54 protein-coding genes and 1 tRNA gene (2 of these 55 only partly in view) are annotated in these 55,936 nt (G+C 64.1%); 34 read left to right on the top strand and 21 right to left on the bottom strand.

All coding sequences use genetic code 11. From position 1 onward, the window contains the following. A protein-coding gene (locus GA566_RS13865; protein WP_137928238.1) for a long-chain fatty acid--CoA ligase crosses the window boundary here: on the top strand, window positions 1–1,022 show its 3' portion. Its footprint begins 661 nt before the window's first position; 1,022 of the gene's 1,683 nt are visible here — the last part of the coding sequence; its start codon lies off the left edge, out of view; its stop codon occupies window positions 1,020–1,022. Between the two features lie 77 nt (window positions 1,023–1,099). On the opposite strand, the gene GA566_RS13860 is transcribed toward GA566_RS13865, so the two are convergent. The 4 genes from GA566_RS13860 to GA566_RS13845 all read right to left on the bottom strand — a co-directional run bounded on the left by GA566_RS13860 (window position 1,100) and on the right by GA566_RS13845 (window position 4,509). Then, the gene (locus GA566_RS13860; RefSeq protein WP_160472999.1) at window positions 1,100–1,567 is read right to left on the bottom strand and encodes a hypothetical protein; all 468 of its coding nucleotides are present in this window, start codon (window positions 1,565–1,567) and stop codon (window positions 1,100–1,102) included. Next, window positions 1,564–2,070: a MarR family winged helix-turn-helix transcriptional regulator gene (locus tag GA566_RS13855; RefSeq protein ID WP_137923388.1), complete on the bottom strand. Its 507-nt coding sequence runs from the start codon at window positions 2,068–2,070 to the stop codon at window positions 1,564–1,566. The genes GA566_RS13860 and GA566_RS13855 overlap by 4 nt, the downstream gene beginning before the upstream one ends. A 68-nt stretch (window positions 2,071–2,138) precedes the next feature. Next, window positions 2,139–3,140, bottom strand: coding sequence for a tripartite tricarboxylate transporter substrate binding protein (locus GA566_RS13850; protein ID WP_137923387.1), 1,002 nt, complete (start codon window positions 3,138–3,140; stop codon window positions 2,139–2,141). Between the two features lie 184 nt (window positions 3,141–3,324). Beyond that, entirely contained in the window at window positions 3,325–4,509 is a 1,185-nt protein-coding gene (locus tag GA566_RS13845; RefSeq protein ID WP_160472998.1) for a porin, read from the bottom strand. 339 nt (window positions 4,510–4,848) lie between these two features. On the opposite strand from GA566_RS13845, the gene coq7 reads away from it, so the two are divergent. The 15 genes from coq7 (at window position 4,849) to ftsA (ending at window position 22,055) form a co-directional block, all read left to right on the top strand. Continuing rightward, window positions 4,849–5,472 carry a 2-polyprenyl-3-methyl-6-methoxy-1,4-benzoquinone monooxygenase gene (coq7, locus tag GA566_RS13840; protein WP_137923397.1) on the top strand — a complete coding sequence of 208 codons (624 nt, stop codon included), beginning with the start codon at window positions 4,849–4,851 and terminating at the stop codon, window positions 5,470–5,472. Window positions 5,473–5,951: 479 nt separating this feature from the next. Then, window positions 5,952–6,380: a division/cell wall cluster transcriptional repressor MraZ gene (mraZ, locus tag GA566_RS13835; protein WP_137923385.1), complete on the top strand. Its 429-nt coding sequence runs from the start codon at window positions 5,952–5,954 to the stop codon at window positions 6,378–6,380. Window positions 6,381–6,387: 7 nt separating this feature from the next. Then, complete coding sequence (rsmH, locus tag GA566_RS13830; protein WP_137923384.1) at window positions 6,388–7,365, top strand: 16S rRNA (cytosine(1402)-N(4))-methyltransferase RsmH; 978 nt, start codon at window positions 6,388–6,390, stop codon at window positions 7,363–7,365. Then, window positions 7,362–7,679 carry a cell division protein FtsL gene (gene ftsL, locus GA566_RS13825; protein ID WP_137923383.1) on the top strand — a complete coding sequence of 106 codons (318 nt, stop codon included), beginning with the start codon at window positions 7,362–7,364 and terminating at the stop codon, window positions 7,677–7,679. The genes rsmH and ftsL overlap by 4 nt, the downstream gene beginning before the upstream one ends. Continuing rightward, a complete protein-coding gene (locus GA566_RS13820; protein WP_160472997.1) occupies window positions 7,676–9,490 on the top strand; it encodes a penicillin-binding protein 2 in 1,815 nt (604 codons plus the stop codon). Before ftsL ends, GA566_RS13820 begins: the two co-directional genes overlap by 4 nt. Then, a complete protein-coding gene (locus GA566_RS13815; RefSeq protein WP_160472996.1) occupies window positions 9,487–11,034 on the top strand; it encodes a UDP-N-acetylmuramoyl-L-alanyl-D-glutamate--2,6-diaminopimelate ligase in 1,548 nt (515 codons plus the stop codon). The genes GA566_RS13820 and GA566_RS13815 overlap by 4 nt, the downstream gene beginning before the upstream one ends. Continuing rightward, window positions 11,031–12,440, top strand: a complete 1,410-nt coding sequence (gene murF / locus GA566_RS13810) for a UDP-N-acetylmuramoyl-tripeptide--D-alanyl-D-alanine ligase (protein WP_160472995.1) — start codon at window positions 11,031–11,033, stop codon at window positions 12,438–12,440. The genes GA566_RS13815 and murF overlap by 4 nt, the downstream gene beginning before the upstream one ends. 13 nt (window positions 12,441–12,453) lie before the next feature. Further along, on the top strand, window positions 12,454–13,623 hold the full coding sequence (gene mraY / locus GA566_RS13805) for a phospho-N-acetylmuramoyl-pentapeptide-transferase (protein ID WP_160472994.1): 1,170 nt from the start codon (window positions 12,454–12,456) through the stop codon (window positions 13,621–13,623). 41 nt (window positions 13,624–13,664) lie between these two features. Next, window positions 13,665–15,173: a UDP-N-acetylmuramoyl-L-alanine--D-glutamate ligase gene (murD, locus tag GA566_RS13800; RefSeq protein ID WP_160472993.1), complete on the top strand. Its 1,509-nt coding sequence runs from the start codon at window positions 13,665–13,667 to the stop codon at window positions 15,171–15,173. Further along, the gene (ftsW, locus tag GA566_RS13795; RefSeq protein WP_137923377.1) at window positions 15,170–16,411 is read left to right on the top strand and encodes a putative lipid II flippase FtsW; all 1,242 of its coding nucleotides are present in this window, start codon (window positions 15,170–15,172) and stop codon (window positions 16,409–16,411) included. Before murD ends, ftsW begins: the two co-directional genes overlap by 4 nt. After that, entirely contained in the window at window positions 16,408–17,478 is a 1,071-nt protein-coding gene (murG, locus tag GA566_RS13790) for an undecaprenyldiphospho-muramoylpentapeptide beta-N-acetylglucosaminyltransferase (protein WP_160472992.1), read from the top strand. The genes ftsW and murG overlap by 4 nt, the downstream gene beginning before the upstream one ends. Before the next feature lie 10 nt (window positions 17,479–17,488). After that, complete coding sequence (gene murC, locus GA566_RS13785) at window positions 17,489–18,904, top strand: UDP-N-acetylmuramate--L-alanine ligase (RefSeq protein ID WP_160472991.1); 1,416 nt, start codon at window positions 17,489–17,491, stop codon at window positions 18,902–18,904. Further along, window positions 18,901–19,884 (top strand): D-alanine--D-alanine ligase, encoded by a 984-nt coding sequence (locus GA566_RS13780; protein ID WP_160472990.1) that lies wholly within the window; start codon window positions 18,901–18,903, stop codon window positions 19,882–19,884. The genes murC and GA566_RS13780 overlap by 4 nt, the downstream gene beginning before the upstream one ends. Before the next feature lie 33 nt (window positions 19,885–19,917). Next, entirely contained in the window at window positions 19,918–20,826 is a 909-nt protein-coding gene (locus GA566_RS13775) for a cell division protein FtsQ/DivIB (RefSeq protein ID WP_137923373.1), read from the top strand. After that, on the top strand, window positions 20,823–22,055 hold the full coding sequence (gene ftsA / locus GA566_RS13770) for a cell division protein FtsA (RefSeq protein ID WP_061955279.1): 1,233 nt from the start codon (window positions 20,823–20,825) through the stop codon (window positions 22,053–22,055). The genes GA566_RS13775 and ftsA overlap by 4 nt, the downstream gene beginning before the upstream one ends. Window positions 22,056–22,067: 12 nt before the next feature. Here ftsA and GA566_RS32900 read toward each other — a convergent pair whose 3' ends face one another. Beyond that, window positions 22,068–22,247, bottom strand: a complete 180-nt coding sequence (locus tag GA566_RS32900) for a hypothetical protein (protein WP_202126816.1) — start codon at window positions 22,245–22,247, stop codon at window positions 22,068–22,070. Between GA566_RS32900 and ftsZ the strand changes: the two genes are divergently transcribed. The 3 genes from ftsZ (at window position 22,234) to lpxC (ending at window position 25,394) form a co-directional block, all read left to right on the top strand. Beyond that, the gene (gene ftsZ, locus GA566_RS13765) at window positions 22,234–23,430 is read left to right on the top strand and encodes a cell division protein FtsZ (RefSeq protein ID WP_137923371.1); all 1,197 of its coding nucleotides are present in this window, start codon (window positions 22,234–22,236) and stop codon (window positions 23,428–23,430) included. The genes GA566_RS32900 and ftsZ overlap by 14 nt on opposite strands. Window positions 23,431–23,816: 386 nt before the next feature. Continuing rightward, window positions 23,817–24,323 carry a peroxiredoxin gene (locus tag GA566_RS13760; protein WP_137923370.1) on the top strand — a complete coding sequence of 169 codons (507 nt, stop codon included), beginning with the start codon at window positions 23,817–23,819 and terminating at the stop codon, window positions 24,321–24,323. Between the two features lie 153 nt (window positions 24,324–24,476). Then, a complete protein-coding gene (lpxC, locus tag GA566_RS13755) occupies window positions 24,477–25,394 on the top strand; it encodes a UDP-3-O-acyl-N-acetylglucosamine deacetylase (RefSeq protein ID WP_137923369.1) in 918 nt (305 codons plus the stop codon). Between the two features lie 75 nt (window positions 25,395–25,469). Here the strand turns inward: lpxC and GA566_RS13750 are convergent, their stop codons facing one another. From GA566_RS13750 to GA566_RS13740, 3 genes are all read right to left on the bottom strand, one after another. Next, the gene (locus tag GA566_RS13750) at window positions 25,470–26,171 is read right to left on the bottom strand and encodes a hypothetical protein (RefSeq protein WP_137923368.1); all 702 of its coding nucleotides are present in this window, start codon (window positions 26,169–26,171) and stop codon (window positions 25,470–25,472) included. Window positions 26,172–26,204: 33 nt separating this feature from the next. Continuing rightward, a complete protein-coding gene (locus tag GA566_RS13745; protein WP_137923367.1) occupies window positions 26,205–27,377 on the bottom strand; it encodes a M20 aminoacylase family protein in 1,173 nt (390 codons plus the stop codon). Between the two features lie 169 nt (window positions 27,378–27,546). After that, a complete protein-coding gene (locus GA566_RS13740; protein WP_160472989.1) occupies window positions 27,547–28,050 on the bottom strand; it encodes a DciA family protein in 504 nt (167 codons plus the stop codon). Between the two features lie 272 nt (window positions 28,051–28,322). On the opposite strand from GA566_RS13740, the gene secA reads away from it, so the two are divergent. From secA to GA566_RS13715, 5 genes are all read left to right on the top strand, one after another. Beyond that, window positions 28,323–31,115 (top strand): preprotein translocase subunit SecA, encoded by a 2,793-nt coding sequence (secA, locus tag GA566_RS13735; protein ID WP_160472988.1) that lies wholly within the window; start codon window positions 28,323–28,325, stop codon window positions 31,113–31,115. 148 nt (window positions 31,116–31,263) lie between these two features. Then, entirely contained in the window at window positions 31,264–32,490 is a 1,227-nt protein-coding gene (argJ, locus tag GA566_RS13730) for a bifunctional glutamate N-acetyltransferase/amino-acid acetyltransferase ArgJ (protein ID WP_160472987.1), read from the top strand. Window positions 32,491–32,532: 42 nt separating this feature from the next. Continuing rightward, on the top strand, window positions 32,533–33,423 hold the full coding sequence (locus GA566_RS13725) for an ATP-binding protein (RefSeq protein ID WP_137923363.1): 891 nt from the start codon (window positions 32,533–32,535) through the stop codon (window positions 33,421–33,423). Window positions 33,424–33,429: 6 nt separating this feature from the next. Then, window positions 33,430–33,870, top strand: coding sequence for an NUDIX domain-containing protein (locus GA566_RS13720; RefSeq protein WP_160472986.1), 441 nt, complete (start codon window positions 33,430–33,432; stop codon window positions 33,868–33,870). Between the two features lie 155 nt (window positions 33,871–34,025). After that, window positions 34,026–36,059 (top strand): OPT family oligopeptide transporter, encoded by a 2,034-nt coding sequence (locus GA566_RS13715; RefSeq protein WP_160472985.1) that lies wholly within the window; start codon window positions 34,026–34,028, stop codon window positions 36,057–36,059. A gap of 77 nt (window positions 36,060–36,136) precedes the next feature. Here GA566_RS13715 and GA566_RS13710 read toward each other — a convergent pair whose 3' ends face one another. The 9 genes from GA566_RS13710 to ispB form a co-directional block, all read right to left on the bottom strand. Then, window positions 36,137–36,325 carry a DNA gyrase inhibitor YacG gene (locus tag GA566_RS13710; protein WP_130389136.1) on the bottom strand — a complete coding sequence of 63 codons (189 nt, stop codon included), beginning with the start codon at window positions 36,323–36,325 and terminating at the stop codon, window positions 36,137–36,139. Window positions 36,326–36,331: 6 nt separating this feature from the next. Further along, a complete protein-coding gene (gene zapD / locus GA566_RS13705; protein WP_137923361.1) occupies window positions 36,332–37,090 on the bottom strand; it encodes a cell division protein ZapD in 759 nt (252 codons plus the stop codon). Window positions 37,091–37,352: 262 nt separating this feature from the next. Next, a complete protein-coding gene (coaE, locus tag GA566_RS13700; RefSeq protein WP_137923360.1) occupies window positions 37,353–37,979 on the bottom strand; it encodes a dephospho-CoA kinase in 627 nt (208 codons plus the stop codon). A 52-nt stretch (window positions 37,980–38,031) separates the two neighbouring features. Next, entirely contained in the window at window positions 38,032–38,931 is a 900-nt protein-coding gene (locus GA566_RS13695; protein WP_237380173.1) for an A24 family peptidase, read from the bottom strand. An 18-nt stretch (window positions 38,932–38,949) separates the two neighbouring features. Next, a complete protein-coding gene (locus GA566_RS13690; protein WP_137923358.1) occupies window positions 38,950–40,212 on the bottom strand; it encodes a type II secretion system F family protein in 1,263 nt (420 codons plus the stop codon). 150 nt (window positions 40,213–40,362) lie between these two features. Then, the gene (gene pilB / locus GA566_RS13685; protein ID WP_137923357.1) at window positions 40,363–42,084 is read right to left on the bottom strand and encodes a type IV-A pilus assembly ATPase PilB; all 1,722 of its coding nucleotides are present in this window, start codon (window positions 42,082–42,084) and stop codon (window positions 40,363–40,365) included. A gap of 111 nt (window positions 42,085–42,195) precedes the next feature. After that, window positions 42,196–42,402 carry a hypothetical protein gene (locus GA566_RS13680; protein ID WP_160472983.1) on the bottom strand — a complete coding sequence of 69 codons (207 nt, stop codon included), beginning with the start codon at window positions 42,400–42,402 and terminating at the stop codon, window positions 42,196–42,198. Between the two features lie 7 nt (window positions 42,403–42,409). Then, window positions 42,410–42,486: transfer RNA gene (locus GA566_RS13675), tRNA-Pro, on the bottom strand. Window positions 42,487–42,627: 141 nt separating this feature from the next. Beyond that, on the bottom strand, window positions 42,628–43,557 hold the full coding sequence (ispB, locus tag GA566_RS13670; RefSeq protein ID WP_137923396.1) for an octaprenyl diphosphate synthase: 930 nt from the start codon (window positions 43,555–43,557) through the stop codon (window positions 42,628–42,630). Window positions 43,558–44,066: 509 nt separating this feature from the next. Between ispB and rplU the strand changes: the two genes are divergently transcribed. From rplU to proB, 4 genes are all read left to right on the top strand, one after another. Then, window positions 44,067–44,378, top strand: a complete 312-nt coding sequence (gene rplU, locus GA566_RS13665) for a 50S ribosomal protein L21 (protein ID WP_008647259.1) — start codon at window positions 44,067–44,069, stop codon at window positions 44,376–44,378. 51 nt (window positions 44,379–44,429) lie between these two features. Then, the gene (gene rpmA, locus GA566_RS13660; RefSeq protein ID WP_071015560.1) at window positions 44,430–44,690 is read left to right on the top strand and encodes a 50S ribosomal protein L27; all 261 of its coding nucleotides are present in this window, start codon (window positions 44,430–44,432) and stop codon (window positions 44,688–44,690) included. 211 nt (window positions 44,691–44,901) lie between these two features. After that, window positions 44,902–45,999, top strand: coding sequence for a GTPase ObgE (gene obgE, locus GA566_RS13655; RefSeq protein ID WP_160472982.1), 1,098 nt, complete (start codon window positions 44,902–44,904; stop codon window positions 45,997–45,999). Between the two features lie 49 nt (window positions 46,000–46,048). After that, window positions 46,049–47,167: a glutamate 5-kinase gene (proB, locus tag GA566_RS13650; protein WP_137923355.1), complete on the top strand. Its 1,119-nt coding sequence runs from the start codon at window positions 46,049–46,051 to the stop codon at window positions 47,165–47,167. A gap of 103 nt (window positions 47,168–47,270) precedes the next feature. Here proB and GA566_RS13645 read toward each other — a convergent pair whose 3' ends face one another. Further along, the gene (locus tag GA566_RS13645; protein ID WP_137923354.1) at window positions 47,271–47,861 is read right to left on the bottom strand and encodes a CNP1-like family protein; all 591 of its coding nucleotides are present in this window, start codon (window positions 47,859–47,861) and stop codon (window positions 47,271–47,273) included. Next, window positions 47,854–48,549 (bottom strand): RNA pyrophosphohydrolase, encoded by a 696-nt coding sequence (locus GA566_RS13640; RefSeq protein ID WP_137923353.1) that lies wholly within the window; start codon window positions 48,547–48,549, stop codon window positions 47,854–47,856. The genes GA566_RS13645 and GA566_RS13640 overlap by 8 nt, the downstream gene beginning before the upstream one ends. 194 nt (window positions 48,550–48,743) lie before the next feature. Here GA566_RS13640 and GA566_RS13635 point away from each other — a divergent pair, with 194 nt between their 5' ends. The 6 genes from GA566_RS13635 to GA566_RS13610 all read left to right on the top strand — a co-directional run bounded on the left by GA566_RS13635 (window position 48,744) and on the right by GA566_RS13610 (window position 54,466). After that, window positions 48,744–50,465, top strand: coding sequence for a proline--tRNA ligase (locus tag GA566_RS13635; protein WP_160472981.1), 1,722 nt, complete (start codon window positions 48,744–48,746; stop codon window positions 50,463–50,465). A gap of 49 nt (window positions 50,466–50,514) precedes the next feature. Next, window positions 50,515–51,255: a lytic transglycosylase domain-containing protein gene (locus GA566_RS13630; protein WP_137923395.1), complete on the top strand. Its 741-nt coding sequence runs from the start codon at window positions 50,515–50,517 to the stop codon at window positions 51,253–51,255. Continuing rightward, a complete protein-coding gene (locus GA566_RS13625; protein WP_160472980.1) occupies window positions 51,252–52,178 on the top strand; it encodes a 2OG-Fe(II) oxygenase in 927 nt (308 codons plus the stop codon). The genes GA566_RS13630 and GA566_RS13625 overlap by 4 nt, the downstream gene beginning before the upstream one ends. Before the next feature lie 7 nt (window positions 52,179–52,185). Beyond that, window positions 52,186–52,983, top strand: coding sequence for an AraC family transcriptional regulator (locus GA566_RS13620; RefSeq protein WP_160472979.1), 798 nt, complete (start codon window positions 52,186–52,188; stop codon window positions 52,981–52,983). A 99-nt stretch (window positions 52,984–53,082) separates the two neighbouring features. Beyond that, complete coding sequence (locus GA566_RS13615) at window positions 53,083–53,721, top strand: LysE family translocator (RefSeq protein WP_160472978.1); 639 nt, start codon at window positions 53,083–53,085, stop codon at window positions 53,719–53,721. Between the two features lie 112 nt (window positions 53,722–53,833). Beyond that, window positions 53,834–54,466, top strand: a complete 633-nt coding sequence (locus GA566_RS13610) for a LysE family translocator (RefSeq protein WP_160472977.1) — start codon at window positions 53,834–53,836, stop codon at window positions 54,464–54,466. A gap of 33 nt (window positions 54,467–54,499) precedes the next feature. On the opposite strand, the gene GA566_RS13605 is transcribed toward GA566_RS13610, so the two are convergent. Then, entirely contained in the window at window positions 54,500–55,042 is a 543-nt protein-coding gene (locus tag GA566_RS13605; protein ID WP_137923347.1) for a hypoxanthine-guanine phosphoribosyltransferase, read from the bottom strand. A 44-nt stretch (window positions 55,043–55,086) separates the two neighbouring features. Beyond that, window positions 55,087–55,936: the 3' portion of a signal recognition particle protein gene (gene ffh, locus GA566_RS13600; RefSeq protein ID WP_137923346.1), read on the bottom strand. 542 nt of this gene lie beyond the right edge of the window; 850 of the gene's 1,392 nt are visible here — the last part of the coding sequence; its start codon lies off the right edge, out of view; the stop codon is at window positions 55,087–55,089.

Below are 55,936 nucleotides of genomic sequence, written 5' to 3'. Positions count from 1 at the left end.
AAGGCGCCGTGCTGCTGCACCGGAATATCGTGTCGAACGTGCTGCAGTCCGAAGCATGGATGCAACCGGCGCTGGCCAAGGGTGCGCACATCGACCAGGTCATCACGATCACGGCGCTGCCGCTGTATCACATCTTCGCGCTGACGGTCTGCTGCCTGCTGGGCATGCGGAGCGGCGGCCTGAGCATCCTGATTCCGAATCCGCGCGATATCCCGGGTTTCATCAAGGAGCTGCAGAAGTACAAGTTCAACATGTTCCCGGCTGTGAACACGCTCTACAACGCGCTGCTGAACCATCCCGATTTCAGCAAGGTCGATTGCTCCGGCCTGCGCGTGGCCAACGGTGGTGGCATGGCCGTGCAGGAAGCCGTGGCAAAGAACTGGCTGGCCAAGACCGGCTGCCCGATCATCGAGGGATACGGCCTGTCCGAGACATCGCCATCGGCCACCTGCAACCCGACCGATACCGACGCCTTCTCTGGCACCATCGGCTTGCCGCTGCCGTCCACCGAAGTGTCGATCCGCGACGACGACGGCAACGAACTGCCACTCGGCCAGCCCGGCGAGATCTGCCTGCGCGGCCCGCAGGTGATGGCCGGCTACTGGAACCGTCCGGACGAGACCGCCAAGGTCATGACTCCGGACGGCTTCTTCAAGACCGGCGACATCGGCGTGATGGACGAACGCGGCTACACGAAGATTGTTGACCGCAAGAAGGACATGATCCTGGTCTCGGGCTTCAACGTGTATCCGAACGAGGTAGAAGGCGTGGTGGCGGAATGCCCGGGCGTGCTGGAAGTGGCAGCCGTCGGTGTGCCGGACCAGCACTCGGGCGAGGTGGTCAAGCTGTTCGTGGTCAAGAAAGATCCGGCCCTGTCAGAAGCCGACGTGATCGCCTTCTGCAAGGAGCGGCTCACGGGCTACAAGCGACCCAAGTACGTGGAATTCCGCACTGAGCTGCCGAAGACTAACGTTGGGAAGATTTTGCGGAGGGAACTGCGGGATAGTCGGAAGGCGGCTTAAGCTTTCTCTCTTCCGGGTGGTTGTTCCCCTCTCCCGCTGCGCGGGAGAGGGGAGGACACTATCAGTAGCAAGACCCCTCAACACTCATTCGACGGCGCCATCTGCGGCTGCGTCTGCCCATCCGGATAGATCAGCCGCACACATACACCCGGCTCCAGCCCCTGCGCCGCAGGCGCGTCCACCTGGGCCAGCGTCCCATCGTTGGCCTTCACCTTGTAGCGGTACAGATCGATTTGCTGCGGCGGCGCCGGACGGCTGAAGAGTCGCGTGAGGTCCACCGACACCCCCACGCCGCCACCGCCACCCCCTCCGCCTGCGAATCCTCCCACGCCTACCCCAGTGGCCCCATAGGGCGTACCGGGGTTTGCCACGTCCACGCGGGACAGGAACGTCTTCTCGGTCACGCGGCCGAGCTTGATCGTCGCGTTGACAGGGCTGATCTGCGGGGCTGCCGGGGTGCTGCTGCAGGCGGATAGCGTGGCCAGGGTCATCGATACGGCGGCTACGGCCAGTATCGGCATCAGGCGGATGTGAGGTCGGGTCATGGCGTGGTCAGGCTTGTCTTCAAACGTCCCAGCAATCGGAACAGCGCGCGTCTGTCCGTTTCGGCAAGTCCGGAGAACAATTGTTCCACCCAGGTTTCGTGCGCACGCGCCATCTGCGAGAACGCGTCGCGTCCGGCGGGTGTCAGGCGGATCAGAAAGGCGCGGCGATCCGTGGGCAGGGCTTCACGCGTGACCAGGCCCTCCTGCTGGAGCTGGTCGGTGATGCCGGTGACATTGCCGCCCGTGACCATCATGCGACGCGACAGCTCGCCCATCTTGAGGCCCTCGGGATGGCGATCGAGTTGCGACATGAGGTCGAAGCGCGGCAGCGTGACCGCAAAGTCCTGCCGTAGCCGCGAGCGGATATCGCTCTCGATCAGCGTGGTGCAGGTGAGCAGGCGCAGCCAGAGCCGCAGCGCCTCGTGCTCCGATTCGCCGGCGCTGGTTTCCAGGTCTACTGGCGCAGCGTCGGCCGGACTGCTGCCGGCGGAAGGATTGGGCATCGGGATTGGGGCAACCTGAACATTTGATGCCTGAAGTATATGCGCGATGCCCGCGCCATCCGATAGCGTCAGTCCACCTTCGCGCCCGAATCCTTAACCACCTTCGCCCACTTCGTGGTTTCGCTGCGGATCAATGCGGCGAACTGCTCGGAGGTATTGCCCGAGGGCTCGGCGCCCTGAGCCTGCAACCGCTCGCGCACGGCAGGCGAGTTGAGGCTCTTGGCCACTTCCTGCTGGATGCGATGGACGATCTCGGTCGGCGTGCCGGCCGGCGCCAGCAGACCGAACCACGAACTCGCCTCGAAGCCGGGCAGGTTGGCGGCCTGGGCGATGGTCGGGACACCCGGCAGGGCGGGCGACGGCTTGGCACTGGTTACCGCCAGCGCCTTGAGCTTGCCGGTCTTGATCAACTGCATCGATGAGGGCAGGTTGTCGAACATCACCTGCATCGTGCCGCCGGCCATGTCGGTCAGCGCCGGGCCACTGCCGCGGTACGGGAAGTGGACCATGAACGTGCGCGTCTGCGTCTTGAACAGTTCGCCGGCCAGGTGGATCGACGTGCCATTGCCGCTCGACGCCATGTTCAGCTTGCCGGGATTGGCTCGCGCATAGGCAATCAGGTCGTTGACGCTATTGATCTTGTTCTGGGTGGCAAAGGCCGGGTTGACCACCAGAACGTTCGGCACGGCGGCCACCAGCGTGATCGGTACGAAGTCCTTGATCGGATCAAACGACAGTTTGCCGTAGAGCGACTGGTTGATGCCATGGGTGCCCACGGTCCCCATCAGCAGCGTGTAGCCGTCCGGGGCCGCCTTGGCGACGATGTCCGAGCCGATGTTTCCGCCTGCGCCGGGTTTGTTGTCGACCACCACGTTCCAGCCCGGCAGCTTCGACAGCTCGGCGGATACTGCGCGCGCCATGATGTCGGTGGTGCCGCCGGCCGGGAACGGCACGACCAGCCGGATCGGCTTGTTCGGATACGCGTCGCTGGCATGGGCGGTGGCGATGGCCAGCGGGCCCAGCGCGACGGACATCAGTAGCGCAAGGGTGCGGCGGCGAGGTTGTTGCATGACAGGGTCTCCATGGAAGGCGGCCGGTGTTCCGGTCTGGAGGCCATTCTAGAGGGCGGCGGTTACGGCGCGGATGAGGTGAAACCCGTTGAGACATTTGGGTGCGGGCGTCCGGGCCACGCCATGAAAAAAGGCGCCCGAAGGCGCCCTGCAAAGGAACAATGTCGATACGCGATACTGCGGATCAGAACTTGTGGCGGACACCCACGGCCACACCAACCTGGCTGGTCTTGCCCTGTTCGAGCGGATAGCCGTTGGCGAAGCTGACTGCCGAGGTGTCGAAGTTCAGGCCCGAGTTCTTCACGTACCCGGCCGTCAGGTAGACGTCCGTGCGCTTCGAGAAGTTGTAGTCGGCCACGAAGCTGATCTGCCACGGGTTCTTGGGGTTGTCGCGCACGAATGCCGACGATGCACGCATCGTCTTCACGTCGTCGTAGAAGTACGCCAGCGTCAGGCCCAGCGGTGCGGTGACCTGGTAGTTCACGCCAAACCAGTAATAGTTGTCGCGCAGCAGTTCCTGGTCGTTGGCATCGGTGGTGCGGCCGTAGCGGTATCCCGCCATCACCTTGGCCGGACCGAACGCGTAGCTGGCCGCGGCACCCACCTTGCGCGAGCGGCCCGGCTGGCCGATCGTGATAGTCGGGCGCCATTCGTCATAGGCCACCGTCAGGCCCAGGGGGCCGCTCATGTACAGCACGCCCGCACCACCGCCGGCGTTGTTGTTGAAGTTGCCAGGCGATTCGCCAGCGCCCGCGCCAGCCAGCGGCACCGGACCGATGGCAGCCACGCCCGTACCGAAGCTCCAGTGCGCCTCGGCCGTGACCGGACCCACCTTGGCCGTGTACTTCACGGTGTTGTCCGAACGGAAGTTGGTGCCCAGCTGTGCCACCACCGGCTCGTAGAGCGTCGCGTAGCCGGTCGGCGAGAAGTTCGCGAACATGTCGAACATCGTCGTGTACTGGCGACCGAAGGTCACGCGACCGTACGTGTTGCTCAACAGGCCGACAAATGCCTGACGACCGAACAGGCGGCCGCCTTGCTGCGATCTGCCATCGTCGAGACCGAAACCGCTTTCCAGCACGAACAGCGCCGAGAGGCCGCCGCCGAGATCTTCCGTACCACGCAGGCCCCAGCGCGAGCCGGACAGGCCACCGCCGGTCTGCAGGCCGACACGGCTACCGCCGCCTGCCAGCGAAGGCGGCCGGCCGTTCGGGCCCCAGCTTGCCGGATTGGTATTGAAGCCCGGTGCCAGGTTGTTGTTGTATTCGATCGGCACGTCGACGACGCCGTAGAGCGTCACGCTGGTTTGCGCGTTTGCAGCAGAGGCAAACGCGCTCATCGCGGCAAGCGCGAGTAGCGATTTTTTCATGCTGGGTGATCTCCACTTAAGAATTATTAGTTGAAGCTTCGGAAGGACCTCCTGTGAGCCCTCTACATCCTTCCGCGCTTGACTTCCTGAGAAGCTGCGGACAACTCTAGCAAAACACTTCTTTTTTCGACCCTGTGGTAAACGTCTTGTCTTCTTTTCACAACTAAGGGTTATTGGGTACGCAGGCGCAGGGTGCTCGCGCATGCATGGTCGGCATGGCTGACCTGCACAAAATGCCGCAGGTACAATGCGGGAATTCCCGAGACGCATTCGAGGCAAGCCTCTACCCATCAGTGGGGCATGTTCCATAAGCGTCGGCAGACCTATCCATTGACACGCATGGACACGTTCATCCGAGAATTCGATGTCGCACTGCGCGCAATTGCCGGTGCCACCCGCGCCGGCCGCGCCAATCCCGCCGATCGCCTGACGCCCGACACGGCGCCGATGAGCGCTGCGGACCGCCGCCATGTGGCCGGCCTCATGCGCATCAACCACGTGGGCGAGGTCTGCGCGCAGGCCCTTTACCAGGCGCAGAAGCTGACCGCTCGCACACCGGAAGTCCGCGCGCAGATGGACGCCGCCGCCGCCGAGGAGGAAGACCACCTGGCCTGGTGCGCGGAACGCCTGCGCGAACTGGGTTCACGCCCCAGCCTGCTCAACCCCGTCTGGTATGCGGGCGCATTTGCCATTGGCTGCCTGGCCGGCCGCGCGGGAGATCGCATCAGCCTGGGCTTCGTGGCCGAGACCGAGCGTCAGGTGGAACACCATCTGACCGGGCATCTGGAACGCCTGCCAGCAGCCGATGGCCGCTCGCGCGCGATCCTCGAACAGATGCGCGATGACGAGATCCGTCACGGCGATGCTGCGCGCGATGCGGGTGGCGTGCCGCTGCCGGGGCCGGTGCGCGCGTTGATGCGTGCCGCATCGAAGGTCATGACTACGGCGGCGTATCGGATCTGAGTCTTAACTAAGTCGACTCCGAGTCTGAATACGGCCCCTGTGGAAAACCGCCACCAGCCCTTGCTTGGGCAGGGCTGGCGGTAAAACGTTGTATCCTTCCCCACGGCGCGGAACTGAATGCATCGCGCGCTGTCTGGCAGTCCCCCTCCCGTAGTTCTCAGGTGGTTTCTCTGCTTTGCTCCCCAAGTGCTTCATTTCATTAAGGATTCCCATTATCGGTGCGTGAAGTTTGCGCGCTAAGTCTTTGTTCTGATTAAAAAAATCCTGTTTGCCGCCCCATGGCGAGCCTTGACCGGCCAAAATGCTTCCTCTAAAGTGGGAAATAGTGTGAGGAAGTGTATTTTTGTGTGATAAACAGGGCTGTCTCTGCGATGATTCTTATCAGTTGGGACGGTCGCGGGCGAGGATGAATCGACCAGTCGGCGGCGTGAATACTGCGAGTTTCGCCAGTCACGCCGACGGCAACCGGGGGGCTTAGCTTGTTTCAGGGAGCATCGGCGCTGTCGCTGGATGCCAAGGGCCGGATGTCCATTCCGGCCAGGCATCGCGAAGCGCTGCAAACGCAGGCCGAGGGCCGGGTGACGCTGACCAAGCACCCGGACGGCTGCCTGCTGCTCTTTCCTCGCCCGGAGTGGGAGATTTTTCGCGGCCGCATCGCGGCGCTGCCTATGGATGCCCATTGGTGGAAGCGAATTTTCCTCGGCAACGCCGCCGACGTGGAGATGGACGGCGCAGGCCGCGTGCTGATTGCACCGGAACTGCGCAGTGCCGCCATGCTCGACAAGGAAGTGATGCTGCTCGGCATGGGCAGCCATTTCGAAGTCTGGGATGCCGCCACCTACGCCGCCAAGGAACAGGCGGCGATGGCGCAAGGCATGCCGGACGCATTGAAGAATTTCTCTTTCTGAAGAGGTCATGACCCCTAACGCAACGCCGGGGACCACCGCCCTGCGCCATCGCACCGTGCTGCTGGACGAGGCCGTAGACGCGCTCGTCTGGCGGCCCGACGGCGCCTATGTGGACGGCACCTTCGGAAGGGGTGGGCACAGCCGCGCGGTGCTGGCGCGGCTGGGGCCGGCCGGCAGCCTGGTCGCGTTCGACAAGGATCCGGCAGCAATCGCAGAAGCGGGCACCATCAAGGATGCCCGCTTCTCCATTGAGCACGAGAGCTTTGCGGAAATGGGCGCCCGGCTGGCAGGCCGCGCGCCTGTGGCCGGCGTGCTGCTCGACCTGGGTATCAGCTCGCCCCAGATCGACGAGGCGGCGAGGGGATTTTCCTTTCGTTTCGAGGGCCCGCTGGACATGCGCATGGACACCACGCGCGGCGTCACCGCCGCCGAGTGGCTGGCGCAGGCGGACGAGCAGGACATTGCCAGGGTGATACGAGACTATGGGGAAGAACGGTTTGCTGTACAGATTGCAAAGGCGATTGTTGCTCGCCGGCGCGAACCCGGCGATGGCGGACCACTCGCCACTACTTCAGACCTTGCCGCGCTCGTGGCGAAAACCGTCAAGACCCGTGAGAAGGGTCAGGACCCTGCGACCCGCACCTTTCAAGCTCTACGGATTCACGTCAATCAAGAGCTTGCGGACCTCGAAACCGGTCTGAAGGCTGCATACGATCTGCTGCAGGTCGGGGGCCGTCTGGTGGTGATCAGCTTCCACTCGCTCGAGGACCGCATCGTCAAGCGGTTCATGCAGGCGCACGCGCGTCCAGAGCAGGATGTCGATCCCGCGCTGCGCCGTGCGCCGCTGCGCGCGGTGGACCTGCCCCAGCCGACCATGAAGCTGCTGGGCCGCTTCAAGCCGGGTACCGAGGAAGTGGCCGAGAACCCGCGCGCGCGCTCCGCCGTGATGCGCGTGGCCGAGAAGCTTGGAGCGCAGCCGGCATGAACCGCCTGACCTTCTTTCTGCTCGCTGCTCTGATGCTCTGCGCCCTGTCCCTGGTCAGTGCGCAGCATCAGGCGCGCACGCTGTTCGTGGCACTTGAACGCGGGCAGTCCGAGGCCAAGCAACTCGATATCGACTGGTCGCGCCTGCAGTACCAGCAGAGTTCGCTCAGCAAGAGCGCCCGCATCGCCGATTCGGCCCGGGACCAGCTCAAGATGTCGCCGGCGCTGGCCGGTCGCACGCACTACCTCCAGGGGGTGATACTGCCCCCCACACCTCCCGATGCCGAAAAGCCGGGCGGAGGCGCTGACAAATGACCGCCCGCCCGAACCTGAACCGCCCCCGCAACGGCAACAAGCCGCGCGGCGAGGCCGCACGTCCGCGCACCGGCCAGTTCTCGGCCAGTCCGGTGCTGGGCCTGCGCCTGCCGATGTGGCGGTCCAAGTTCGTGGTGTTCCTGATGTTTGCCGCGTTCGGGGCGCTGGCCATCCGCGCGATGTGGATCCAGGGGCCGGGCAACCAGTTCTATGAGGCCGAAGGCAAGAAGCGATTCCAACGCACGCTGGAGTTACCGGCCACGCGCGGCAAGATCCTGGACCGCAACGGACTGGTGCTGGCTACGAGTCTGCCGGTCAAGGCCATCTGGGCGGTGCCCGAGGATGTGCCGAACAATATCGACGCCCAGCAGATGCGCCAACTGGCGAAACTGCTGGAGATGTCCGAGAAGGAGTTGCGCGCCAAGTTCAACGAAGACAAGAGCTTCGTCTACCTGAAGCGTCAGGTGCTGCCCGACGCGGCCGACAAAATCGCCGCGCTCAAGATCGACGGTATCCACCAGACCCGCGAATACAAGCGCTTCTATCCGGAAGGCGAGGCGATGGCGCACATCGTCGGGTTCACGAATGTCGAGGACAAGGGCCAGGAAGGCATGGAACTGGCGCGCGAGACCGCGCTGGCCGGCCGCCCGGGCGCGCGGCAGGTGATCAAGGACCGGCTGGGCCGCGTGGTCGAGGACGTCGGCATCCTGAAGACGCCGCGCGACGGCGAGGACCTGCAACTGTCGATCGACGCCAAGATCCAGTACCTGGCCTACAACGAGGTCAAGGCCGTGGTAGAGCGCCACAAGGCCAAGGCGGCCAGTGCGGTGGTCATCGATGCCCAGACCGGCGAGGTGCTGGCGCTGGCGAACTGGCCCACTTACAACCCGAACGATCGTAGCCGGCTGTCGGGCGAGCAGTTGCGCAACCGCGTGCTGACCGATACCTTCGAGCCGGGCTCGATGATGAAGCCGATCACGATTGGCCTGGCGCTGCAGCTGGGTCGCGTGACGCCGTCCACGGTGATCGCCACGACGGGCAAGTACAACTTCGAGGGTGCCACGATCTCGGACACCCACAACTACGGCTCGCTGACGGTGGGCGGCGTGATCCAGAAGTCGAGCAATATTGGCACGACCAAGATCGCGATGATGATGAAGTCCCAGGAAATGTGGGACATGTTCACGAGCGTGGGTCTGGGTCAGGCGCCCAAGATCGGCTTCCCGGGCGCCGTGGCTGGCCGCGTGCGCCCGTGGAAGAGCTGGCGCCCGATTGAGCAGGCAACGATGTCGTATGGCTACGGCCTGTCGGTGTCGCTGTTCCAGGTGGCGCATGCCTATACGATCTTCGCGCATGACGGCGAACTGATCCCGGTGTCGATGTTCAAGACCAATGGTCCGGCCACGGGCGAGCGCATTCTCACGCCGAAGGTTGCACGCGACGTGCGCGCGATGCTCGAAACCGTGACGGCACCGGGCGGCACCGCCCCCGAGGCGCAGGTGATGGGCTACCGCATCGGCGGCAAGACCGGTACCGCATACAAGCACGTAGGCCGCGGCTACGACCGCAGCAAGTACCGCGCGTCGTTCATCGGCCTGGGTCCGATGTCGAATCCGCGCGTGATCGTGGCAGTGAGCGTCGATGAACCCACGGCCGGCAGCCACTACGGTGGCGCAGTGGCCGGTCCGGCGTTCTCGGCGATCACCGGCGGCGCATTGCGGGCGCTGAACGTGCAGCCCGATTCGCCGATTCGCCAGTTGATGGTCACCGACAAGGTGGCCGAGAGCGAACCCCTGGGTGCGATGCCATGACGACCATGTCGATGCTCCCGCTCGAAGTTTCCGCCCAGGCCAGCAATGCGCTGGCCTGGCTGCGTACGCACGCCCCCGCTGGCGCGAGGCTGACCGGCGACACGCGCCGCCTGCAACCCGGTGATGTGTTCTTTGCCTATGTGCTCGGCAACGAACGCCTGGCGACCGATGGGCGTCCGCATATCGACAAGGCCATCGCTGCCGGCGCGTCGGCCGTGATCTACGAATCCGACGATTTCGACTGGTTCCTGGGCGACGCCGTGCCGCACCTTGGCGTGTCGCGCCTGCACGAACTGGCGGGACCGATTGCGGCCGGCTGGTACGGCATTGCGGCACGCGGGCTGGCCGTGACCGGCATCACCGGCACCAACGGCAAGACTTCGTGTGCCCAGTGGCTGGCCCGCCTGCTGCAGGCTATCGGCACGCCGTGCGCGACGATCGGCACGCTCGGCACTGGCTTTCCCGACGCCCTGCGGCACACGGGGTTCACCACGCCCGACGCCGTGCAATTGCAGGCCAGCCTGGCTGGTCTGCATGACGAGGGCGCACGCGCCATCGCGATGGAAGTTTCTTCGCACGGCCTGGAGCAAGGCCGCGTGGCCGGCACTGGGTTTGCCGTGGCCGTGCTGACCAACCTGACGCAGGACCACCTCGACTACCACGGCACGATGGCCGAGTACGAGGCGGCCAAGGCGATGCTGTTCCAGTGGGATGGCTTGCGGGTGGCCGTCCTCAATCGTGACGATGCAATGGGTGGCCGCCTGCTGGCTGGCAACGCTGCCGCCGTCAGCGCGCCGCAGGTGATCGAGTATGGCATCGACGGCAAGGCCGGCGCCACGGCGGGGCGGGCCCAGTGGCTGCGCGCCACCGACGTGCGCGCCACGGGCACCGGCACCGCATTCCGCGTCGACGGCAGCTTCGGCACGGCCGAGATGACCACGCCGATGATCGGCGCCTTCAACGTCAGCAACCTGCTGGCCGTACTTGGTGCTGCGCTGGCGCAGGGAGTCGCGTGGGATGCCGCGTTGGCCGCGTTGCGCACGCTGACGCCGGTGGAAGGCCGCATGGAACTGTTCGGCGGCCATGATGCACCGCTGGCAGTGGTCGATTACGCCCATACGCCCGACGCGCTGGTGCAGACGCTGACCGCGCTGCGTCCCGTGGCCGAAGCCCGCCAGGGCCGGCTGTGGTGCGTGTTCGGCTGCGGCGGCGATCGCGATGCCACCAAGCGCCCGTTGATGGGCGGGGTGGCCGAGCGGCTGGCCGACGACGTGGTACTGACCAGCGACAACCCGCGCAGCGAAGATCCGCGCGACATCCTCGAACAGATTGCCGATGGCATGCAGGACCGTAGCCGCGCGAGGCTGATCGAGGACCGTGCCGCTGCCATTCTCCATGCAATCAAGCACGCCGCCCCGGCAGACGTGGTGCTCGTGGCCGGCAAGGGCCATGAAGCCACGCAGGAGATCCAGGGACGTAAGCGGCCGTTCTCGGACCGCGAACATGTGCGCCTGACCCTGGGCGCACGGGGGGTGTCGGCATGAATGGAACCCCGATGACGAATTTGCAGCAAGCCGCCGGCTGGATGGCCGGTGCGCGTATTTCAGGCGATGCCGCGCGTACGTTCACGCGCGTGCATACCGACAGCCGTACCGTCGCCGCTGGCGACCTGTTCGTGGCGCTCAAGGGCGAGCGGTTCGACGCACACGATTTCCTGGCCGATGTGGTGGCGCGCGGCGCCGCCGCGGTGCTCGTCAGCGATGACGCGGCCTTGGCCGGACTCGATGTTCCGGCGCTGATCGTGGCTGACACGCGCATCGGCCTGGGTGAACTGGCTGCCGGTTGGCGCCGCCAGTTCACGCCACCCACGGTGGCCGTGACGGGTAGCAACGGCAAGACGACGGTCAAGGAAATGATCGCCGCGATCTTCGCGGCGGCCGTGGGCGAGGCCGACCGGCTGGCCACGGGCGGCAACCTGAACAACGATATCGGCCTGCCGCTGACGGTGCTGCGCCTGCGCGCGCACCACCGGCTGGCCGTGCTCGAACTGGGCATGAATCATCCGGGCGAGACGGTCTACCTGGCGGGCATCGCCCAGTCGACCGTGGCCGTGATCACCAACGCCCAGCGCGAGCACCAGGAGTTCATGGTCAGCGTGGAGGCAGTGGCGCACGAGCATGCCAGCGCGATTGCGGCGCTGCCGGCTGACGGCGTGGCCGTCTTCCCGGTGGATGCCGAAAGCGGCGGCGCGCACGTGGCCATCTGGCGCCAGGCGGCCGGCACGCGTCGCGTGCTGGCGTTCGGCACCGATGCGTCCGCCGATGTGCGGGCCACGGTTTCGCTCGAGGATGGTGTGCAGGTATTGCATGTGGACGCGGAGGATAAAACGTTCGACTTGCGCCTGCCACTGCTGGGTGCACACAACGTGCGCAACGCGCTGGCCGCCACGGCCTGCGCACTGGCGGCGGGCGTGGACTTGGCAGCCATCCAGCGAGGCATTGCAGGATTTGCCGCCGTGAAGGGGCGCCTGCAGGTTAAGCACACGCCTGCCGGCGTGGTTGTGATCGACGACACCTACAACGCGAACCCGGATTCGGTGCGCGCCGCCATCGACGTGCTGGCCGGGTTTGCCGCGCCCCGCGTGCTGGTGCTCGGCGACATGGGCGAAGTGGGTGACCAGGGTCCGGCGTTCCATGCGGAGATCGGCGCTTATGCGCGCGAGCGTGGCATCGAAACGCTTTGGACGTTGGGCGAACTGGCGCCGCACGCGGTGCAGTCGTACGGCGCCGGTGCGCGCCATTTCGACAAGGCAGAGGCGCTGCTGGACGCGCTGCAGCAGGACAGGGAGGGTGTGGTGGCCGGTGCGGCCGCCGTGCTCGTGAAGGGATCGCGCTTCATGCGCATGGAACGGATGGTCGATGCGCTGGTCGCAACACCTTCCGCTCACTAATAGAAGACATACGATGTTATTGGCTCTGGCCCAGTGGCTGCAAAACGATTACAGCTTCCTGCGGGTCGTCAACTACCTGACTTTCCGCGCGGTGATGGCCAACCTCACCGCGCTTGTGATCGGCCTCGGTTTCGGGCCGTGGGTGATTCGTCGTCTCACAGAACTGAAGATTGGCCAGGCCGTGCGGTCGTTCGGCCCGCAGACGCACCTCGTGAAGGCGGGTACGCCGACGATGGGGGGCGTGCTGGTGCTGATCTCGATCGCCATCTCCACGTTGCTCTGGTGCGACTGGGGCAACCGCTTCATCTGGGTGGTGCTGCTGGTGACGATCGGTTATGGCGCCGTGGGTTGGGTAGATGACTATCGCAAGGTGGTCTATCGCGATCCGCGTGGCATGTCGAGCCGCGAGAAGTTCTTCTGGCAGACGCTGATCGGGCTTGTGGCGGCCGTCTACCTGGCGTTCTCGGTGTCCGAGGCCAGCAACGTGCGCGTCTGGAGCTTGTTCCTGGGCTGGATCGAAGGCGGCATGTTTGCCGACGTGCCGTACAAGACCAACCTGATCGTTCCGTTCTTCAAGGAAATCAGCTACCCGCTGGGCGTCACGGGTTTCATCATCCTGACCTACCTGGTCATCGTGGGATCGAGCAATGCCGTGAACCTGACCGATGGCCTCGACGGCCTGGTCATCATGCCGGTGGTGCTGGTGGGCGGTGGCCTGGGCGTGTTTGCGTACGTGATGGGCAGCTCGGTCTACAGCAAGTATCTGCTGTTCCCGCACATCCCTGGGGCTGGCGAGCTGCTGATCTTCTGCTCGGCCATGGCCGGCGCGGGGCTGGCGTTCCTCTGGTTCAACGCGCACCCGGCGCGGGTGTTCATGGGTGACGTTGGCGCGCTGGCGCTGGGCGGCGCGCTGGGCACCATCGCCGTGATCGTGCGCCAGGAAATCGTGTTGTTCGTGATGGGCGGGATCTTCGTGGTGGAAACGCTGTCGGTGATGCTGCAGGTCACGTGGTTCAAGTTCACGAAGAAGCGCTATGGCGAAGGCCGGCGCCTGTTCCGCATGGCGCCGCTGCACCACCATTTCGAACTGGGCGGCTGGAAGGAAACGCAGGTGACCGTGCGGTTCTGGATCATCACGATGTTGCTGGTGCTGATCGGGCTGTCGTCGCTGAAGCTGCGCTGAGCGCATTCGTCTCTCTATATAGATAAAGGCAGGAAATCGAAGTGTTTGGCGCGTTGCAAAAACCTCATGTGCTGGTACTGGGCCTCGGTGAATCGGGGCTGGCCATGGCACGCTGGTGCGGCCTGAACGGCTGCCGCGTGCGCGTGGCCGACACGCGCGAGGCGCCCGCCAACCTGGCCCTGCTGCAAACGGAACTCGCGTCGGCACAGTTCGCCGGTGGTCCGTTCGCCGAAGCGCTGCTCGACAACATCGGCCTCGTGGCAATCAGCCCGGGGCTGTCGCCGCTGGAGGCGGACACCCGAGCGCTGATCGAGGCCGCGCAGGCGCGTGGCATTCCGGTCTGGGGAGAGATCGAACTGTTCGCGCAGGCGCTCGGCTACCTCGAAGCCACGTCGGGTTACGCTCCGAAAGTGCTGGCGATCACCGGCACCAACGGCAAGACCACTACGACTGCATTGACTGGCCGGCTGGCCGAACGGGCGGGCAAGACCGTCGGCGTGGCCGGCAACATCAGCCCGTCGGCGCTGGACAAGCTCTCGGCATGCATTGCCAGCGCCACGTTGCCTGATGTCTGGGTGCTGGAACTGTCGAGCTTCCAGCTTGAGACCACATATTCCCTGGCGCCTCATGCGGCGACTGTGCTGAACCTCACACAGGATCACCTGGACTGGCACGGCTCGATGGAAGCCTATGTCGCATCCAAGGCGCGCATATTCGGCCCGGCCGACAAGGGTTGCGTGCAGGTGCTGAATCGCCAGGACAAGCTGACGATGGACATGGCCCGTGCCGGGGCGTCACTGGTGACGTTCGGCACCGACCTGCCCGAAGTGGCTGGCAGCTATGGCGTGCTGCGCGATGGCGGCATGCCGTGGCTGGCCGTGGCCGAGCCTGATCCCGAGGCGGAGAGCGAGCAGAAGCCGCGCCGCCGCAAGAAGGACGATGTGGCGGAAGTCGCCGTGCCGGTGCGTCACAAGCGCCTGATGCCGGCCGATGCACTGCACATCCGCGGCATGCACAACGCCACCAATGCCATGGCCGCGCTGGCCCTGTGCCGCGCAATCGACCTGCCGTTGAATGCCCTGCTGCATGGACTGCGCGAGTATCGCGGCGAGCCGCATCGCGTGGAATGGGTGGCGACGATCGACGAAGTCGAATATTTCGACGACAGCAAGGGAACGAACGTGGGTGCCACGGTGGCCGCGTTGAACGGGCTCGACAAGCGCGTGGTGCTGATCGCCGGCGGTGAAGGCAAGGGGCAGGATTTCTCGCCGCTGGCCGCGCCGGTGGCGCAGTACGCGCGTGCGGTGGTGCTGATCGGCAAGGATGCCGGTGCGATCCGCGAGGCACTGGGCACCGGAGCGGAGATCGTCGACGCCGCTTCGCTGGAAGAAGCCGTGGAGAAGTCGGCAGCGCTGGCGGAGTCAGGCGATGTCGTGCTGCTGTCACCGGCATGCGCCAGCCTCGACATGTTCCGCAATTACGTCCACCGCGCGCAGGTGTTCCGCGGCGCCGTGGAGGAACTGGCCTTGTCCCGGGGGATCATGCCATGAGCGAGTCGCAGGTCAAGCGCAGCGGATTCATCGGCGCCACCATCGGCAATGCCTGGGGTGGGCTGCGTGACGCGGTCTCGGGCGTCAAGCCGACCCGCTCGCGCATGATGGAGTACGACCAGCCCTTGCTGTGGGTGGCGATCGTGCTGCTGACGTTCGGCCTCGTGATGGTCTATTCGGCGTCGATTGCGCTGCCGGATTCGCCGCGCTACGCCAACTACCGCGAGGTGCATTTCCTGACGCGCCACGCGTTTGCGTTGTTTGTCGGCCTGTCGATGGGGCTCGTGGCATTCCAGATTCCGGTGAAGGTCTGGGACAAGTACGCCCCGAAGCTGTTCCTGATCGCGCTGGCACTGCTGGTGATCGTGCTGGTGCCGTTCGTCGGCAAGGGCGTGAATGGCGCGCGACGCTGGATTCCGCTCGGCGTGATGAACTTCCAGCCGTCCGAATTGATGAAGCTGGCCGTGGTGCTGTACGCCGCCAACTACACGGTGCGCAAGCAGGAGTGGATGCAAACCGTCGCCAAGGGCTTCCTGCCGATGGGCGTGGCCGTGGTGGTGGTGGGCATGTTGCTGCTGCTGGAGCCAGACATGGGCGCGTTCCTTGTGATCGCGGCCGTGGCCATGGGCATCCTGTTCCTGGGCGGTATCAACGGCAAGCTGTTCGCCGGGCTAGTGGGCGTGGCGGTGGGCGCGTTCGGCCTGCTGATCACGGCATCGCCATGGCGGCGCGAGCGGATTTTTGCCTACCTGAATCCGTGGGAAGAGAGTAATGCACTGGGCAAGGCATACCAGCTCACGCACTCCCTGATCGCCTTCGGACGCGGCGAATGGACGGGCGTGGGCCTGGGTGGCAGCATCGAGAAGCTGCACTACCTGCCCGAAGCGCATACCGACTTCATCCTGGCTGTGATCGGTGAGGAGTTCGGCTTCATCGGCGTGCTGGTGATGATTGTGCTGTTCTACTGGCTGGTGCGCCGCTGCTTCAACATCGGCCGCACCGCACTGCAACTCGACCGCACCTTCGCTGGGTTGGTAGCCAAGGGCATGGGCGTGTGGATCGGCTGGCAGACGTTCATCAACATGGGCGTGAACCTGGGCCTGCTGCCGACCAAGGGGCTGACGTTGCCGCTGGTGAGCTACGGCGGCTCGGGCATTTTGATGAACTGCGTGGCGTTGGCGATCGTACTGCGGATCGATTATGAAAATCGAGTGTTGATGCGCGGAGGGAAGGTATGACAGCGCGCACCCTTCTCGTCATGGCTGGCGGCACCGGAGGACACGTGTTCCCCGGGCTGGCGGTCGCGCATGCATTGCGTGACGAGGGCTGGCGCGTGGTCTGGCTGGGTAATCGCACGGGCATGGAAGCCACGCTGGTGCCGAAGCACGACATCCCGATGGAGTTTATCCAGTTCGGCGGACTGCGCGGCAAGGGCCTGGTGACCAAGTTCATGTTGCCGCTGAACCTGCTGCGCGCGTTCTGGCAGAGCATCGGCGCGCTGCGCCGGGTGAAGCCGGATGTGGTGCTCGGCATGGGTGGCTACATCACGTTCCCGGCGGGGATGATGGCGTCGCTGCTGGGCCGGCCGCTGGTGCTGCATGAGCAGAACTCGATTGCAGGGCTGACCAACAAGGTACTGGCGAAGGTGGCCGACCGCGTGCTGTGCGCGTTCCCGGATGCACTGCCGGACAGCGAGTGGACCGGCAACCCCGTGCGCGCGGAACTGGCGACGATCCCGGCGCCGGAGTCGCGCTACGACCATCGTACTGGGCCGCTGCGCATCCTCGTGGTGGGCGGCAGCTTGGGCGCGGCGGCGCTCAATGACGTCGTACCGAAGGCGCTGGCGTTGTTGCCCGAGGCCACCCGGCCCACGGTCAAGCATCAGGCCGGTGCGAAACAGATCGAGCAGTTGCGCGCGAACTACGCGGCAGCGGGCGTGGCCGGCGAGACCGTGCCATTCATCGACGACATGGCGGCGGCGTATGCCGATGCTGACCTGGTCATCTGCCGCGCTGGCGCGATGACGGTTTCGGAAGTAGCGGCTGCCGGAGTGGCCGCGCTGTTCGTACCGTTCCCGCACGCGGTGGACGACCATCAGACCACCAACGCGATGTTCCTGTCGAAGCAGGGCGCGGCGTTGCTGGTGCAACAGAACGAACTGGGCGCGGAAGGACTGGCGAAAACCATTGCCAGCCTGACGCGCGAGCAACTGAAGGACATGGCGCGCGCGGCGCGCAGCCTGGCCAAACCTGAGGCAACCCGGCGCGTAGCCGAGATCTGCCGGCAGGCGGCGGGCGAAAAGTGAAACGAATTCCATGAAGCATATCGTCAAGAACATCCACTTCGTAGGCATCGGTGGCGTCGGCATGAGCGGCATCGCGGAGGTCCTGCTGAACCTGGGCTACAAGGTCTCGGGCTCCGATGTGGGCAGCAATGCTGCCACGCGGCGCCTGGCCTCGCTCGGCGCACGCGTTTGCCACGGCCATGATGCCGCGAACGTCGAAGGCGCCAACGCCGTGGTGGTATCCACCGCGGTGGCCAATGAAAATCCCGAAGTCCTGGCCGCCCGCGCCAAGCGCATCCCGGTGGTGCCGCGCGCGGTGATGCTGGCCGAACTGATGCGCCTGAAGCAGGGCGTAGCCATCGCCGGCACGCACGGCAAGACGACCACGACCAGCCTCGTGGCCTCGGTGCTGGCCGAAGGCGGGCTGGACCCGACGTTCGTGATTGGCGGCCGGCTGAATTCGGCCGGCGCCAACGCGCGGCTGGGCACCGGTGATTTCATCGTGGCCGAGGCCGATGAGTCGGACGCGTCGTTCCTGAACCTGTTCCCTGTGATGGAAGTCATCACCAACATCGACGCCGACCACATGGACACCTACGGGCATGACTTTGCCCGGCTCAAGCAGGCGTTCGTGGAGTTCACGCAGCGACTGCCGTTCTACGGCATCGCGGTTGTGTGCGTCGATGATCCGAACGTGCGCGAGATCTTGCCCTTCGTGTCCAAGCCCGTGGTCCGCTACGGCTTTGCCGAGGACGCCCAGATCCGTGCCATCAACGCGCGCGCCGTGGATGGCCAGATGCATTTCACGGTGCTGCGCCAGTTGAACGGCCACGCCGAGCCGCCGCTGGATATCGTGCTGAACCTGCCGGGCGACCACAACGTGCAGAACGCACTGGCCGCCATCGCCATCGCCACCGAACTGGAGGTGCCCGACGCCGCCATCGTCAAGGCGCTGCGCGAGTTCCATGGCGTGGGTCGCCGCTTCCAGCGATATGGTGAAGTGGCGACGCCCGACGGCGTCGGCACGTTCACGCTGGTGGACGACTACGGCCACCACCCGGTGGAAATGGCCGCCACGCTGGCCGCCGCACGCGGCGCGTTCCCGGGCCGCCGGCTGGTGCTGGCCTTCCAGCCGCACCGCTTTACCCGGACGCGCGACTGCTTCGAGGACTTCGTGAAGGTGCTCGGCACCGTGGATGCGCTGCTGCTGGCGGAAGTCTATGCCGCTGGCGAGGCACCAATCGTGGCCGCCGATGGCCGCGCCATGACCCGCGCGTTGCGCGTGGCAAACAAGGTGGAACCCGTTTTTGTGGAACAGATCGAGGATATGTCCCAGTCGATCCTGAATGCCGTGCGACCTGGCGATGTGGTCGTGACAATGGGTGCCGGCTCGATCGGCGCCGTACCGGGACAACTGGTGTCGCACCAGACGGGAGGCCAGCAATGAGCTTCGTGGCCCATCCCAACATCGATCCGAAATCGCTGGGCAAGGTTGGCGTGCTGCTGGGCGGCAAGTCCGCCGAGCGCGAGATCTCGCTGATGTCCGGCAACGGCGTGCTGGCCGCGCTGAAGTCCCGTGGCGTGGACGCGCACGCGTTCGATCCCGCCTTGCAGTCCGTGGCGGAGCTCGCTGCAGCCAAGTTCGACCGCGTCTTCATCGCCCTGCATGGCCGCTACGGCGAGGACGGCACGATGCAGGGCCTGCTCGAACAACTGGGCGTGCCCTACACCGGTAGCGGCGTGCTGGCCTCGGCGCTGGCGATGGACAAGCAGGCGACCAAGCGGCTGTGGATGACCCACGGCCTGGCGACGCCGCGCTTTGCGATGCTGGACGCGAACACAGATTTCGACGCCGTGGTGCGTGACCTGGGCCTGCCGCTGATCGTCAAGCCGGCACGCGAAGGTTCGTCGATCGGCCTGACCAAGGTGACCGCCGCCGACCAGATGCAGGCCGCGTTCCAGAAGGCCGCCGACCTGGATAACGACGTCATCGCCGAGTCCTTCATCGACGGCGCGGAGCTGACTTGCCCGGTCGTGGGCGAGGGCGCGAGCGCCGCGGCGCTGCCAGTTATCAAGATTGTTGCGCCTGAGTCGAACTACGACTATCAAAATAAGTACTTTACTGACGATACCCAATACCTGTGCCCCTCGACTTTGCCTGAAGCGCTGGAGAACGAAGTCCGCGCGCTGGCCGTCGAAGCATTCCGCGTACTGGGTTGCCGAGGCTGGGCCCGCGCGGACGTGATGTTGACGCGCGACGGCAAGCCGTACCTGCTCGAAATGAATACCTCGCCTGGCATGACCGGCCATTCGCTCGTGCCGATGGCGGCGCGCGCGCAGGGCATCAGCTACGAGGATTTCGTGATGCAGGTGCTGGCGATGGCCACGCTGGATCTGCATCCGAACGAGCATTGGAAGCCCGAGTAACCCTGAAACGACGACCCGAAGACCCGACCAACCATGTGGCATAACGCGCGCCTGCTCAACCTGATCGCCTCAGCGCTCTACGCGCTGGTGGCGCTCATGGCGCTTGGCGCGGGGTTGCTGTGGTTGGCGCAGCGGCCCGTGTTCGGCATCACGCATGTGGAGCTGACCTCGATGGAAGGTGGTCAGCTGCGACACGTGAACGCGCCGAGCGTGCGCGCCAACGCGCTGGGCAAGCTGACGGGCAATTTCTTCACGCTGGACCTGAACGCGGCCCGCCAGGCGTTCGAGTCGGTGCCCTGGGTGCGCCACGCCAGCGTACGGCGCGAATGGCCGAACGGGTTGGCGGTGCAGGTGGAAGAGCACGAGGCGCTGGGCACGTGGGGCAGCCCGGACAGCGGCCGGCTGATCAACACCTACGGCGAGGTGTTCGTGGCCAACACGGCCGAGGCCGAAGAGGATGCGCAACTGCTGGCGCTGGATGGCCCGCAGGACAGCGAGGAAGACGTAGTGGAAAAGCTGGAAATCATGCGCGAGTGGTTCCGGCCGATGAAGGCCGAGCCGCTGGCGGTGGCGCTGTCGGGCCGCTACGCGTGGCGCGCGAAGCTGTCCAACGGCATGGTGGTCGAACTCGGCCGCGAGCAGAACGATGAAGACCGCGCTGCCATGGAGGCGCGGGTGAAGCGCTTCGTGGCCTCGTGGCCGCAGTTGACGGAGCAGTGGGGCAAGCAGATCGAGTATGCCGACCTGCGCTACCCCAATGGTTTTGCGATCCGCGCGGCCAGCGTGCGCTTCCTGACCGATGCCCAGGCCGCCGCGGCAGCCAAGGCAGCGGCGAAGGCGGCGGCCACAGGCACGGCGGCGGCGCCCCAGGCGGCTTCGGCCGGTAATACCAATAACAATCCGACGCGACTCAAGAGCAAGAACGCGGAGAAAAGTCGATGAGCAAGGAATACAAGGACCTACTGGTCGGTCTCGACATCGGCACCTCGAAGGTGGCGGCCGTGGTGGCGGAACTGCGCCCCGACGGCAGCTACGAGGTCATCGGGATGGGTCAGTCCGAGTCCAAGGGTCTGAAGAAGGGGGTCGTGGTCAACATCGAAGCCACCGTGCAGTCGATCCAGCGCGCGCTGGAGGAGGCCGAGCTGATGGCCGACTGCAAGATTGCCGAGGTGTTCACCGGTATCGCCGGCAGCCATATCCGCAGCTTCAACTCCAGCGGCATGGTGGCGATCAAGGACAAGGAGGTCACGCAGACGGACGTGGCCCGCGTGATCGAAACCGCCAAGGCGGTCAATATCCCGACCGACCAGCAGATCCTGCACATCCTGACGCAGGAATTCATCATCGACGGCCAGGAAGATGTGCGCGAGCCTATCGGGATGAGCGGCATCCGCCTGGAAGTAAAGGTGCATATCGTGACCGGCGCGGTCAGCGCGGCGCAGAACATCGTCAAGTGCGTGCGCCGCTGCGGGCTGGAAGTGCATGACCTGATCCTGCAGCCGCTGGCGTCGAGCCTGGCCGTGCTGACAGAGGACGAGAAGGAACTGGGCGTGGTGCTGGTCGATATCGGCGGCGGCACGACCGACATCGCCATCTTCAGCGAAGGCGCGATCCGCCATACGGCGGTGATTCCCATCGCCGGTGACCAGATTACCAACGACATCGCGATGGCGCTGCGTACGCCGACGCCCGATGCCGAGGATATCAAGATGCAGTACGGCATTGCCAAGCAGGCGATTGCCGATCCTGAAGACATGATCGAAGTGCCTGGTGTTGGCGATCGCGGTACCCGCACGCTGAGCCGGCAGGCGCTGGCGGCGGTGATCGAGCCGCGCATCGAGGAACTCTATTCGCTGGTGCATCAGGTGGTGCGCGAGTCGGGCTACGAGGAACTGCTGTCGTCGGGCGTGGTGATCACCGGCGGCACGGCGATGATGCCGGGCATGGTCGAACTGGGCGAGGACATCTTCCTGAAGCCCGTGCGCGTGGGTGTGCCCGAGTATCGCGGCAACCTGCACGAGGTGGTGAAGAGCCCGCGTTATTCGACCGTGATGGGGCTACTGCAGGAAGGCTGCGTGCAGCGCATGCGCGGGCGCAAGGTGGCGGTGCAGAGCGGACAGGTCAAGCAGGTGTGGACACGCATGAAAGAATGGTTCGTCGGCAACTTCTGAAGCCGTCGCGTGTCAGGAAAGATTCAGTGCCGTGATCCCGGGTCGCGGCACGAAGAGCAGGTCAGACGTTTCACCGGCCATATTGGCCAGGCAGTTTTTGATGGTTTCTTGTTCAGGAGCCAAGGGTTGCGGCGGGGAGGCTGCAGCGTTTGGGGACTGATTTTTCTCGGAGGCAGTGATGGACTTTGACATGATCGAAACGGAGATTCAGGACGGCACCATCATCAAGGTGGTGGGCGTGGGCGGTGCGGGCGGCAACGCCGTGCAGCACATGATCAGCCGTGGTGTGCAGGGCGTGGAATTCATCTGCATGAACACGGATGCCCAGGCTCTGAAGCGCTCCAGCGCGTCGCGCGTGCTGCAACTCGGCAATACGGGGCTGGGCGCTGGCGCCAAGCCTGAGGTGGGCCGCAACTGCGCAGAGCAGGCGCGCGAGCAGATCGCCGATTCGCTGCGTGGCGCACACATGGTCTTCATCACTGCCGGCATGGGCGGCGGTACCGGTACCGGTGCCGCGCCGATCGTGGCACAGGTGGCCAAGGAAATGGGCATCCTGACCGTGGGCGTGGTCAGCAAGCCGTTCGACTTCGAAGGCGCCCGCCGCGCCAAGGTGGCCGAACATGGTTCGGGCGAGCTGGAATCGTCGGTGGATTCGCTGATCGTCGTGCTCAACGAAAAGCTCTTCGAAGTCATGGGCGACGACGCCGAGATGGACAAGTGCTTCCAGTGCGCCGATGACGTGCTGCACAACGCTGTGGCTGGCATCGCTGAAATCATCAATGTCGATGGTCTGGTGAACGTCGACTTTGAAGACGTGAAGACGGTGATGGGCGAACAAGGCAAGGCCATGATGGGCACGGCAACCGTGTCTGGCGTGGACCGCGCCCGCCTGGCTGCCGAGCAGGCTGTGGCCAGCCCGCTGCTGGAAGGCGTGGATCTGTCCGGCGCGCGTGGCGTGCTGGTCAACATCACGGCCAGCCGCTCGCTGAAGCTGTCGGAAACCAAGGAAGTCATGAACACGATCCGCAGCTATGCCGCGGAAGATGCGACCGTGATTTTCGGTACGGTGTACGACGACGCGATGGGCGACGCACTGCGCGTGACCGTGGTGGCAACGGGCCTGGGCCGTTCGGCCAAGAAGCAGCAGCCGATGACGCTGCTGAAGACCGGTACGGACAACATGCCGGTGCAGATGATGTCGGGCATGACCGCCGCCACGTCGCACGCGCACGCCGCGCCGGACTACAGCAACCTGGATACGCCCGCCGTGTGGCGCAGCTCGCGTGAGTCCGCATCGGCTCACGTGGCGGCACTGCAGGAAAAGGGTGTGGATACGTACGACATCCCGGCCTTCCTGCGCAAGCAGGCAGACTGAGTTGGGCTCCGGCAGGGCAGCGGTAACAGCCGTGCGCCTGGCAGGTGGTCCTTGGTCCTTTACGCGTCGCGCGAGCGCTCCCTATCCGCTCGGCGATTGCCTGGACTGACGCGATACCCGTCAGGGCGCCCGGCTGTGCCGCGCCCGCGCCCCATGTCGTCCATCGCATCCCGTTGCCGGGACAGGCGGGCCATCGGCCGCCTCCCCGGACTCATCTCCCGCCTCCGGCGGCGGGATGTACTCGTCCGCGCGGCGCGTCCAGAAGACGCGCCGCGCGGCGTTTCTATCGCATGTAATGCCTGCCGCACCTGACGTAAACCGTGCTTGGTCGCGGTGATGTCAGTCTCTATGATGCAGGCAGGGTTTTCACCAAGAGGCACAATTCCATGATCGCAGTTGGCCAGCGCGTCCCGGACGCAACGCTGTACGAATTCTTCGAAACGGAATCGGGTGGCTGCGCCCTCGGTCCCAACGCTTTCCAGGTGACCGAACTCGTCAAGGGCAAGAAGATCGTGGTGTTCGGCCTGCCCGGCGCGTTCACGCCGACCTGCTCGGCCAAGCATGTGCCGGGCTACGTTCAACTGATCGACGATCTGCGTGCCGCAGGCGTGGATGAGGTCTGGTGCCATTCGGTCAACGACGCTTTCGTGATGGGCGCGTGGGGCCGGGAGCAGCACGCCGGCGACAAGGTGCGCATGATGGCCGACGGCGCCGCCCAGTGGGCGAAGGCACTCGGCCTCGACCAGGACCTGAGCCAGCGTGGTCTGGGTGTCCGGGCGAAGCGCTACGCCATGGTCATCGACGACGGCGCGGTGACGCACCTGTTCGTCGAGGAACCTGGCGCATTCCAGGTCAGCAGCGCTGAAGCGGTGCTTGCAGCGTTGCGCGACTGATACGAAAGCTCCGTCATGAAGTGCCTTATTGGTCGCTTTACTTACATGTCTAACAGGCGGAAACAGTTTGGTGCAGCGCAGTACACCGGTTGGTGGTAGCATCGCCTTATTAGAATTTCCGCCCAATAGCTTTTAATAATAGTTGAGGCCGTCATGCTCAAACAGCGCACTATCAAATCCCTGGTGAAGACGGTTGGCATTGGTTTGCACTCGGGCCGCAAAGTGACGCTGACCTTGAGGCCTGCTCCCGCCGATGCCGGCATCGTTTTCACTCGCGTCGATCTTCCCGAAGCCGTGGAGATTCCCGTGGCGGCGTCCGCTATTGGCGATACTCGCCTGGCGTCGGTATTGCAGAAGGACGGCGCGCGCGTCTCGACGGTCGAGCATCTGATGTCGGCCTGCGCCGGCCTGGGTATCGACAATCTCTATGTGGATGTCGACGCCGAGGAAATCCCGATCATGGATGGCAGCGCCGCGTCCTTCGTATTCCTGCTGCAGTCGGCGGGTATTGAAGAGCAGCCCGCCGCCAAGCGTTTCATCCGTGTCAAGAAAGCCGTGGAAGTGCGTGAGGGCGACAAGCTCGCACGTCTGGAACCATTCTTCGGCTTCAAGCTGGCCTTCACCATCGACTTCCGCCATCCGGCCGTCGACAAGACTGGCCAGACTTTCACGATCGATTTCGCCGATACGAGTTACGTCCGTGAAATTGCCCGTGCACGCACGTTTGGATTCGCCCATGAGGTGGAAGCTTTGCGCGAAATGGGCCTGGCCCGTGGCGGCAGCCTGGACAACGCCATCGTGCTGGACGAGCACCGCATGCTCAATAACGAGGAACTGCGTTACGGCGACGAGTTCGTGCGCCACAAGATCCTCGATGCGATCGGTGACCTGTACGTGGTGGGCCATCCGCTGATCGGTTCGTACGTGGCACACAAGTCCGGCCACGGCCTGAACAACCAGCTCCTGCGCGCATTGCTGGCCGATCAGGAAGCCTACGAATTCGTGACGTTCGACAAGATCGAGGAAGCCCCAGTGGCCTTCCTGCCGCAGGCCCAGCCGGCATTTGCCTGACGGCCAGCCCGGTTAAATCGAAAAAAACCCCGCGTTCGCAAGAGCGCGGGGTTTTTTTCATGCCATTCCTTTTGCTCAGGCTTGCGCAGTCGCCGGCTTGGGACCTGCAATGGCCAGGACGATGCCGAGTGCGACACCGAGCAATGCCGCGAACAGGATCTGCGAATCCGGCGGCAGCAGGAAGGTCAGTCCATGAGCCGGGAGCCAGAAGAGCGGAATCGTCTTCTTGAACACGAATCCCCACTGCGTCTGCCAGTCCATCGCCTTCAGATGTTCTGCGACGGCGATGGGCCGGCACAGCGCGCGCAGCGATCCCTGATGACGGGCGATATGCATGTCCGTAACCTTGTGCGCGGTCATCATGACCGGCGAGAAGATCAGGTTCATCAGGGCGCTGATGGTGAGCGCGCCCGCCAGTTTCAGCATCGAGAATCCGCCGTTCATGGCGGCGACGACGCCATCCAGTCCCAAGTACTCGGCGCAATACGGCGAGCCGATGGCAAAGACCTTGAACGCGATGCTGATGAACAGGCCGAGAATCCCCCACACCACCATCTTCGGCAGAACACCAAAGCGTGCCAGCCGGTAGCCGCCGGTCCGGATGCGCTGCCCGATCACTTCCCCCAGTGTTGCCAGGACACCGAACTTGATGAATGCCATCACCATGCCGTGTTCGGCATTGAAGCCTTTGTAGGCGTCGAGCAATGCCGATGAGGCGACAAAGGGCAGCATGATCAGCCCAAGCAGGGCTAGCAGCGCCAGGTCCTGCATTTTCATGAGTGGCTCCCTGTGGTCATATGAAGGCCCGGACTACTTCAGGTAGGCTTCGGTGATGGCGCACCAATAGGCGGCGGCGGGAACCAGGCATTTGTCGTTGAAGTCGTAGCCCGGGTTGTGGACCATGCAGTAGCCCGGCTCGTCACCGGCGCCGATTAGCATGTAGCTGCCATTGGGATTGGCCTCGAGCATGAAGGCAAAGTCTTCGCTGCCCGGCAGTTGCGGCGCGTCGGTGTGCACCCGCTCTGCCCCGAACATGTCGCGCGCTACCCGGGCGGCAAAATCGGTGGCCTCGCTGCCATTGATCAGCACCGGACTGCCGTTGACGTGCATCACTTCGGCGGTAGCGCCGAAACTCTGCGCCTGCATCTGCGCCACTTCTCCGATACGCTTCAGCAGCACCGCGCGGACGGCGGGATTCAGGGAGCGCACACTAAGCTTCATCAGCGCCTTGCTGTTGATGATGTTCGGGGCCTCGCCGGATTGGATACTGCCGATGGTGATCACCGCAGCTTCGAACGGCGAGACACTGCGCGACACGATGGTTTGCAGCGCCGTGCCAATGTGGCAGGCGACGAGCGTGGCGTCGATGGCCTTTTCAGGAATGGCACCGTGCCCGCCCACGCCATGGATTTCGATGTGCAAGGTATCGGACGACGCCATGAATGCGCCTTCGCGGAAATAGAACTCGCACTCCTTGAATCCCGGCATGTTGTGCATGGCGAAAATGGCGTCGCAGGGAAATTCCCTGAACAAGCCATCGTCGACCATGACCTTCCCGCCGTAGAGCAGTTCTTCGGCCGGCTGGAAAATCAGGTGCAAGGTGCCGTCGAAATTTCTGGTTCTGGCGAGATACTCGGCGGCGCATAGAAGAATTGCCGTATGCCCGTCGTGCCCGCAGCCGTGGAATTTCCCTGGAACCGTGCTGCTCCACGCTTTTCCGCTGGTCTCGGCCATCGGCAGGGCGTCCATATCTGCGCGAATGCCGACCCGCTTTTTGCCGCTACCCACCTTCAACGTTCCGACCACGCCGGTCTTGGCCATGCCGCGAGAGACCTCGTAGCCCCAGCCTTTCAGCATTTCCGCTACCAGGTCGCCCGTTCTGGTTTCGGTAAAACCGACCTCCGGGAATTGATGGATCTGGCGCCGGATCTCGATGAAACGATCCGCGCTTTCGGTGATGGCTTGAAGAATGCCCTGATACATGATCGCTCTCCTGATTCCGGCAAAAAGTTAAGGGTTGGCCGGGAAAAGAATGCGGTGATCAGGGAGGCGCTTCCTTGTTCGTGGTCAACCGTCGCCGTTTCAGCGGTGGTCGTTCTGCGGGATAGCGAGATGCGTCAATTCCAGCCTGCTCCAAACGCAGGCGGCAGACTCAGCGGTGGCGTGCCAGCAACGCCTGCACGGCGTCCTTGAGTGGAGAATCCTCGAGATCGCGCGCCAGTGCATCCATGCTGCGCAGACCGAGTTCCGGCAGATTGGCGCCGCGCGGCTTGCGCTCGACCGGCCCAGTGTCCCAGTCGCCACGTCCGACTTCGGGTTGTACGCGTACCCGAATTGCGGTGACCTGGGAGCCACGTTGCTGCAGTCTCGAGAGTAGCGTCGGCACCACTTGGCGGACGCGGGCCGCAGCCGCGCCATGGGCTGCCAGCAGCAGGAGCGTGTGCTCCGCTTGCGGTCCCCGATTGTCGAACTTCACACCGGCCACGGCGATACCGGCCCGCATGCCGGGCGGGAGCAGCCCAAAAACCTCCGCCTCCAGCAGGGCCAGTTGCCGGGCGGTCTGCATCAGCGTGGAAACCGGCCCGGACTTGGCCAGCCAGTCTTGCAGGGGCTTGGCGGCAGGGGTCTGCAGGGCGTGGTGGGTGAACATGCGCATGCGCGCATTCTAGCGCGCAATACCCGGGGAGCACCTATCAGACCCGTGGACGGAACATTGAAGTCACCGCGTCAGTCCCAACCTGCTGGCGTAGTCCGGGACCGGGTTCCGAACTACGCCAGAGCCGTTGTAACTGTGCAGAATCTGCGCTGGCAATACGCCGGGTCAGGACATCGGCACATGATAAACTCGGCGTTTCGCGCCAATCTACTCATTCCTCGCGCTCGGTCGACCTGGTTCCTGCCGGTTGCTCGCGCAGGTGAAAGCACTCGATGATCACGGGCCTTCTCAAGAAAGTCTTCGGCAGCCGCAATGAGCGGCTGATCAAGCAATATCGCCGCACGGTGGCACAGATCAATGCGCTCGAACCGAAGTTCGAGTCGCTGTCGGACGACGAACTGCGTGGCATGACCGAGATCTTCCGGCAGCGCCATGCCGGTGGCGAGTCGCTGGAATCCCTGTTGCCCGAGGCCTTTGCCGTCTGCCGCGAAGCCAGCAAGCGCGTCATGAAGATGCGCCACTTCGACATGCAGATGATCGGCGGCATGGTCCTGAACGACAACAAGATCGCGGAAATGCGCACCGGCGAAGGCAAGACGCTGACCGCCACCCTGGCCGTGTACCTGAATGCGTTGACCGGCAAGGGCGTGCACGTCGTCACCGTGAACGACTACCTGGCCCAGCGCGATGCCGAGTGGATGGGACGCCTGTATAACTTCCTGGGCCTGTCGGTAGGGGTGAACCTGTCGCAGATGCCGCACGATCAGAAGCAGGTGGCGTACAACGCCGACATCACTTACGGCACCAACAACGAATTCGGCTTCGACTACCTGCGCGACAACATGGTCTATGACCCGTCGCAGCGGGTACAGCGGCCGCTGCACTACGCCATCGTCGACGAAGTGGACTCGATCCTGATCGACGAAGCGCGCACGCCGCTGATCATCTCGGGCCAGGCCGAGAACCAGACCGATCTCTACCAGCGCATGAATGGCATTCCCAAGCTGCTGGAGCGCCAGATCGGCGAGGAAAAGTCCGATGGCACGGGCGTGGAAAAACCGGGCGACTACTACGTGGACGAGAAGGGCCATCAGGTCTACCTGACCGAGGCTGGCCACGAAAAGGCGGAGCAGATCCTGGCTGCACAGGGCCTGATCGGCGAGGGCGAATCGCTCTACGCGCCACAGAACATCACGTTGATGCACCACCTGTACGCCGCCCTGCGCGCGCAGAGCCTGTTCCATCGTGACCAGCACTACGTGGTGCAGAACGATGAAGTCATCATCGTCGACGAGTTCACGGGCCGCCTGATGACGGGGCGCCGCTGGTCCGATGGCCTGCACCAGGCCGTGGAAGCCAAGGAAGGCGTGTCGATCCAGCAGGAAAACCAGACGCTGGCGACGATCACGTTCCAGAACTATTTCCGGATGTACGAGAAGCTGGCCGGCATGACCGGCACGGCCGACACCGAAGCTTACGAATTCCAGGAAATCTATGGCCTGGAAGTGGTCGTGATCCCGACCAACCGCCCGGCGCAGCGCCAGGATTTGCAGGACCAGATCTACAAGACATCGAAGGAACGCTACGACGCGGTGGTGCGCGATATCCGCGACTGCTTCGAGCGCGGCCAGCCGGTGCTGGTGGGCACGACGTCGATCGAAACGTCCGAGTATCTGTCAGACCTGCTGAACAAGGAAAAACTGCCTCACCAGGTGCTGAATGCCAAGCAGCACGAACGTGAGGCCGAGATCGTGGCGCAGGCGGGTCGTCCGAAGATGATTACGATTGCCACGAACATGGCCGGTCGGGGTACGGACATCGTGCTGGGCGGCAACGTCGAAAAGCAGTCCGGGTTCATCGAGGCCGATGCGAGCCTGTCGGACGCCGAGAAGGCGCAGAAGATCGCGCAGCTCAAGGACGAATGGCAATCGCTGCATGAACAGGTCAAGGCTGCTGGCGGCCTGCATATCGTGGGCACCGAGCGCCACGAGTCGCGCCGGATCGACAACCAGCTGCGTGGCCGAGCCGGTCGCCAGGGCGACCCGGGTTCCTCGCGCTTCTACCTGTCGCTGGACGACCAGCTACTGCGCATCTTCGCCGGTGACCGCGTCCGCGCGATCATGGAGCGCCTGAAGATGCCTGAAGGCGAGCCGATCGAAGCCGGTATCGTCACGCGCTCGATCGAATCGGCGCAGCGCAAGGTGGAAGGCCGCAACTTTGACATCCGCAAGCAACTGCTGCAGTACGACGACGTTGCCAACGACCAGCGCAAGGAAATCTACAAGCTGCGTAACGACGTGCTGGAGTCGCAGGACGTTGGCGACATGGTGGCCAACCTGCGCGAGAGCGTGCTCGTAGAACTGTTCCGCGACTACGTGCCGGCCGAGAGCATGGAAGAACAGTGGGATATCGCGGGCCTGGAGCAGCGTTTGCGCGAGGACTGGAACCTCGACGTCCCGCTGGCCAAGACCGTGGAAGCCGCGCAGAGCATCGAAGACGAGGAACTGCTGAACATCGTCCTGAAGATTGCCCGCGAAACGTATGACGCCAAGATTGCCCAGGTGGGACGCGAGTCGTTCGCCGGCTTCGAGCGTTCGGTCATGCTGCAGAGCATCGACACGCACTGGCGCGAGCATCTGGCCGCGCTGGACCACCTGCGCCAGGGTATTCACCTGCGCGGCTACGCTCAGAAGGATCCGAAGCAGGAGTACAAGCGCGAGTCGTTCGAACTGTTCGCCCGCCTGCTGGACGTCATCAAGAGCGAAGTCACGCGCGTGGTGTTCAACGTGCAGATCCAGTCGCCTGAGCAGCTGGAGCAGGCATCGGAGCAGATCGAAGAGGGCTTGTCGCACCTCGAGAACGTGCAGTACAAGCATGACGACTTCGCCGGCAGTGCCGACCCGGTCGAGCAGGCTTCGGCACGCAGCGGGACTGCCATGGCGGCTGCCGCGGCCATGGGGGGCGACGACGTGGCGCTCGCGGGCATGCCCAAGGTTGGCCGTAACGACCCGTGCCCGTGCGGCTCGGGCAAGAAGTTCAAGCAGTGCCACGGCAAGCTGAGCTGAAGCCAGCCGCCGCTGCAGGCGCCGACGCGAAGGAGACTTCGCGCCGCGCTTCGCGATAGAACAAGAACATGCCCGCTTGGACTCGCGTTCAAGCGGGCATGTTCGTCAGATAGACCGAGTAGTCGTAAAAGTCCGTAGAGGAACGCAAATGCCCGTGAACTTGCCACTGCCGCAGGCAGAAAACCTGAAATCCGTCGCTGGTGTCGAACTCGGCTGGGCCGAAGGTGGCATCCGCAAGGCCAACCGCAAGGACGTGCTGGTGGTGAAAGTTGCCGAGGGCAGCACCGTCGCCGGCGTGTTCACCCAAAACCGTTTCTGCGCAGCGCCGGTTCAGGTCTGCCGGGAGCACCTGACGGGCGGCGCGGGAATCCGCGCCCTGGTGGTGAACACGGGCAATGCCAACGCCGGCACGGGTGAGCCGGGACTGGCCGCCGCACGCGCCACGTGCGAGGCGTTGGCAAGGCAACTCGGCATCGCCGCCAGTCAGGTGCTGCCGTTCTCGACCGGCGTGATCCTTGAACAACTGCCGGTGGATCGCTTGACCGCCGCGCTACCGGCGGCCATCGCCAACGCGCGCGCAGACAACTGGCTGGCTGCTGCCGAGTCGATCATGACCACCGACACGCAGCCGAAGGCGGCTTCGCGGACGGTGGAGATCGACGGCAAGACCGTGACGATGTCGGGCATCAGCAAGGGCGCGGGCATGATCCGCCCGAACATGGCGACGATGCTGGGTTTTATCGCCATGGATGCCGCCGTATCGCAGCCTGTGCTCCAGAAGCTCGTGTCGCACGCCGCCGATCACTCGTTCAACAGCATCACGATTGACGGCGATACCTCGACCAATGATTCCTTCGTGCTGATCGCATCGGGCAAATCCGGCGCCACGGTGAACAGCGCCGAGGGTGTCGCTTTCGAAGCGTTGCGCGATGCCGTGACCTCGCTGGCGCAGGAACTCGCCCAGATGATCGTGCGCGATGGCGAAGGCGCCACGAAGCTGATGACGATTCGCGTGGAAGGCGGCAAGAACGTGGCGGAATGCCGCCAGATCGCCTATGCCGTGGCCCATTCCCCGCTGGTGAAGACGGCCTTCTACGCGTCGGACCCCAACCTGGGCCGCATCCTTGCCGCAGTGGGATACGCCGGCGTGGATGACCTCGACGTGGATCGCGTCAACCTGTGGCTGGACGACGTCTGGGTGGCCCGCGATGGCGGCCGCAATGCCGAGTATCGCGAGGAAGACGGCCAGCGCGTGATGAAGCAGGCCGAGATCACGGTGCGCATCGCACTGGGTCGTGGCAATGCGGAAGCGACTGTATGGACGTGCGATCTGTCGCACGACTACGTGTCGATCAACGCCGACTACCGTTCCTGAAATCCTAAAACTTCAAGTTTCAGCATCAGAGCCATCGCCCCCATGTCCGACCTCGCTACACGCCTCGACAGTTTTCTCGCCCGTCTTGAACAATGGTTGCCGCCGGAACTGACCGACGCGGACTGGAAGGAGGCGGTAGCGTTCCGGTGGCGCAAGCGGCAAAGCCTGTTTGGCAACATCGGCTATCTGCAGGCCATCCGCCAGTTGCCGCCGATTCATCTGACCGATCTAAAGAACATCGATCGTCAGAAGGATGCCATCGTGGCCAACACGCGCCAGTTCGTGAAGCATTTGCCGGCCAACAACGTGCTGCTGACCGGCGCGCGCGGGACTGGCAAGTCTTCGCTGATCAAGGCCTGCCTGAACGAATTCGTGCAGGATGGCCTGCGGCTGGTGGAAGTGGACAAGGACGATCTGGGCGACCTGGGCGATATCGTGGAGAAGCTGGCCACGCGGCCTGAATGCTTCGTCGTGTTCTGCGACGACTTGTCGTTCGAGGACGGCGAGTCGGGCTACAAGTCGCTGAAGTCGGCGCTTGACGGATCGGTGGCCGCGCAATCGGACAACGTGCTGATCTACGCCACGTCGAACCGTCGCCACCTGCTGCCCGAGTACATGAAAGACAACGAGACCTACCAGCACACGTCCGATGGAGAAATCCATCCGGGCGAGGTGGTGGAGGAAAAGATCTCGCTATCCGAGCGCTTCGGGCTGTGGCTGTCGTTCTATCCACCCAAGCAGGACGAATACCTGGCTATCGTCGGGCACTGGTTGTCGCACTTCGGCTGCAGTGCGGCCGATATCGAGGCGGCACGCGGCGATGCGCTGGTCTGGGCGCTCGAGCGCGGTTCTCGTTCGGGCCGGGTGGCGTGGCAGTTCGCGCGCGACTGGGGCGGCAAGCACGGCAAGCCGTTCGTCGCGGACAAGGAATAACCGAGCATGAGTGGTCAGGAGGAAACCGTGACGACGTCCGACGGGCAGACCCGCAAGGTCACCGAGGTGGCCGTCGGTGTGATGATCCAGCCGGACGGCCGCTTCCTGCTGGCCCAACGGCCTGCGGGCAAGCCGTACGAAGGCTACTGGGAATTCCCGGGTGGCAAGCTTGAACCGGGGGAAACCGTCGAGGCGGCGTTGGCGCGGGAACTACACGAGGAACTCGGTCTCGATATCCTGCGCAGCGAACACTGGCACACGCTGGAACATGACTACCCGCATGCCTATGTGCGGCTGTATTTCTGCAAGATCACCGACTGGCGCGGCGAGCCGGTGGGACGCGAGGGTCAGGCGTTCTCCTGGCAGTCAGTGCCCGTGGAAGTCGGGCCGCTACTGCCAGCGACGATCCCGGTGGTCGAATGGCTGGCGAAAGAGTCGCGCGGCTAATGTTGTGATGGAGACCCGGCTGATTGCCGGGTTTTCTTTTTTTGGCGTGTGTTTGCGCCCCTCTCCCGCTTGCGGGAGAGGGGCGGGGGTGAGGGCCAGCCGACAAGTCTCACACCCATCAACCAACAACCCAATAACAAACCTCAGGAGGCTCCATGCAACGTGTCGATCGTATCGATGACGCTGTCTCGCTGCCCGAACTGACTTTACGCGGCATCATCCTTGGTGCCTTGATCACGGTAGTCTTCACCGCGTCGAATATCTACCTGGGCCTCAAGGTGGGGCTGACGTTCTCGTCGGCCATTCCCGCCGCCGTGATCTCGATGGCCGTCCTGCGCCTGTTCCCGGGCGCGAACATCCTCGAAAACAACATGGTGCAGACGCAGGCATCTGCTGCGGGCACGCTGTCGTCGATCATTTTTATCCTGCCCGGACTGGTGATGCTTGGGCACTGGCAGGGCTTTCCGTTCTGGCAGACGCTCGCCATCTGCGCGGCGGGCGGCATGCTCGGGGTTATCTTCAGCATTCCGCTACGGCATGCAATGGTTGTGCAGAGCGACCTGCCGTATCCGGAAGGTGTGGCGGCGGCGGAAATCCTGCGCGTTGGCAGCGCGGGACAGGATGCCTCGGGCGCGAAGCAGGCTACGGGCCTGGCCGACCTGCTGGCGGGCGGTGTGGCGGCCGGTCTGTTCAGCTTCGCGGCGGGCGGATTGCGCGTGCTGGCCGAAGGTGCGAACGCCTGGTTTGCAGCGGGCGCGTCGGTGGTGCGGCTGTCGATGGGGTTCTCGCTGGCGTTGGTCGGGGCGGGCTATCTGGTTGGCATCGTCGGTGGCCTGGCGATGCTGCTGGGTCTGGTTCTGACCTGGGGCGTGGCGGTGCCGTGGCTGACGGCCATCACGCCGATGCCGGCGGGCGCCACGTTGCAGAGCTTTGGGACCTCGGTCTGGAGTTCGCAGGCCCGTTTCATAGGCGCCGGGACTATTGGCATCGCCGCCATCTGGACATTGGCTACGCTGTTCAAGCCGATGGTCGAAGGTGTGCGCGCGTCGATGGGTGCCATCCGCGGTCAAGGTGGTGCCGGGGAAGGCGGCGAGCTGCCTCGCACGCAGCGCGACATGCCGGTGATCTGGATCGGCCTGCTAATGGTCGTGCTGCTCGCGGTGCTGGCCGCCACGTTCGGACACTTCATGGCGCCGGCGCCGCTGGACCGCGCGGCAACATGGAAACTGGTGGGATGCGCGGTGTTGTTCGCGTTCGTGTTCGGCTTTCTGGTAGCGGCGGCGTGCGGCTATATGGCTGGCCTCGTCGGATCCTCCGCGAGTCCGATTTCAGGCATTGGCATCATCGCGGTGATCCTGGTGTCGCTGCTGATCCTCGGCCTTGGCACGCTCGACGGGCTGCTGGATACCCCGGAGGGCGGCAAGTTTGCGATTGCGCTGGCCATCTTCACCACGTCGGCCGTGGTAGCCGTAGCGTCGATCTCCAACGACAACCTGCAGGATCTGAAGACCGGATGGCTGGTCGGCGCCACGCCGTGGCGGCAGCAGGTGGCCCTGCTGATCGGCTGTGCAGTCGGCGCGGCGGTCATTCCTCCGGTGCTGGATCTGCTCTACCACGCCTATGGTTTCGCGGGCGCGTTGCCGCGTGCAGACATGGACCCCAACCATGCGCTGGCCGCCCCGCAGGCCACGCTGATGACGGCCATCGCCACCGGCATTTTCACGCACCAGTTGAACTGGACGATGATCCTGATTGGCATCGCGCTGGGCGTCGTGCTGATCGCCATCGACGAAATGCTGCGCCGTCGTGGCGGCGTGGCGCGGCTTCCCGTGTTGGCGGTAGGCATCGGCATCTACCTGCCCCCCACCATCAGTTCGGCACTGGTCGTCGGCGCCATATTGTCATGGGCCTTGCTGAGAGTGGAGCGCCGCCGCGCCGAGGCACGTGGCGACGATGTCAAGACGGTGCTCGATCATGCCGAGCGGCGCGGCACGCTGCTGGCATCGGGACTGATCGTGGGCGAGAGCCTGATCGGTGTGGCGCTGGCAGCGGTGATCGGGCTGTCAGGCAAGGAGGCGCCTCTGGCACTGGTCGGCGAGGGGTTTGCCGGTACTGCGCAGTGGCTGGGACTGGCAGCGTTCGTGCTGGTGTGCGTGGGGTTCTGGAGGAGGGTGCTGGCGGCGCGGTGATAGCTTAAAACCGCCGCTTGGTTTTCTCCCCTCTCCCGCAAGCGGGAGAGGGGAGAAAACCAGGGGATCAGCAAGAACTAGTCGTCCTTATCCTCAGGCAATTCCGGCGACGCATCGGCGGGCTTGCCTTCAATCACGTACTTCTCGGACGCCCAGGCGCCCAGGTCGATTTGCTTGCAGCGTTCGGAGCAGAACGGGCGAAACTTGTTCTCGGGTGCCCAGACCACGTCCTTGGCACAGGTGGGGCATTTGACGACGGCAGGCATGGGACTTCAGAAATTGCAGAGTTTGAGCAGGAAGGGGATATCGGCGTCCACCGAGCGCGGGCGCATGTCGCCGTCCTGCTGCGTGAAGCGGACCCAGAGCATGTACTTGTTGGCGCTCATCTCGGGGATGAAGGCCAGCAGTGACTCGTCCAGGTACACCTGCATCAATTGATAGCTGCGCCCCGAAAGCATTTGCTGATAGCTGCCGCCGGTGGCGATCACCTTGCCGCTTTGCCCCGATTCGCGCAGCAGGCGCAGCACCATGGTGGCGCCCATGCGCAGCGAGGCCAGTGGGCGCGCCCACTTCAGGATGTCGGCACGGCGGTCTTCGGAAGGCCGGTGCTGCCACGCGTAGTAGGCCGGAAGGTCAAACTCGCAGGTGCCGCCCGGAATGATCGCGCGACTGCGGATACTGGTCAGCCACTCGTTGTCGGTCAGTAGCTGGCCCGCCTTGCCGACGGTCTGGTTCAGCGCGGCGATGCCCTGTTCGATTTCGGTAATGACGGAAACCAGCGCGTCCTGATCGATCTGTGGATTGGCACGCAGCGGCGCAAGCGCCTGACGCTGACGCTCCAGCTCCTTGATCAGATCGGTCTTGAGGTCGGCTCGGCCCGCCACATCGATGATCTCGAAGATCGTGGTGATGGCAACGTGATGCTGCAGCGGATGTTCCTGCCCGAGGAAATAATCCAGCCGATCGAACAGGTCCTCCAGGCGCAGGAGTGTCCTGATGCGTTCGTTGAAAGGATATTCGTACAGGATCAAGTCGGTATCCGTGCTACGCGCCGATTGGCCATTCGGGCGGTTCGTTTCAGTCGGGGGGCGTTACGTGCTGCCCGTTGCCGGCTGTGGCCTGACCCGTGATCGGCAATTGTGCCGAAAGTCGTCACGCAGCACACATTTGCCAGCATGTTTCAGCGCATTCTATGCGAGTCACGGCGCGAGGACAAACTGAATCGGCCTCGAATTTCGCTCAAGCGGCGTACGCGGGACGTGCGAGCGTGCAATCGTGCGGCAATCGAGCCAATTATGCGGAGGCGGGGGCAGACGACGACAGCGAGCGATATAGCGCATCGAGTCTTTCCACCTGGGGTGCCAGCGCTTCCGGTGGACCATCGTTGTCGATCACGTCGTCGGCTACCGCCAGTCGAGCGGTCCGCGTGGCTTGCCGGTTCATGATGGCCAGCACCTGCTCGCGCGAGAAGCCGTTGCGCGCCATGACACGGGCTTCCTGGGTGGATTCCTGGCAATCCACTACCAGCACACGGCCCACGCGGGCGCGCCACGTGCCTGACTCCACCAGCAGCGGCACGACGTAAATCAGGTAGGGGTGTTGTCCGCCCGCGCGGATTGCGGCGGCGCGCGATTCTGTCAGTTGGCGGATCAGCGGATGGGTGATGGCTTCAAGCCGGGCCTTGGCCGAAGGGTCGGAAAACACCAGCGCGCGCATGGCATCGCGGTCCATCGCGCCATCGCTTCGCAGGCAGCGCGGCCCAAAGGCTTCGACGAGCGGGGCGATGGCCAGGCCGCCGGGGGCGGTGATTTCGTGGGCGAGCAGGTCGGTATCGATCAGTGCGGCACCGCGTGCGGCGAACATGTCCGCGACGCGTGTCTTGCCGGAGCCGATACCGCCGGTGAGGCCAATTTCCAGCATGGGGGCAACAGTCGTTCCAGTGGCGATGCCGCTAACGATACCAGCTTTGAAACTACAGCCCGGGCAGCACCAGCGGCCGGATGCTCTCGCCGAAGAACAGGTAGACCACGCCCGCGCCGACGATATACGGTCCGTACGGGAACTGTGTGTCCTTGCCCTTGCGTTGCAGGAGCAGCAGCGCGCCGCCGAGCACGGCTCCCACGATTGACGACAGCAGAATCAGCGGCGGCAGTGACTGCCAGCCGAACCACGCGCCCAGCGCCCCCATCAGCTTGAAGTCGCCATATCCCATGCCATCGTGCCCGCGTACCAGCCGGTAGACCGTGTTGACGGTCCATAGCACCAGATAGCCCGCGGCCGCGCCGATGACGGCATCGGCCAGCGGTGCGAACCAGCCCTGCAGATTCAGCAACAGTCCGAGCCACAGCAGTGGCAGTGTGATCTGGTCGGGCAGCAACTGGGTATCGGCATCGATCATGAACAGCGCCACCAGCGACCAGAGCATGGCAATGGCAGCCACCGCCTGCACCGTCGGCCCGAAATGCCACATCGCCAGCGCGCTGAGTGCGGCTGTCACGGCCTCGACGAGCGGATATCGGATGCTGATCGGCGTCTTGCAGGATGCGCAGCGCCCGCGCAGGAACAGATAGCTGACGACGGGAATGTTCTCCCACGCCGCAATCGGGTGATGGCAGTGGGGGCAGGCCGAGCGCGGCACCATGAGGTTGTAGCGCTCCGGGTGCGGGAGCGGCTCGCCCCGGAGTTCGGCAATGTAGTTGGCTTCTTCGTGATCCATCATCTTCGGCAAGCGATGGATCACGACATTCAGGAAGCTGCCGACCAGCAGGCCGAGCAGCCCGGCCACGACAATCAGGAACGCTGGCGGGAGTGCCGCCAGCATGTCCAGCGGGACCAACGGAATGGCGCCGCTGGCGCCCGGTACGGCTTGCATCGGTGACACCATCCTTCGTTAGACCACTTGGCCGAGCTTGAAGATAGGCAGGTACATGGCCACCACCATGCCGCCGATCAGCACGCCGAGGATCACGATGATCAGCGGTTCGATCAGGCTGGAAATAGCGGCAACGGCGTCGTCCACCTCGCGCTCGTAGAACTCCGCCACTTTCAGCAGCATGTTGTCCAGTGCGCCGGATTCCTCGCCGATCTGCGTCATCTGCAGCACCATGTTGTCGAATACATGCGTGGCCTGCATCGCATTCGTCAGGCTTGTACCGATCCGCACCGACTGCTCGATCTCGCGCGTCGCATCATAGTAAAGCCAGTTGCCGGCCGCACCGGCTACTGACTCCATCGATTCCACGAGCGGCGTACCGGCTGCAAACATGGTGGCGAGCGTACGTGTCCAGCGCGCGATCACCGCCTTGCGGAACAGGCTGCCGAAGATCGGCATTTTCAGCAGTGCCTTGTCATGCCAGCGCTGCACCTTCTCCGACTTCTTGCGAGCGTGGAAGTATCCGATGATCGATCCGATCGGGATGCCGATCACCGCATACCAGTAGGTGACAAAGAAGTCCGACATGTTGATCACGACCTGCGTCGGCGCAGGCAGTGCCGCGCCGAAGCTAGAGAACACGCCCTTGAAGGCCGGGATCACGAAGATCATCAGCACCACCGTCACCGCGAAGGCCACGCTCAGCACGGCGATCGGATAGATCATCGCGGACTTGATCTGGCTCTTCAGCGCGATGCTCTTCTCCATGTACAGCGACAACCGCTCGAGCAGCGCGTCGAGGATACCGCCTTGCTCGCCGGCGTCGATGAGATTGCAGTAGAGCGTGTCGAAGTACTTCGGCTGGCGCCGGAACGCCGTGGCCATGCTGCTACCCGCCTCGATGTCGAAGCGGATGTCGTTCAGCAGTTGCGTGAAGTTCGGGTTGGAGTGGCCGCGCGCGATGATGTCGATCGATTGCAGCAGCGGAATGCCCGCCTTGAGCATCGTCGAAAGCTGGCGCGTGAAGTACGCGATGTCCTTCTCTGTGATTTTCTTGCCGCGCGCCGCCTTGCGCTTCTTCATCTTGACGACGGTCAGCCCCTGCTTGCGCAAGGTGGCCGAAACCTCGGCCTGATTCTCGGCCCGCTGCTCGCCCTTGAAGGACTTGCCCTTCCGGTCCTTGGCTTCCCATTCGAAGATGTACTGCGTGGGCGCTTTCCGCCCTCTGGCCCGCGACGGTGCTGCCGTCCGGGCGCTCGCCGCTGGTGCGCGCGTCGCCATGTTGTTTGACCCCCGACTGAATTGCTATGGAACTGCTTTTGTTTTTAGGGCATCCGCATCGTCGCGCGGATGCCGTTTGCGCAGCCTACCCCTCCTGGAGCCGCCCCGGCTGCGCGCCCGGCGGCTTCCTTTTCTGCTGCGCTTCTGCTGCTAACTGTTCGTCGTCGCCAGCACTTCTTCCAGCGACGTCACCCCTTGCTTGACCTTCAGCAGCCCCGAGTCGCGCAGCGACAGCACGCCTTCGCGCCGGGCCTGTTCCGCAATCTGCAGTGCCGTGCCGTGCGACAGGATGATCTGCTGCATGGCTTCCGAAATCGGCATGACCTGGTAGATACCGCATCGACCCTTGTAGCCGCTGCCGTTGCAGCGCTCGCATCCCACCGGGTGATAAGGCGTCCAGGAACCATCGATATCGGCCTCGGCAAATCCTGCGTCGATCAGCACCTGCGGCGCAAGGGCGCCTGCCTTCTTGCACGTACACAGCCGGCGCGCCAGACGCTGCGCGGTAATCATGAGTACCGACGACGCGATGTTGAATGGTGCCACGCCCATGTTCATCAGGCGTGTCAGCGTCGTGGGGGCGTCGTTCGTGTGCAACGTGGACAGCACAAGGTGGCCCGTCTGGGCGGCCTTGATCGAGATATCGGCCGTTTCCAGGTCCCGGATTTCGCCGACCATGATGATGTCCGGATCCTGCCGCAGGAACGACTTCAGCGCCGCCGCAAAGGTCAGGCCCGCCTTGTCGTTGACGTTGACCTGGTTGATGCCGGGCAGCTGGATTTCTGCAGGGTCTTCGGCCGTGGAGATGTTGATGTCGCCCTGATTCAACATGTTCAGGAACGTATAGAGCGACACGGTCTTGCCGCTACCCGTCGGGCCGGTCACAAGGACCATGCCATACGGGCGCTTGATGACCTCCATCAGCAGCGCCTTCTGCTGCGGCTCGTAGCCAAGCTGGTCGATGTCTAGCTTGTCGGTCGAGGAGTCGAGAATCCGCATCACGATCTTCTCGCCGAACAGCGTCGGCAGCGTCGAGACGCGGAAATCGATGGCCTTGTCGGTCGTTTCCTTGCCTTCCTTGTCCTTGGGCACCGAGATCAGCAGCTTCATGCGGCCGTCCTGCGGCACGCGCTTCTCGGAGATATCCAGGCGCGACAGCACCTTGATGCGCGTGGCGATCTTGTCGCGGATATCGAGCGGCGGACGCGCAACCTCCTGCAGCACGCCGTCCACACGGTAGCGGATGCGGTAGAAGAACTCGAACGGTTCGAAGTGGAGGTCGGAGGCGCCGCGGTTGAACGCTTCGGTCAACAGCTTCTGGAGGAACCGGACCACCGGCGCATCGTCGATCTCGTTGCCGGGCCCCTTGCGCGCGGCAGCCGCCGCCGAGGGGTCATACTCGATCATCTTCGTCGCGGTGGGCGTGACCGGCGAGATATTCTTGAGCGTGCCCAGCGCTTCCCCGGCCGCGCGCACATGCTTCATCAGTTTGTCGTGCTCGACGACCACGGTTTCCACGGGGAGGTTGAACTTCTGCTGGATCGCTTCCACACCCGCCTGGTTGGCCGGATCGGACATCGCCACGATCAGCCGGTTCTCGCGCCGCGCCAGCGGCAGCAGCCGATGCGCGTGGAATTCGCGGTTGCCGGCCAGTGCAGGCGGCACGCGGCTGAGGTTGTATTGCGCGAGATCGAGCAGCGGCAAGCGGTACTTGTCGGCGGCAAAGATCGCGATATCGTGCGCGGACATCGTGCCGCTGCCGATGATCTCGTCGATCAATTGCGACTTCTTCTCCCGGGCCGATTGCTCCAGCTGCGCGAGCAGCGCTGGTGCGATCCGCCGGCTCTGGGCTAGTGCTAAGCCTAGTGTCATGGCGAAAACTGTGCGTGATGCGCAGGTCAGCCTGAAGGAGCCAGGCGCGCGCTTGTTAACGGCGGTGGGAGCGGGGGCGAAGTCCCGGACCGAGGCAGTTTGCCGTCGGGGTCACTTTTTGTAAAGCCGGCGCGCGCGCCCGTTGGCGTTTGCGCGACACGGCTGCAACCCTACTTGCGCGGGGGGAAGAAAAGGGGGGAGAAACGAGGGGCGCAGGAGCGCGAAGGGAAAACAAAAAGCCGCACATTGCTGTGCGGCTTTTTGTGAATACTGCGTTTGATGCTGCGCGAGGATATCGTTGCCAATCGTCGCGATCATCGAAATCTGGTCGGGGTGAGAGGATTCGAACCTCCGGCCTCTACGTCCCGAACGTAGCGCTCTACCAGGCTAAGCTACACCCCGATTTTTATTGCTTCCTTTGGCTGTCGAAAACCTTGCGCCGTCAGCAGCAAAGAACAAAAGTTTAGCAGCGTTTCCGGAGGATGGGAAGGCCCTTTCTCAAGAAATTCGGCAGGGCGCCGTGCGTCGTCCGGCCCGTCTCTGTCAGCTCTGGCGTTGCAGCGAGAAGGCGCAGAGTTCGATCAGGGTGTCCTTGAGCGGCGAGTCGGGGAACTGCTTCGCGGCGGCTGCGGCGGCCTCGGCCTCGCGCTGGGCGGCGGCAAAGGTGATGTCGAGCGCGCCGCTGGCATGGATGGCCGCGAACACGGCGTCGAAATGCTCTGTGCCGCCCTGGACGATGGCCTCGCGTGCCAGTTCGCGTTGTTCTGCCGTGCCGTGCTCCAGCAGGTGCAGCAGCGGCAGGGTAGGCTTGCCTTCACGCAGATCGTCGCCGGCGTTCTTGCCCATCTGTTCGGCGCTTGCCGTGTAGTCGAGCATGTCGTCGATCAACTGGAAAGCCGTGCCGATGCGGCGGCCGTACTCGGCGGCGGCCTCTTCCATTGCGGCGTCGGCACCGGCCAGCACGGCACCCAGTTGGGCCGAGGCTTCGAACAGTTTGGCCGTCTTGTAGCGGATCACCTGCAGGTAGCGCTCCACGGTGACGTCCGGGTCGTGCATGTTCAGCAGCTGCAGCACCTCGCCCTCGGCAATCACGTTGGTGGCGTTGGAGAGAATCTCCATGATGCGCATGCTGCCGGCGTCCACCATCATCTGGAAGGCGCGGGAGTAGAGGAAGTCGCCAACCAGTACGCTGGCGGCGTTGCCGAACACGGCATTGGCTGTCTGGCGGCCCCGACGCAGTTCGGACTCGTCCACCACATCGTCGTGGAGTAGCGTGGCGGTGTGGATGAACTCCACCACGGCGGCCAGTTCGTGATGGCGATGACCTTCATAGCCAAATGCCCGCGCGGAAAGCAGCAGGATCACCGGACGCAGGCGCTTGCCGCCCGCACTGATGATGTATTCGCCGATCTGTTCGACCAGCGGAACCTCCGACGACAGGCGTCGGCGGATAACGGCGTCAACGGCGCGCATGTCGGCAGCGACCGGGGCAAGCAAGGCAGTGGCGGAAGACTGGGACAAGATCAGATCACCGATTCGCGAAACCGGGGGATTATATGCGATGCGCGTTGGTGTATGACGGTTCCCTTCCGGCGACCGAGTGGTTCCTCGGGCGGGTTAGTCATGATGTGGGGCGGGGTACCGTGCATCTATAATGCCGCGCATGGACAAGCCTCGATCGACTCGACCGCAGGTCCGTCGCACCGCCTGGTGGGTGGCGTTCGCTGCCCTGGCCGGGTTTCTGCTGGCCGACCTGACCTGATCCGCGCAACCTCGGTGTGCGCCTCCCGCCGCAGCCTGTGCTCCGGCTGGCTATCTCGTTGTTTTCTTTGCCTTTTCTGTAAACAGCGCTATAATCCCCGGTTCCTTCGGTCGCGTCTACGTGCGCGCACCGTTTGCGGCGCACGAAACGGCGCCGGCTCGGGCGGCTTCGGCCGTCGGGGCAGCATTCCTCGTTTCATTCATACATGAGAGGTTCGACAATGTACGCGGTCGTAAAAACCGGCGGCAAGCAATACAAGGTTGCTGCTGGCGAAAAACTTAAAGTAGAACAGATACCGGCTGACATTGGCGCAGAAATCACGCTGGACCAGGTGCTCGCAGTGGGCGCTGGCGACCAAATCAAATTTGGTACGCCGCTGGTGAGCGGGGCTTCCGTCAAGGCTACCGTTATCGCCCAAGGTCGTCACGACAAGGTGAAGATCTTCAAGATGCGCCGTCGCAAGCACTACCAGAAGCGTCAGGGCCATCGTCAGAATTACACCGAACTGCGCATCGAAGCCATCGTGGCCTGAGCCTCGGCTCGGACACAGGCAACATCGCAATAGGTCAACTGGAGTTAAGACATGGCACAGAAAAAAGGCGGCGGTTCCACGCGGAACGGCCGTGATTCGGAATCGAAGCGTCTGGGCGTGAAGGTGTTCGGTGGTCAGGCTATCAACGCCGGCGGCATCATCGTTCGTCAACGCGGCACGCGTGTTCACGCTGGCGATAACGTGGGCGTGGGCAAGGACCACACCCTGTTCGCGCTGGTGGACGGCCACGTGCAGTTCGCCGTCAAGGGCGCTGCCAAGAAGCAGCAAGTCAGCGTCGTCCCGGCGGCCTGATAACAGCCTTTGCAGCACGAAAGGCCCCGCATCGCATGCGGGGCTTTTTTTGTTTTGAGAACGCTACCCAAACGATTCTGGCGTTGGGGCACGGCCTTGCCGTAACATTTACTGTCTGCGGCCACGTCTGGTCCAGAACGCCTCGCTCCGTTTTGGCAGCGTTTTCGGTCGGCAACTTGCTTGCCGGAACCTCCTCGGAAAGAAAACTAATATGAAGTTCATCGACGAAGCTCGTATCGAAGCGATCGCCGGCAATGGCGGCAACGGAAGTGCTTCGATGCGTCGCGAAAAATTCGTGCCGTTCGGCGGCCCCGATGGTGGTGACGGTGGGCGGGGCGGCAGCGTATTCGCGCAGGCCGACCGCAATATCAATACGCTGATCGATTTCCGCTACGCCAAGAAGCACGTGGCGAAGAACGGCGAGAACGGCCGTGGGGCAGACTGCTACGGCGCGGCTGGCGAAGACATCACGCTGCGCATGCCCGTGGGCACGCAAATCATCGACATGGATACCGACCAGGTCCTGGCCGACCTGACCGAGCATGGTCAGTTGGTGTGCCTGGCCGAAGGCGGCATCGGCGGCTGGGGCAACCTGCACTTCAAGTCGAGTACCAACCGCGCGCCGCGCCAGCAGGTGGACGGCAAGCCCGGCGAACGCCGCATGCTGAAGCTCGAGCTGAAGGTGCTGGCGGACGTGGGCCTGCTGGGCATGCCCAACGCGGGCAAATCGACCCTGATCTCGCATATCTCGAATGCCCGCCCGAAGGTGGCCGACTACCCGTTCACCACGCTCCACCCGAACCTGGGCGTGGTCCGCGTGGATCATGAGCAGTCATTTGTCGTGGCCGATATTCCTGGCCTGATCGAGGGCGCCGCCGAGGGTGCCGGGCTGGGTCACCAGTTCCTGCGCCACCTGCAGCGCACTGGCCTGCTGCTCCATATCGTGGACCTCGCCCCGTTCGACGAAGCGGTGGACCCGGTGGCGGAGGCCAAGGCCATCGTCAACGAGCTGAAGAAGTACGACGAATCGCTGTACGAGAAGCCGCGCTGGCTCGTGCTGAACAAGCTGGACGTGGTGCCCGAAGAGGAACGCGCAGCCCGCATCAAGGACTTCATCAAGCGCTACAAGTGGAAGGGTCCGGTGTTCCATATCTCGGCGCTGACCGGCGAGGGCTGCCGCGAACTGATCTACGCGATCAAGGATCACCTGGTCGCGTTGAAGGCCGAAGAGGCCGCAGCGCTGGCCGAGCCCGATATCCGACTGGACGACCGTTTGCACAACGTCGAGCGGGACGGATCCGAAGGCTGAACCGGCACCCGCCAATCATCATAAGCACCACCGGAGACAGGACCCCGCCATGCAATCGGTCATCGCCCAGGCAAAACGCATCGTCGTCAAAGTAGGTTCGAGCCTGGTTACCAACGACGGCAAAGGGCTGGATCACGATGCCATCGCACGCTGGGCGGCGCAGATTGCCAAGTTGCGCGGCACGGGCAAGGAAGTGGTGCTGGTCAGTTCGGGCGCCATCGCCGAAGGGATGCAACGGCTGGGCTGGTCGCGGCGTCCCAAGGAAATTCACGAACTGCAGGCTGCCGCCGCCGTGGGCCAGATGGGCCTGGCGCAGGTCTACGAAAGCCAGTTTGGGCGCTATGGCATCCGTACCGCGCAGGTATTGCTGACCCATGCCGATCTGGCGGATCGCGAGCGCTACCTGAATGCACGCTCCACGCTGCTGACGCTGCTGGGGCTTGGCGTGGTGCCGATCATCAACGAGAACGACACCGTGGTTACCGACGAAATCAAGTTCGGCGACAACGATACGCTCGGCGCACTGGTCACCAACCTGATCGAAGGCGATGCGCTGGTGATCCTCACCGATCAGCGCGGCCTCTACACCGCCGATCCACGCAAGGACCCGGCCGCCCAGTTCGTCGACGAGGCGCTGGCGGGCACGCCGGAACTGGAGGCGATGGCCGGCGGCGCGGGTTCGTCGATCGGTCGGGGTGGCATGCTGACCAAGATCCTTGCTGCCAAGCGTGCGGCCAAGTCGGGCGCGCACACAACGATTGCCTCGGGCCGCGAGCAGGATGTTCTCGGACGTCTGGCGACGGGCGAGGCGATCGGTACGCAGTTGCTGGCACCGACGGGTCGGCTGACCGCTCGCAAGCAATGGATGGCCGATCACCTGCAGTTGCGCGGTCGTGTGCTGATCGACGCCGGTGCGGTGGAGAAGCTGACCGGAGGCGGCAAGTCGCTGCTGCCGATCGGGGTGACCGAGGTGCAGGGCGAGTTCGCGCGCGGCGAGGTCATCGCGTGCGTGGATACGGAAGGTCGCGAGGTCGCGCGCGGCATCACGAACTATTCCAGCGCCGAGGCGCGATTGATCGCACGCAAGCCATCGTCAGAAATTGAATCGGTGCTGGGGCACCTGAACGAGCCCGAACTGATTCATCGCGACAACCTCGTTCTGGTTTGAGATTGACCCGGTAGCGAATCAGCAGCACGCAACCAAGGGATACAAAACAAAACGGCGAGCCAACTGGGCTCGCCGTTTTGTTTTGGCGCAAATCGACGTCAGCTCACGGTCCGGTCCGGCGCGGTGCATATGCCTTCAGGTCGCGGATCAGGCGATCTGGCTTGCCTGCCACGGTGCGCCCATCGCAGAAGTAGTCCCGCGCCAGCGTTGCCGCATAGGCGTTGCGTGCACGGGTCTGCATGCGAATCCACAAGTCGCGTTCCTCGCCCATGTTCGGCACCCAGGCGGGGGCGTCCTTGGGCAGCGTGGCGTAGATGCGACGCTCGAAGGCATCGCAACGCAAGCCTTCGTAGCTGACGTTGCGGCCGCCGCCCGTGCTGGTGATGACCACGGTGTAGCGCACCACGTTGTCATCGCCCACGGAGATGGACTTCTGATCCACGGCGAATCGGAAATTGTCCGACGAGTCGTTGACCGAGAAGGGAATCAGGTCGGCATCCTGGGGCAACGCGGGCAGCGTGGTCTGCTGTTCCTTGAACGGCTTGTCCTCGAACGGATTGACGAAGCCGCTGCTGCTGGCCTTTTCCTCTTCCTCGGGCATGCCCTTGCCGGTGGTCTTGCAACCCGCCAGCACCAGGCAGGCGGTCATGCACAACAGGCCGGCACGAAGGCCCCGGCCGCTGAAACTATTCATCTGAACTCCGTGAGGTGGTTGCCGGACTGGCCGGCGCAACAGATGCGGTCGCCGGCACTTCAGCAGCTTGCGCTGTCGCGTGGATGGTAACCGATGGGGTGTCCGCTGCCGGTTCGACATTGGATTCGTCCGCCACCTGATGCACCGGACGCGCGTCATCGCCATGACGACCTTGGTGACCATGGTGGTGCCCGTACGGGCTCAACGGCACGCGGGCGCGATGCAGGAAGCGTGACAACTCGGTCAGCGCCAGCTGGTACACGTCGCGCTTGAATTCGATGACTGCGTCCAGCGGTACCCAGTACTGGCTCCAGCGCCAGGCGTCGAATTCGGGATGGTCTGAGGCACGCAGGTGGATGTCGCAATCGCGACACACCATGCGCAGCAAAAACCAGATTTGTTTCTGGCCCCTGTAATGGCCGCGGATCTCGCGGCGGATGAACTTGTCCGGCACCTCATAACGCAGCCAGTCGCGCGTGCGACCGACGATCCTGACGTGCTCCGGTAGCAGGCCGACTTCTTCCTGTAGCTCGCGGTACATGGCCTGTTCAGGCGTTTCGCCGTACTTGATGCCACCTTGCGGAAACTGCCAGGAGTGTTCGCCGATTCGCTTGCCCCAGAAGACCTCGTTACGTGCGTTGATGAGGATGATGCCGACGTTCGGGCGAAAGCCTTCACGATCGAGCATGACTGCACCTCGAATCCTTTAGAATTACGACGATTATAAAGGATGCGCGCAACTAGGCCCGCCGCGGGGAATGCTGGTTTTCCCGAGCAAATGGGCAGTTTCAGGCGCGTCCTCTCCAATGGCAGCCCATGGCAGCCGGGCGGGCGGCGCGGTCGGAACGACCCGCCGTGCCCGGTCTTACGAGAAAGCAACGCATGAAAGCCTCGCAATTCTTCATTTCCACCCTCAAGGAAGCACCCGCGGACGCGGAAATCGTGTCCCACAAGCTGATGATGCGCGCCGGCATGATCAAGAAGCTTGGCGCCGGCATCTACAGCTACATGCCGGTGGGGCTGCGCGTGATCCGCAAGGTGGAGAACATCGTGCGCGAGGAAATGAACCGCGCTGGTGCGGTGGAACTGTCGATGCCGGTCATCCAGCCGGCCGAGCTCTGGCAGGAAACGGGTCGCTGGGACAAGATGGGCCCGGAACTGCTGCGCCTGAAGGATCGCCACGAGCGCGATTTCGCCGTCCAGCCCACGTCCGAGGAAGTGGTGACCGATATCGCCCGCAGCGATATCCGCAGCTACAAGCAACTGCCGGTCAATTTCTATCAGATTCAGACCAAGTTCCGCGACGAGCGCCGTCCCCGCTTCGGGATCATGCGCGGCCGCGAATTCACGATGAAGGACGCGTACTCGTTCGACCGTGACGTGGAGGGCCTGAAGGTCTCGTACCGGAACATGTACGACGCCTACACGCGCATCTTCCAGCGTTTCGGCCTGGAGTTCCGCGCCGTGGCGGCCGACAACGGCGCCATTGGCGGCTCCGGTTCGCACGAGTTCCACGTGATTGCAGAGACTGGCGAAGACGCTATCGTCTATTGCCCCACGTCGGAGTACGCGGCCAATATGGAAGCTGCCGAGGCCCTGCCGCTGCAGGCCGAGCGCGCTGCACCGGCCGAGGAACTGAAGAAGACCTCGACGCCCGAGAAGGCCAAGTGCGAGCACGTGGCCGAGTTCCTGGGCATCCCGCTGGCAAGCACGGTCAAGTCGATTGTGCTGGCCACCGAGGGCGATGCGGGCGTGCAGATCTGGCTATTGCTGATCCGTGGCGACCACGAACTGAACGAAGTGAAGGCATCGAAGGTGCCGGGCCTGACTGAGTTCCGATTCGCCACCGAAAGCGAGATCGTCGACACGTTCGGCTCGCCCCCGGGCTACCTCGGCCCGATCGGCACGAAAAAGCCAGTCAAGCTGGTGGCGGACCGCACGGTGGCCAACATGGCCGATTTCTGCTGCGGCGCCAACGAGCGCGATTATCACTACACGGGTGTGAACTGGGGCCGCGACCTGCCCGAGCCCGTGGTGGCGGATCTGCGCAACGTGGTGGCTGGCGATGCTTCGCCGGACGGCAAGGGCACGCTGGAAATCTGCCGCGGGATCGAGGTGGGCCACGTGTTCATGCTCGGCACGCGCTACTCGGAATCGATGCGCGCCACGTATCTCGACGAGAACGGCAAGACCCAGCCGATGCAGATGGGCTGCTACGGCATTGGCGTGACCCGTATCCTGGGCGCGGCAATCGAGCAGAACTACGACGAGCGCGGCATCATCTGGCCGGCCGCCATCGCCCCGTTCGCAGTGGTGGTGTGCCCGGTCGGTTATGACCGCAACGAGGCCGTGAAGGCCGAGGCGGACCGTATTCACGCCGAACTGCTGGCCGCCGGCGTCGACGTGATTCTGGACGATCGTGGCGAGCGCCCGGGCGTGATGTTTGCCGACTGGGAGCTGATTGGCGTGCCGCACCGCGTGGTGGTGGGCGACCGTGGCCTGAAGGAAGGCAACGTCGAGTACCAGGGCCGACGCGACGTGCAGGCGACGCCGGTCGCCGTGGCCAACGTGGTTGCGCATGTGCGTGGCCTGCTGGCCGGCTGATCGGTCGCCTATCGTCATGCGCCTGGTGTTTCGTCAATCTGCTCTCACGATGCCGCGCCGCTGGTCTGCGGCGCTCGCCGCGGCCTTGCTACTCTGTGCCGTGGCGATGCCCGCCCATGCCGGCGCGCAGAAGGAGGAGGCACTCGCCGATTCCGTCCGTGGCGCGCTGGCCGCAGCCATCGCCGACAACCGTCCCGTGCGCCCGACGTTTGCGTCAGGCGGCGAGAAGATGGGCTACCTGAAGTGGCTCGGGGAGATGTCGGTGCGGCTGGAGTCGCGGATGCCGAACCCGCAGGCGCGCGTCGAGCTGATCGAATCCGTCTATTACGAAGCCAAGCGCGCGGGACTGGAGCCATCGCTGGTGCTGGGCCTGGTGCAGGTCGAGAGCGGTTTTCGGAAGTATGCGATCAGCTCGGCGGATGCGCGCGGGTTGATGCAGGTGATGCCGTTCTGGGTGCGCACCATCGGCGACGGTGACACGCGCAAGCTGTTCCATCTGCAAAGCAACCTGCGCTACGGTTGCACGATCCTGCGCCACTACCTCGATCGCGAGAATGGCGACCTGTTCCTGGCGCTGGGCCGCTACAACGGCAGCCGGGGACGTCCCGAGTATCCGAACGCGGTGCTTGCCGCATGGAAGCGCTGGCAGTACTCGGAAGCCACCGTGACGATTGCTGGCGATCCCGATGGCGCGGCGCCGGTTGTCAATACGCCGTCGCGCCGAACGCTGCCGCCGGAACTGCCCGCGCGCAATCCGTTCTCGCCGCAGCGGCTGGCCAATCCGTCATGACGCGCGAGCATCGCACGGGCTATAGCGCTTCGTCGCCCGAGCTTGAACAGTGGTTGCGTCGCCATATCGATCAGGGCTTCGACGCCGAATCGCTGGTGCTGTCGATGCTGCGCTCGGGGTACGACGCCGGGTTTGCTCGCGATACGGTGAATGCTGCGCTGGGCCATCGTGCGCCGATCCGGCCAACGCCGGCGCAGGCGCCCATGCCGATGCAGGCCCGGCAGCCGATGCTTCAGCCTACCGCCGGGGCAACTGCGCAGGCGATGCCTGAGGCCGGTGCCGGCAGCAACGTCTTCCGCCACGAAGGACGCGAGATTCCGATCCTCTTCGCACTCGAAGCGCCGCGCATCCTGCTTCTGCAGAACCTGCTCGACGGCACCGAGTGCGACGCGCTGATATCGCTCGCAAGAGACCGGCTGCATCGCTCGCCGGTGGTCAATCCCGATACCGGTGCCGAGAACCTGATCGACGCCCGCACCAGCATGGGCGCGATGTTCCAGGTGGGCGAGCACGCGCTGATCGAGCGGATCGAGGCGCGCATCGCCGCAGTAACGGGCCTGCCCGCCGACCATGGCGAGGGCCTGCAGATCCTGAACTACAAGCCCGGCGGCGAGTATCAGCCGCACTTCGATTTCTTCAATCCGCAACGCCCTGGCGAAGCGCGCCAACTGCGCGTCGGTGGTCAGCGCGTTGCCACGCTGGTGATCTACCTGAACAGCCCGCCAGCAGGCGGTGCCACGGCGTTTCCACGACTTGGACTCGAAGTCGCACCGGTCAAGGGCAATGCGGTGTTCTTCAGCTACAAGCTCCCCGACGGTGGACTCGACGAGCGCACGCTGCACGCGGGGTTGCCGGTGGAGTCGGGCGAGAAGTGGATCGCCACCAAGTGGCTGCGCGAACTGCCGTATCGCAGCAAGCCTTGAGCCCGTCATGACGGCCAAGGCCACCCGATACTGGTTCGATCCTGCCTTGCCGATGGTCGAGAGTCGCAGTGCCTGCGACAGTCGGGCCGCCTATCTTCCGCATACCCATCCCACGGTCTCGGTTGGCGCCGTCGACGCTGGCCGGAGCGTCTTTACCCACGACCCGTACGTCACGCGACTCGCGCCGGGCGCAGTGGTCTGGGTGCCGGCTGGTTGCGTCCACGCGTGTAATCCCGAGCCCGATGCAGCGTGGAGCTACCAGATGATCCATATCGAAGCGGCCTGGGCCGATGCGGTGCTCGACGAGGCCGGTCGGGCCGGGCTGCGGCGCATCCACGTCACGCATGATGCGGAGGCTTACGCGGCAGTCTGCGCGCTGAATGCCGTGCTGTTTTCCGATAGCGATCCCGTGGAAAAGGAATCGGCGCTGGTGGCATGTATCGGCGACCTGCAGGAGATGCTCGGCGATGGCATGGATGCCCAACGCAGCGATGCCCAGGACCTGCACGATGTCACCGCAATGCTGCAGTCGCGTCATGACGATCGCCTGCCGCTGGCCGAACTGGCTGCTGTGGCGGGCCTGAGCCGTTATCAGTTGATCCGGCAGTTCCGCGCGCAGTTCGGCATGACGCCCCATGCCTATCAGCTCGACATTCGCATCAACCGCGCGCGACACCTGCTGCGCCAGGGCGACGCACCAGCGGACGTGGCGCAGCAGCTCGGGTTTGCCGATCAGAGCCATTTCCACCGGGCCTTCCGGCAGCGGGTAGCGATGACGCCGGGCGCGTATCAGCGCGTCGGCTGAATCCGCTGAATCCACCGAATCGGGCCGGGCGCAATTTTCTACAATCCTCGCCGCGCCGATCTCTCCAGACTCCGTCCCTTTGCGGCATGGAGTATGGCGATGGAACATTTTCCCTGGCAGCAGTTTGCGATGGTCGCGGGCGCGCACGCGCTGGCATTGTTGAGTCCCGGGCCGGACTTCTTCCTGGTTGTGCGCGCGGCGATGGTCGAGGGCGTGCGGCGCGCCTCGGGCGTGTGCCTGGGCATCGCGCTGGGCAACGGTGTCTATATCGCGCTGGCGATGGCGGGACTCGCGGCATCGGCAGGTGTCAACGGCGTCTTCATCACCTTGCAATGGTCGGGCTGCGGCTATCTGGCGTGGATGGGCTGGCGATTCCTGCGCGCGCACGGGAGTGTAGAGATACTCTCCGACCAGACCGATACCGCGCCGCGCGGCGCTTGGCTCATGCACGTGGGCACGGGCTTTCTCTCGGCTGTGCTGAATCCCAAGAACGGGTTGTTCTACGCGAGCCTGTTCGCCGTCCTCGCCGGGCAGCGCACACCGCTCGCCGCGCAGGCGGCCTATGGCGTCTGGATGTTTGGCGTGGTGTTGCTGTGGGATGTGGCGGTGGCCGCAGCTGTCCGTCATCCGGCGGTGATGCGGCGGTTTGTCCGCTCGGTGCGAACCGTGGAACGGATGACCGGGGTAGTGCTGTTGGGGATGGCGATCGCCGTGGCCGTCAATGCTTCGCGGCACTAGCCTTCCAGAGCACCCGGCCCCGTACCGGCACTTTTTGATCTAACTGTATCGGTACTGTACCGTTCGCCGTCCATAGACTGAGCGCCTGTCCTGATTTTCCTGGAGCGCCGTCATGGCTCTGACCCTTCCTCCCGAACTTGCAGCAAGCACTGGCGCGCTGATGGCCTATGCGGCTTTCGTGCTCGTCTCGTCGATCACCCCCGGTCCCAACAACACGATGCTGCTTGCCTCGGGCGTGAACTTTGGCCTGCGCCGGACGGTGCCGCATTTGTTTGGCATCTGCATCGGCATGGTGATCATGATGATCGTGGTCGGGCTAGGGTTGGGTTCGGTGTTCACGGCGTTTCCGTGGACGTGGAGCGTACTGCGTGTGGCGGCCACGGCCTACTTGGTCTGGCTGGCCTGGAAGCTGGCCACGGCGGGCGGATTGCAGGATCGCGAGGTGGCGCGGCCGATGAGCTTTCTGCGCGCGGCGGCGTTCCAGTGGGTGAATCCGAAGGCGTGGGTGATGGCGGTGGGCGCATGCAGCGCCTATGTACTGCATCCCAATCTGTGGGTCAATGCCGCGCTGATGGCGGCGCTGTGCGGCGTCGTGAACCTGCCGAGCATCACGACTTGGGCAGTGTTTGGCGCCGCGCTGCGGCAGTGGCTGGCGAATCCGCGCGTGCTGCGCGTGTTCAATGTGACGATGGCGCTGTTGCTGCTGGCTTCCCTGTATCCCATCCTCGGCGCCCATCCGCACTGAGCGGGGCGCCGGGAGGGGTGGACAGACTGAGGTTCAGACCAGGGCGCGGATGGCGCCGAGGTTGCGCCAGTAGCCCTTGACGTCCATGCCGCAACCGAAGACGTAGCGATCCGGCACCTTGAAGCCGCAGAAGTCCGGATGCATCGGCTTGAGCTTGGTGAGCGTCTTCTCGCACAGCACGGCGGCGTGGAATTCCTTGGCGCCCATGTCCATGATGCGCTGGCGGATGGCGGCCATGGTCTCGCCTTCGTCCAGGATGTCGTCGAGCACCAGCACCACACGGTCCTTGACCGATTCGCGCGGTGCCACGCGCCACTGCATTTCGCCGCCCACGGTCTTGTTGTTGTAGCGCGAGAGGTGGATGTAGTCGAACTCCAGCGGGAACTGCAGCTTGGGCAGCAGCATGCCGGTGAAGACCACGGCACCGCCCATCACGGACAGCACCAGCGGGAAGGCATCGCCCATCTTCTCCGTGATATCGCCGGCCATGCGGTCCAGCGACTCCTGCACCTCGGCGGCGCTGACGATCTCTTCGGAGCTGGCCCAGAGTTCGCGGGCCTGTTCAGCGGTCATCATATTGTGTGTCCTGTTTCGTAGTGTCTTGCGGATGCAGCCGCCGGTCAGCGGTTGAACAGGCCCTTCATGCCGCCCTTCATCCCACCCATCTGGCGCATCATCTTCATCATGCCGCCGCCCTTGAGCTTCTTCATCATGCCTTGCATCTGGTCGAACTGGTTCAGGAGGCGATTGACTTCCTGTACCGGCACGCCCGCGCCCGCCGCGATACGGCGCTTGCGGCTGGCCTTGATCAGTTCCGGCTTGGCACGTTCGGCCGGCGTCATGCTGTTGATGATGCCTTCCATGCGGCCCACGGATTTCTCGGCCTGATCCATGTTGGCACCCTGGGCCTGCTGTGCGAACTGCGCGGGCAGCTTGTCCACCAGGCTGCCGATGCCGCCCATCTTCTTCATCTGGCCGATCTGCGCCTTGAAGTCTTCCAGGTCGAAGCCGCCCGTCTTCTTGATCTTCTTGGCCAGCTTCTCGGCGGCTTCCATGTCCACGCCGCGCTGGGCTTCCTCGACCAGTGCAAGGATGTCGCCCATGCCCAGGATTCGCTGGGCCATGCGGTCGGCGTGGAAGGCTTCCAGGCCGTCGAGCTTTTCGCCCACGCCCACGAACTTGATCGGGCGGCCCGTGATGTGACGCACGGACAACGCTGCACCGCCGCGCGCATCGCCATCGAGCTTGGTCAGCACGACACCGGTCAGCGGCAGGGCGTCGTTGAACGCCTTGGCGGTGTTCACGGCATCCTGGCCCAGCATGGCATCGACCACGAACAGCGTCTCGGCGGGCTTCAGTTCCGTATGGAGCGCGGCGATCTCCTGCATCATCGCCTCGTCGATACCGAGCCGGCCGGCAGTGTCGACGATCAGCACATCGTGGTAGTGCTTGCGCGCCCAGTCGAGTGCG

It is taken from the genome of Cupriavidus sp. SW-Y-13, from assembly GCF_009793345.1.
In the GTDB taxonomy this organism is placed as follows: Bacteria; Pseudomonadota; Gammaproteobacteria; order Burkholderiales; family Burkholderiaceae; genus Cupriavidus.
This window is presented reverse-complemented; position numbering and strand designations above follow the sequence as displayed.

Excerpts from the sequence above, each read along its gene's own strand:
- secA (WP_160472988.1), top strand. The coding sequence starts at position 28,323 with ATGATCACGGGCCTTCTCAAGAAAGTCTTCGGCAGCCGCAATGAGCGG.
- lpxC (WP_137923369.1), top strand. The coding sequence starts at position 24,477 with ATGCTCAAACAGCGCACTATCAAATCCCTGGTGAAGACGGTTGGCATT.
- GA566_RS13695 (WP_237380173.1), bottom strand. The coding sequence starts at position 38,931 with ATGCAAGCCGTACCGGGCGCCAGCGGCGCCATTCCGTTGGTCCCGCTG.
- obgE (WP_160472982.1), top strand. The coding sequence starts at position 44,902 with ATGAAGTTCATCGACGAAGCTCGTATCGAAGCGATCGCCGGCAATGGC.
- GA566_RS13680 (WP_160472983.1), bottom strand. The coding sequence starts at position 42,402 with ATGATCGCGACGATTGGCAACGATATCCTCGCGCAGCATCAAACGCAG.
- GA566_RS13820 (WP_160472997.1), top strand. The coding sequence starts at position 7,676 with ATGACCGCCCGCCCGAACCTGAACCGCCCCCGCAACGGCAACAAGCCG.
- GA566_RS13740 (WP_160472989.1), bottom strand. The coding sequence starts at position 28,050 with ATGCGCATGTTCACCCACCACGCCCTGCAGACCCCTGCCGCCAAGCCC.
- GA566_RS13630 (WP_137923395.1), top strand. The coding sequence starts at position 50,515 with ATGCCGCGCCGCTGGTCTGCGGCGCTCGCCGCGGCCTTGCTACTCTGT.
- GA566_RS13845 (WP_160472998.1), bottom strand. The coding sequence starts at position 4,509 with ATGAAAAAATCGCTACTCGCGCTTGCCGCGATGAGCGCGTTTGCCTCT.
- GA566_RS13725 (WP_137923363.1), top strand. The coding sequence starts at position 32,533 with ATGTCCGACCTCGCTACACGCCTCGACAGTTTTCTCGCCCGTCTTGAA.
- GA566_RS13815 (WP_160472996.1), top strand. The coding sequence starts at position 9,487 with ATGACGACCATGTCGATGCTCCCGCTCGAAGTTTCCGCCCAGGCCAGC.
- GA566_RS13710 (WP_130389136.1), bottom strand. The coding sequence starts at position 36,325 with ATGCCTGCCGTCGTCAAATGCCCCACCTGTGCCAAGGACGTGGTCTGG.
- ftsW (WP_137923377.1), top strand. The coding sequence starts at position 15,170 with ATGAGCGAGTCGCAGGTCAAGCGCAGCGGATTCATCGGCGCCACCATC.
- ftsA (WP_061955279.1), top strand. The coding sequence starts at position 20,823 with ATGAGCAAGGAATACAAGGACCTACTGGTCGGTCTCGACATCGGCACC.
- GA566_RS13640 (WP_137923353.1), bottom strand. The coding sequence starts at position 48,549 with ATGCTCGATCGTGAAGGCTTTCGCCCGAACGTCGGCATCATCCTCATC.
- GA566_RS13750 (WP_137923368.1), bottom strand. The coding sequence starts at position 26,171 with ATGAAAATGCAGGACCTGGCGCTGCTAGCCCTGCTTGGGCTGATCATG.
- GA566_RS13635 (WP_160472981.1), top strand. The coding sequence starts at position 48,744 with ATGAAAGCCTCGCAATTCTTCATTTCCACCCTCAAGGAAGCACCCGCG.
- GA566_RS32900 (WP_202126816.1), bottom strand. The coding sequence starts at position 22,247 with ATGTCAAAGTCCATCACTGCCTCCGAGAAAAATCAGTCCCCAAACGCT.
- ftsZ (WP_137923371.1), top strand. The coding sequence starts at position 22,234 with ATGGACTTTGACATGATCGAAACGGAGATTCAGGACGGCACCATCATC.
- GA566_RS13690 (WP_137923358.1), bottom strand. The coding sequence starts at position 40,212 with ATGGCGACGCGCGCACCAGCGGCGAGCGCCCGGACGGCAGCACCGTCG.
- murC (WP_160472991.1), top strand. The coding sequence starts at position 17,489 with ATGAAGCATATCGTCAAGAACATCCACTTCGTAGGCATCGGTGGCGTC.
- GA566_RS13615 (WP_160472978.1), top strand. The coding sequence starts at position 53,083 with ATGGAACATTTTCCCTGGCAGCAGTTTGCGATGGTCGCGGGCGCGCAC.
- GA566_RS13745 (WP_137923367.1), bottom strand. The coding sequence starts at position 27,377 with ATGTATCAGGGCATTCTTCAAGCCATCACCGAAAGCGCGGATCGTTTC.
- GA566_RS13645 (WP_137923354.1), bottom strand. The coding sequence starts at position 47,861 with ATGAATAGTTTCAGCGGCCGGGGCCTTCGTGCCGGCCTGTTGTGCATG.
- murG (WP_160472992.1), top strand. The coding sequence starts at position 16,408 with ATGACAGCGCGCACCCTTCTCGTCATGGCTGGCGGCACCGGAGGACAC.
- GA566_RS13850 (WP_137923387.1), bottom strand. The coding sequence starts at position 3,140 with ATGCAACAACCTCGCCGCCGCACCCTTGCGCTACTGATGTCCGTCGCG.
- GA566_RS13780 (WP_160472990.1), top strand. The coding sequence starts at position 18,901 with ATGAGCTTCGTGGCCCATCCCAACATCGATCCGAAATCGCTGGGCAAG.
- GA566_RS13720 (WP_160472986.1), top strand. The coding sequence starts at position 33,430 with ATGAGTGGTCAGGAGGAAACCGTGACGACGTCCGACGGGCAGACCCGC.
- GA566_RS13715 (WP_160472985.1), top strand. The coding sequence starts at position 34,026 with ATGCAACGTGTCGATCGTATCGATGACGCTGTCTCGCTGCCCGAACTG.
- GA566_RS13620 (WP_160472979.1), top strand. The coding sequence starts at position 52,186 with ATGACGGCCAAGGCCACCCGATACTGGTTCGATCCTGCCTTGCCGATG.
- proB (WP_137923355.1), top strand. The coding sequence starts at position 46,049 with ATGCAATCGGTCATCGCCCAGGCAAAACGCATCGTCGTCAAAGTAGGT.
- GA566_RS13625 (WP_160472980.1), top strand. The coding sequence starts at position 51,252 with ATGACGCGCGAGCATCGCACGGGCTATAGCGCTTCGTCGCCCGAGCTT.
- ftsL (WP_137923383.1), top strand. The coding sequence starts at position 7,362 with ATGAACCGCCTGACCTTCTTTCTGCTCGCTGCTCTGATGCTCTGCGCC.
- coaE (WP_137923360.1), bottom strand. The coding sequence starts at position 37,979 with ATGCTGGAAATTGGCCTCACCGGCGGTATCGGCTCCGGCAAGACACGC.
- mraY (WP_160472994.1), top strand. The coding sequence starts at position 12,454 with ATGTTATTGGCTCTGGCCCAGTGGCTGCAAAACGATTACAGCTTCCTG.
- rpmA (WP_071015560.1), top strand. The coding sequence starts at position 44,430 with ATGGCACAGAAAAAAGGCGGCGGTTCCACGCGGAACGGCCGTGATTCG.
- GA566_RS13760 (WP_137923370.1), top strand. The coding sequence starts at position 23,817 with ATGATCGCAGTTGGCCAGCGCGTCCCGGACGCAACGCTGTACGAATTC.
- GA566_RS13610 (WP_160472977.1), top strand. The coding sequence starts at position 53,834 with ATGGCTCTGACCCTTCCTCCCGAACTTGCAGCAAGCACTGGCGCGCTG.
- GA566_RS13855 (WP_137923388.1), bottom strand. The coding sequence starts at position 2,070 with ATGCCCAATCCTTCCGCCGGCAGCAGTCCGGCCGACGCTGCGCCAGTA.
- murF (WP_160472995.1), top strand. The coding sequence starts at position 11,031 with ATGAATGGAACCCCGATGACGAATTTGCAGCAAGCCGCCGGCTGGATG.
- GA566_RS13860 (WP_160472999.1), bottom strand. The coding sequence starts at position 1,567 with ATGACCCGACCTCACATCCGCCTGATGCCGATACTGGCCGTAGCCGCC.
- coq7 (WP_137923397.1), top strand. The coding sequence starts at position 4,849 with ATGGACACGTTCATCCGAGAATTCGATGTCGCACTGCGCGCAATTGCC.
- argJ (WP_160472987.1), top strand. The coding sequence starts at position 31,264 with ATGCCCGTGAACTTGCCACTGCCGCAGGCAGAAAACCTGAAATCCGTC.
- rsmH (WP_137923384.1), top strand. The coding sequence starts at position 6,388 with ATGACCCCTAACGCAACGCCGGGGACCACCGCCCTGCGCCATCGCACC.
- pilB (WP_137923357.1), bottom strand. The coding sequence starts at position 42,084 with ATGACACTAGGCTTAGCACTAGCCCAGAGCCGGCGGATCGCACCAGCG.
- ispB (WP_137923396.1), bottom strand. The coding sequence starts at position 43,557 with ATGCGCGCCGTTGACGCCGTTATCCGCCGACGCCTGTCGTCGGAGGTT.
- rplU (WP_008647259.1), top strand. The coding sequence starts at position 44,067 with ATGTACGCGGTCGTAAAAACCGGCGGCAAGCAATACAAGGTTGCTGCT.
- GA566_RS13775 (WP_137923373.1), top strand. The coding sequence starts at position 19,918 with ATGTGGCATAACGCGCGCCTGCTCAACCTGATCGCCTCAGCGCTCTAC.
- GA566_RS13605 (WP_137923347.1), bottom strand. The coding sequence starts at position 55,042 with ATGATGACCGCTGAACAGGCCCGCGAACTCTGGGCCAGCTCCGAAGAG.